General features: G+C 61.3%; 51 protein-coding genes, 1 tRNA gene and 2 pseudogenes (1 of these 54 only partly in view). 37 read left to right on the top strand and 17 right to left on the bottom strand.

Features of this window, described 5'->3' with window-relative positions:
* Positions 1-227: the end of an AraC family transcriptional regulator gene (locus JM946_RS23995; protein WP_203169919.1), read on the top strand. Its footprint begins 739 nt before the window's first position; only the last 227 of its 966 coding nucleotides appear in the window; the start codon falls outside the window, past its left edge; its stop codon occupies positions 225-227.
* A 117-nt stretch (positions 228-344) separates the two neighbouring features.
* On the opposite strand, the gene JM946_RS24000 is transcribed toward JM946_RS23995, so the two are convergent.
* The 3 genes from JM946_RS24000 to JM946_RS24010 all read right to left on the bottom strand — a co-directional run bounded on the left by JM946_RS24000 (position 345) and on the right by JM946_RS24010 (position 5,108).
* Positions 345-1,526 carry a M48 family metallopeptidase gene (locus JM946_RS24000; protein ID WP_203169920.1) on the bottom strand — a complete coding sequence of 394 codons (1,182 nt, stop codon included), beginning with the start codon at positions 1,524-1,526 and terminating at the stop codon, positions 345-347.
* 120 nt (positions 1,527-1,646) lie between these two features.
* Positions 1,647-2,066 (bottom strand): DUF4383 domain-containing protein, encoded by a 420-nt coding sequence (locus tag JM946_RS24005; protein ID WP_203169921.1) that lies wholly within the window; start codon positions 2,064-2,066, stop codon positions 1,647-1,649.
* A 165-nt stretch (positions 2,067-2,231) separates the two neighbouring features.
* Positions 2,232-5,108 (bottom strand): glycoside hydrolase family 9 protein, encoded by a 2,877-nt coding sequence (locus tag JM946_RS24010; protein WP_203169922.1) that lies wholly within the window; start codon positions 5,106-5,108, stop codon positions 2,232-2,234.
* 239 nt (positions 5,109-5,347) lie between these two features.
* Here JM946_RS24010 and map point away from each other — a divergent pair, with 239 nt between their 5' ends.
* A complete protein-coding gene (gene map / locus JM946_RS24015) occupies positions 5,348-6,088 on the top strand; it encodes a type I methionyl aminopeptidase (RefSeq protein WP_203169923.1) in 741 nt (246 codons plus the stop codon).
* Here the strand turns inward: map and JM946_RS24020 are convergent.
* Entirely contained in the window at positions 6,081-6,932 is an 852-nt protein-coding gene (locus JM946_RS24020; RefSeq protein WP_203169924.1) for a hypothetical protein, read from the bottom strand. The genes map and JM946_RS24020 overlap by 8 nt on opposite strands.
* Positions 6,933-6,941: 9 nt before the next feature.
* Positions 6,942-7,334, bottom strand: a complete 393-nt coding sequence (locus tag JM946_RS24025; RefSeq protein WP_203169925.1) for a GntR family transcriptional regulator — start codon at positions 7,332-7,334, stop codon at positions 6,942-6,944.
* 213 nt (positions 7,335-7,547) lie between these two features.
* Between JM946_RS24025 and JM946_RS24030 the strand changes: the two genes are divergently transcribed.
* The 3 genes from JM946_RS24030 (at position 7,548) to JM946_RS24040 (ending at position 10,157) form a co-directional block, all read left to right on the top strand.
* Positions 7,548-8,609, top strand: coding sequence for an aldo/keto reductase (locus tag JM946_RS24030; protein ID WP_203169926.1), 1,062 nt, complete (start codon positions 7,548-7,550; stop codon positions 8,607-8,609).
* Positions 8,610-8,641: 32 nt separating this feature from the next.
* The gene (locus JM946_RS24035; RefSeq protein WP_407700597.1) at positions 8,642-8,992 is read left to right on the top strand and encodes an Atu4866 domain-containing protein; all 351 of its coding nucleotides are present in this window, start codon (positions 8,642-8,644) and stop codon (positions 8,990-8,992) included.
* A 109-nt stretch (positions 8,993-9,101) separates the two neighbouring features.
* Positions 9,102-10,157, top strand: coding sequence for an endonuclease/exonuclease/phosphatase family protein (locus JM946_RS24040; RefSeq protein ID WP_203169928.1), 1,056 nt, complete (start codon positions 9,102-9,104; stop codon positions 10,155-10,157).
* Positions 10,158-10,174: 17 nt separating this feature from the next.
* Here the strand turns inward: JM946_RS24040 and JM946_RS24045 are convergent, their stop codons facing one another.
* Positions 10,175-11,284 (bottom strand): sugar-transfer associated ATP-grasp domain-containing protein, encoded by a 1,110-nt coding sequence (locus tag JM946_RS24045; protein ID WP_203169929.1) that lies wholly within the window; start codon positions 11,282-11,284, stop codon positions 10,175-10,177.
* 209 nt (positions 11,285-11,493) lie between these two features.
* Here JM946_RS24045 and JM946_RS24050 point away from each other — a divergent pair, with 209 nt between their 5' ends.
* From JM946_RS24050 to JM946_RS31795, 3 genes and pseudogenes are all read left to right on the top strand, one after another.
* A complete protein-coding gene (locus JM946_RS24050) occupies positions 11,494-12,105 on the top strand; it encodes a GNAT family N-acetyltransferase (protein ID WP_203169930.1) in 612 nt (203 codons plus the stop codon).
* Between the two features lie 35 nt (positions 12,106-12,140).
* The gene (locus JM946_RS24055) at positions 12,141-12,731 is read left to right on the top strand and encodes an NUDIX domain-containing protein (protein WP_203169931.1); all 591 of its coding nucleotides are present in this window, start codon (positions 12,141-12,143) and stop codon (positions 12,729-12,731) included.
* Positions 12,728-13,072 (top strand): annotated as a pseudogene (locus JM946_RS31795) (GNAT family N-acetyltransferase); the annotation flags it as partial. The gene JM946_RS24055 and the pseudogene JM946_RS31795, both read left to right, overlap by 4 nt.
* Here JM946_RS31795 and JM946_RS24065 read toward each other — a convergent pair.
* Positions 13,031-13,918 carry a DUF2243 domain-containing protein gene (locus tag JM946_RS24065; RefSeq protein WP_203169932.1) on the bottom strand — a complete coding sequence of 296 codons (888 nt, stop codon included), beginning with the start codon at positions 13,916-13,918 and terminating at the stop codon, positions 13,031-13,033. The pseudogene JM946_RS31795 and the gene JM946_RS24065 overlap by 42 nt on opposite strands.
* 239 nt (positions 13,919-14,157) lie before the next feature.
* Between JM946_RS24065 and JM946_RS24070 the strand changes: the two genes are divergently transcribed.
* From JM946_RS24070 to JM946_RS24105, 8 genes are all read left to right on the top strand, one after another.
* Positions 14,158-15,483 (top strand): MFS transporter, encoded by a 1,326-nt coding sequence (locus JM946_RS24070; RefSeq protein WP_203169933.1) that lies wholly within the window; start codon positions 14,158-14,160, stop codon positions 15,481-15,483.
* Positions 15,484-15,562: 79 nt separating this feature from the next.
* Positions 15,563-17,887 carry a penicillin acylase family protein gene (locus tag JM946_RS24075; RefSeq protein ID WP_203169934.1) on the top strand — a complete coding sequence of 775 codons (2,325 nt, stop codon included), beginning with the start codon at positions 15,563-15,565 and terminating at the stop codon, positions 17,885-17,887.
* A gap of 301 nt (positions 17,888-18,188) precedes the next feature.
* Positions 18,189-19,751, top strand: coding sequence for a M28 family metallopeptidase (locus JM946_RS24080; RefSeq protein ID WP_218043094.1), 1,563 nt, complete (start codon positions 18,189-18,191; stop codon positions 19,749-19,751).
* A 49-nt stretch (positions 19,752-19,800) separates the two neighbouring features.
* Positions 19,801-20,874, top strand: coding sequence for an SMP-30/gluconolactonase/LRE family protein (locus JM946_RS24085; protein ID WP_203169936.1), 1,074 nt, complete (start codon positions 19,801-19,803; stop codon positions 20,872-20,874).
* A 152-nt stretch (positions 20,875-21,026) separates the two neighbouring features.
* Positions 21,027-21,584 (top strand): papain-like cysteine protease family protein, encoded by a 558-nt coding sequence (locus JM946_RS24090; protein ID WP_203169937.1) that lies wholly within the window; start codon positions 21,027-21,029, stop codon positions 21,582-21,584.
* A gap of 95 nt (positions 21,585-21,679) precedes the next feature.
* Positions 21,680-22,030, top strand: coding sequence for a hypothetical protein (locus JM946_RS24095; RefSeq protein ID WP_203169938.1), 351 nt, complete (start codon positions 21,680-21,682; stop codon positions 22,028-22,030).
* A 161-nt stretch (positions 22,031-22,191) separates the two neighbouring features.
* A complete protein-coding gene (locus tag JM946_RS24100; protein WP_203169939.1) occupies positions 22,192-22,521 on the top strand; it encodes a hypothetical protein in 330 nt (109 codons plus the stop codon).
* Complete coding sequence (locus JM946_RS24105) at positions 22,518-23,012, top strand: DUF7684 family protein (protein WP_203169940.1); 495 nt, start codon at positions 22,518-22,520, stop codon at positions 23,010-23,012. Before JM946_RS24100 ends, JM946_RS24105 begins: the two co-directional genes overlap by 4 nt.
* Before the next feature lie 170 nt (positions 23,013-23,182).
* On the opposite strand, the gene JM946_RS24110 is transcribed toward JM946_RS24105, so the two are convergent.
* Positions 23,183-23,806: an HD domain-containing protein gene (locus JM946_RS24110; RefSeq protein ID WP_203169941.1), complete on the bottom strand. Its 624-nt coding sequence runs from the start codon at positions 23,804-23,806 to the stop codon at positions 23,183-23,185.
* Positions 23,807-23,980: 174 nt separating this feature from the next.
* Between JM946_RS24110 and JM946_RS24115 the strand changes: the two genes are divergently transcribed.
* Positions 23,981-25,282: a DUF5690 family protein gene (locus tag JM946_RS24115; protein WP_203169942.1), complete on the top strand. Its 1,302-nt coding sequence runs from the start codon at positions 23,981-23,983 to the stop codon at positions 25,280-25,282.
* A gap of 24 nt (positions 25,283-25,306) precedes the next feature.
* Here JM946_RS24115 and JM946_RS24120 read toward each other — a convergent pair whose 3' ends face one another.
* Entirely contained in the window at positions 25,307-26,158 is an 852-nt protein-coding gene (locus JM946_RS24120; RefSeq protein WP_203169943.1) for a phytanoyl-CoA dioxygenase family protein, read from the bottom strand.
* A gap of 20 nt (positions 26,159-26,178) precedes the next feature.
* Positions 26,179-26,910, bottom strand: a complete 732-nt coding sequence (locus JM946_RS24125; protein ID WP_203169944.1) for a UTRA domain-containing protein — start codon at positions 26,908-26,910, stop codon at positions 26,179-26,181.
* 178 nt (positions 26,911-27,088) lie between these two features.
* Between JM946_RS24125 and JM946_RS24130 the strand changes: the two genes are divergently transcribed.
* Together JM946_RS24130 and JM946_RS24135 are read left to right on the top strand one after the other, a co-directional pair.
* Positions 27,089-30,022 carry a TonB-dependent receptor gene (locus JM946_RS24130; RefSeq protein WP_203169945.1) on the top strand — a complete coding sequence of 978 codons (2,934 nt, stop codon included), beginning with the start codon at positions 27,089-27,091 and terminating at the stop codon, positions 30,020-30,022.
* 2 nt (positions 30,023-30,024) lie between these two features.
* Positions 30,025-31,857 (top strand): metallophosphoesterase, encoded by a 1,833-nt coding sequence (locus JM946_RS24135; protein ID WP_203169946.1) that lies wholly within the window; start codon positions 30,025-30,027, stop codon positions 31,855-31,857.
* 132 nt (positions 31,858-31,989) lie between these two features.
* Here the strand turns inward: JM946_RS24135 and JM946_RS24140 are convergent, their stop codons facing one another.
* The gene (locus JM946_RS24140) at positions 31,990-32,907 is read right to left on the bottom strand and encodes a complex I NDUFA9 subunit family protein (RefSeq protein ID WP_203169947.1); all 918 of its coding nucleotides are present in this window, start codon (positions 32,905-32,907) and stop codon (positions 31,990-31,992) included.
* A 19-nt stretch (positions 32,908-32,926) separates the two neighbouring features.
* Entirely contained in the window at positions 32,927-33,706 is a 780-nt protein-coding gene (locus tag JM946_RS24145) for a hypothetical protein (RefSeq protein WP_203169948.1), read from the bottom strand.
* Positions 33,707-33,860: 154 nt separating this feature from the next.
* Between JM946_RS24145 and JM946_RS31040 the strand changes: the two genes are divergently transcribed.
* Positions 33,861-34,091 (top strand): DUF3072 domain-containing protein, encoded by a 231-nt coding sequence (locus JM946_RS31040; protein ID WP_269141097.1) that lies wholly within the window; start codon positions 33,861-33,863, stop codon positions 34,089-34,091.
* Between the two features lie 368 nt (positions 34,092-34,459).
* Here JM946_RS31040 and JM946_RS24155 read toward each other — a convergent pair whose 3' ends face one another.
* Positions 34,460-35,863 carry a hybrid sensor histidine kinase/response regulator gene (locus JM946_RS24155; RefSeq protein WP_203169950.1) on the bottom strand — a complete coding sequence of 468 codons (1,404 nt, stop codon included), beginning with the start codon at positions 35,861-35,863 and terminating at the stop codon, positions 34,460-34,462.
* Positions 35,860-37,611 (bottom strand): sensor histidine kinase, encoded by a 1,752-nt coding sequence (locus JM946_RS24160; RefSeq protein ID WP_203169951.1) that lies wholly within the window; start codon positions 37,609-37,611, stop codon positions 35,860-35,862. Before JM946_RS24160 ends, JM946_RS24155 begins: the two co-directional genes overlap by 4 nt.
* A gap of 873 nt (positions 37,612-38,484) precedes the next feature.
* Here JM946_RS24160 and JM946_RS24165 point away from each other — a divergent pair.
* From JM946_RS24165 to JM946_RS31365, 3 genes are all read left to right on the top strand, one after another.
* Positions 38,485-39,627 carry a porin gene (locus tag JM946_RS24165; protein WP_203169952.1) on the top strand — a complete coding sequence of 381 codons (1,143 nt, stop codon included), beginning with the start codon at positions 38,485-38,487 and terminating at the stop codon, positions 39,625-39,627.
* A gap of 24 nt (positions 39,628-39,651) precedes the next feature.
* Positions 39,652-40,065 (top strand): type 2 periplasmic-binding domain-containing protein, encoded by a 414-nt coding sequence (locus JM946_RS24170; protein WP_203169953.1) that lies wholly within the window; start codon positions 39,652-39,654, stop codon positions 40,063-40,065.
* A 69-nt stretch (positions 40,066-40,134) separates the two neighbouring features.
* Entirely contained in the window at positions 40,135-41,739 is a 1,605-nt protein-coding gene (locus JM946_RS31365) for a methyl-accepting chemotaxis protein (protein WP_322110972.1), read from the top strand.
* A gap of 212 nt (positions 41,740-41,951) precedes the next feature.
* Here the strand turns inward: JM946_RS31365 and JM946_RS24180 are convergent, their stop codons facing one another.
* The gene (locus JM946_RS24180) at positions 41,952-43,049 is read right to left on the bottom strand and encodes a Gfo/Idh/MocA family protein (RefSeq protein WP_203169954.1); all 1,098 of its coding nucleotides are present in this window, start codon (positions 43,047-43,049) and stop codon (positions 41,952-41,954) included.
* 82 nt (positions 43,050-43,131) lie between these two features.
* Between JM946_RS24180 and JM946_RS24185 the strand changes: the two genes are divergently transcribed.
* Both JM946_RS24185 and JM946_RS31800 read left to right on the top strand, forming a co-directional pair.
* Positions 43,132-44,190, top strand: coding sequence for a helix-turn-helix domain-containing protein (locus JM946_RS24185; protein ID WP_203169955.1), 1,059 nt, complete (start codon positions 43,132-43,134; stop codon positions 44,188-44,190).
* A gap of 236 nt (positions 44,191-44,426) precedes the next feature.
* Positions 44,427-44,711 (top strand): annotated as a pseudogene (locus tag JM946_RS31800) (dihydrofolate reductase family protein); the annotation flags it as partial.
* Between the two features lie 129 nt (positions 44,712-44,840).
* Here the strand turns inward: JM946_RS31800 and JM946_RS24190 are convergent.
* On the bottom strand, positions 44,841-45,689 hold the full coding sequence (locus tag JM946_RS24190; RefSeq protein WP_203169956.1) for a L,D-transpeptidase family protein: 849 nt from the start codon (positions 45,687-45,689) through the stop codon (positions 44,841-44,843).
* 244 nt (positions 45,690-45,933) lie between these two features.
* Here JM946_RS24190 and JM946_RS30665 point away from each other — a divergent pair, with 244 nt between their 5' ends.
* The 9 genes from JM946_RS30665 (at position 45,934) to JM946_RS24235 (ending at position 53,879) form a co-directional block, all read left to right on the top strand.
* Positions 45,934-46,860 carry a LysR family transcriptional regulator gene (locus JM946_RS30665; RefSeq protein ID WP_407700598.1) on the top strand — a complete coding sequence of 309 codons (927 nt, stop codon included), beginning with the start codon at positions 45,934-45,936 and terminating at the stop codon, positions 46,858-46,860.
* Positions 46,861-46,945: 85 nt separating this feature from the next.
* A complete protein-coding gene (locus tag JM946_RS24200) occupies positions 46,946-47,434 on the top strand; it encodes an ester cyclase (protein WP_203169958.1) in 489 nt (162 codons plus the stop codon).
* Positions 47,435-47,474: 40 nt separating this feature from the next.
* The gene (locus JM946_RS24205; protein ID WP_203169959.1) at positions 47,475-48,356 is read left to right on the top strand and encodes a helix-turn-helix transcriptional regulator; all 882 of its coding nucleotides are present in this window, start codon (positions 47,475-47,477) and stop codon (positions 48,354-48,356) included.
* Between the two features lie 214 nt (positions 48,357-48,570).
* Positions 48,571-49,308 (top strand): SDR family oxidoreductase, encoded by a 738-nt coding sequence (locus tag JM946_RS24210; protein ID WP_203169960.1) that lies wholly within the window; start codon positions 48,571-48,573, stop codon positions 49,306-49,308.
* Positions 49,309-49,368: 60 nt separating this feature from the next.
* A complete protein-coding gene (locus JM946_RS24215) occupies positions 49,369-50,283 on the top strand; it encodes an SDR family oxidoreductase (protein WP_203169961.1) in 915 nt (304 codons plus the stop codon).
* The gene (locus JM946_RS24220) at positions 50,280-50,864 is read left to right on the top strand and encodes an Isoquinoline 1-oxidoreductase subunit (protein ID WP_203169962.1); all 585 of its coding nucleotides are present in this window, start codon (positions 50,280-50,282) and stop codon (positions 50,862-50,864) included. The genes JM946_RS24215 and JM946_RS24220 overlap by 4 nt, the downstream gene beginning before the upstream one ends.
* Before the next feature lie 34 nt (positions 50,865-50,898).
* Positions 50,899-51,357 carry a (2Fe-2S)-binding protein gene (locus tag JM946_RS24225; protein ID WP_203169963.1) on the top strand — a complete coding sequence of 153 codons (459 nt, stop codon included), beginning with the start codon at positions 50,899-50,901 and terminating at the stop codon, positions 51,355-51,357.
* Entirely contained in the window at positions 51,354-53,579 is a 2,226-nt protein-coding gene (locus JM946_RS24230; protein WP_203169964.1) for a xanthine dehydrogenase family protein molybdopterin-binding subunit, read from the top strand. Before JM946_RS24225 ends, JM946_RS24230 begins: the two co-directional genes overlap by 4 nt.
* 129 nt (positions 53,580-53,708) lie before the next feature.
* Positions 53,709-53,879, top strand: a complete 171-nt coding sequence (locus JM946_RS24235) for a hypothetical protein (protein WP_203169965.1) — start codon at positions 53,709-53,711, stop codon at positions 53,877-53,879.
* Between the two features lie 367 nt (positions 53,880-54,246).
* Here JM946_RS24235 and JM946_RS24240 read toward each other — a convergent pair.
* Positions 54,247-54,323: transfer RNA gene (locus JM946_RS24240), tRNA-Met, on the bottom strand.
* A gap of 259 nt (positions 54,324-54,582) precedes the next feature.
* On the opposite strand from JM946_RS24240, the gene JM946_RS24245 reads away from it, so the two are divergent.
* The 3 genes from JM946_RS24245 to JM946_RS24255 all read left to right on the top strand — a co-directional run bounded on the left by JM946_RS24245 (position 54,583) and on the right by JM946_RS24255 (position 56,718).
* Positions 54,583-55,356 carry an SDR family NAD(P)-dependent oxidoreductase gene (locus tag JM946_RS24245; RefSeq protein ID WP_203169966.1) on the top strand — a complete coding sequence of 258 codons (774 nt, stop codon included), beginning with the start codon at positions 54,583-54,585 and terminating at the stop codon, positions 55,354-55,356.
* 164 nt (positions 55,357-55,520) lie between these two features.
* Entirely contained in the window at positions 55,521-56,225 is a 705-nt protein-coding gene (locus JM946_RS24250) for an OmpA family protein (RefSeq protein ID WP_203169967.1), read from the top strand.
* Between the two features lie 124 nt (positions 56,226-56,349).
* Entirely contained in the window at positions 56,350-56,718 is a 369-nt protein-coding gene (locus JM946_RS24255) for a cupin domain-containing protein (protein WP_203169968.1), read from the top strand.
* Positions 56,719-56,867 lie beyond the last annotated feature (149 nt).

Raw genomic sequence — 56,867 nt, forward strand, 5'->3', positions numbered from 1 at the left:
TGCTGGCCGAGCGATTCGTGCAGCTCATGGGTGAGTCGCCGCTCGCTTATCTGGCTCGATGGCGGCTGCAGCTCGCCGCGCGCCAACTGCGCACCACCGACCGCAAAGTCCTGCAAGTCGCTTACGAGGTAGGTTACGAATCGGAGGCGGCGTTCAGTCGCGCCTTCAGACGCGTATTCGGAGTGCCGCCGGCGCGCTATCGACGCGAGACGCAGGCTGCGAAGTAATTTCGTGCCGCAGGCTATGCCCCTATCGCCCGGCCTCCGATGACTCTGCAACGATGGCTTCGCACGGCGCCAGCGTCACCTGCAGGCGCGCGAACGGGGCTCCATCGATCTGCGTCTTCATTTTGCGGTCTGCTCCGCAGGATGCTCGGTTTCGAGTGCTCGGATACGTTCTTGGAGCGCGGCGAAGGTCGCGTTCAGGTCGCGAAACGGGCCCTGCTGATGGGCCGCCAGCTCTCGCATGCGCTGTATGCGAGAATCAGTGGCAGGGTGCGTTGTTAGAAATTCCGGTAGTTCTGTGAGCGCGGCGCCCTTTTCGCCCATTTGCTCCCGAACTTTGGCGCGCATTCTTTCTTCTTCGGCCTGCACCTTCTCGAAGAAGGACACCATGCCGCGGCCGTCGATACGCGCACGTTGCAGAAGTTCGAACCCCTGCTCATCCGCCTCGTTCTCGAAGCTGCGGGAGTATGTCTGCAATAGCAGGAACGGCGCGGCACTCGCGATCGTGGCCAGCAAGCCGCTGGCGTCGCCCAGCACGGCCTGTACAGTCAGAAGCAATCCGGCGGAGGCAATGAGGTTGCGCACGCCGTGTTGTGAGGTCACGTGCGAGATCTCGTGAGCCAGCACCCCGAGAACCTCTTCCGCCGAGTCGGCACGCAACAGCAGTTCCGAATGGACGACCACATAGCCGCCGGGCAACGCAAATGCGTTCAGCGAGGGATCACGCGCCACGTAGAAATGAAATTCGAACCGGGACTCTGGCAATGCCTGCGTCAACGCGTCCGTGAGCTCGGTCAGCAGCCTGGCGGTCTGCGGATCCTGGATCATGTGTGCTTGGATCTGGTACTGACCCATCGCGGTCCTGCCGAGTTGTTCCTCCCACGAGGCAGGAATCTGTCGGGCCGCGATGCCCGCGAGCCATCCCATGTTGAGTACCAGCAGGACAGGGATGGCGACGATCAGCGCCACGATGGCGGCGAGCACTGACCAGTTCCGCACTCGGTTGCGGCGCATGGCGCCTAGTGCGGCGGTCAACTCGGGATGGGCCGCCAATACCGGATCGCGCAGGATGGCGAGATCGCTGGTGTAGAGCGACCACTCTGGGAAGTCGGGATGTGCGATGAAAACGATGCGACCGCTCGCTCCCCCCAGCGTGAGCCGGGCGCCGGCGAGCGGGATCGTTACGGATTGCGTGTCACTGCGGAAGCAAAAGCCGGCCGCAGTAACGCTCAGGTCGCCGGCGGCGCGACCTCGGGCGAATCCTTCGTGAAATGCATGGCCAGAATAGAGCGAGTCCGACATCCGCCGCGATCGTATTGTTTTGCCGGCGCTTCAGGGCGCCACTGCCAATCTAAGTGAAATACGATCACGGCAATTTGCTTAGGTTCACATCTTTTCGATCGCGCGCCAGGTGACGCCCTGTCACGTCCGTGCAGCCGCTGGCGATGTCTCCCGATAGGCGAAGCCAAAGTAGGCGGCGACGGCGGCGAGCAGCGCGTGCAGCCAGATGTCGTGACCATAGATGGGGACGAGCCCGAACGTGGTGTTGGTCGCCGGAATCAGCCCCATGATCATCAGCAGGGCATAGGCGATTGCGACGACTCGCGCGTAAGTTCGGGCGGCCGAGAAACTGCCGGCGGCGAACAGTCCCCACACCCCGAACAGGATGTGCACGATGTTGTGCAGGGCATTCACTGGAAACAATCCCAGCTCCATGCCGGAGGCCGCCTCTAGGACGAGGCCGGGGTGATCGTGGGGTTGGGTGATCCCCGGGATGAACCCGCCGATGCCCACGACCAGGAACACGATCCCGAAGATGCGAGCGAATGTTTGGATATTCACGGCAGCTCCCCAGCTTGTTACTCACGGCGCGCGAATTTCGGTCGCGCGCCGTATAGAAGTGCTTGCTTGCAGGGATGTTCCTTCCGGCTTGCTCGATCCTCCGCATTGAGAAGAATCAATACAGTACGTGCGTGGCCGCCGACAATCTGGCTCGGCTTGCGAGCGTCAGAAGGTTCCGGAAACCGTGAAGTTCTGTCCTCCGCTGGTGTACGTCACGGTGTAAGTGTCTCCGCTGGTCGGATGCACCGTGCCGGTCCCGCTCATCTGGGCAGCAAACGTTCGGTTGCTGGAGGGGCCCAGCGTTTGCCCGGCCGCCAACGTGAACTGATAGGTGATGGTGGTGGCCGTGCTGTTGCTGCTTTGAGCAATGACCGAGCCGACCGTGTTGTATTGGCCCGAGTAGCTGATACCCGTGGTGCGCTGAACGACGATGGTCACCGCCAGGGCGCTCAGTGTGGCCGTGTTTGCGATGCGTAGCTGCTGTTCGACGAAGTGCCCGCTGCTGCTCGTGACGGCAGGCGTCACGGTGACAGAGCCGTCGCCGCCGGGTGTCGTTACATTCAGCGATACGGTAGTAGTGCGAGTCGCTGTACCTGATGTGCCGGTGATGGTGACTGCGGCCGCGCCCGATGCCGCCGTGCTCGATGCGGTCAACGTGAGTGTCGACGTGGTGCCTGTTGCCGATGCCGGACTGAAGCTGGCTGTGACGCCGCTCGGCAAGCCACTCGCCGTCAAGGCCACCGCGCCAGTGAAACCACCTGACCGCGTGATGGCGATGGACACTGCGCCGCTCGATCCTCGCGCAACGGAGAGGGAGCCTGGAGACGCAGAGATGGAGAAATCCTGAGTGACAGCCGTGGTGGTCGCGCTGACTGCTGCACTCGCTGCGGACTGTTTGCCCGAGGCGTCCTGAGCTACGACCGTATATGAGTACGTCGTGCTTGGGCTACGCCCAGTGTCCGTGAATGCGGTTGACGTGGCAGTGCCTGCCAAGGTCGAGCCACGGAATATTTGATAACCGGTGACGCCGACATCGTCTGATGAGGCATCCCACGCGAGCGAAACGCTCGAGCTCGTCGTGCCGCTAACGCGCAGATTCGCGGGCGTGCTCGGCGGCTCGACATCAACGACTCCGCCGCCGGGTTCGCTGCCAAACACGCGCACGCCGTTGTCATAAACTGGAATGCGCTGGACGAGCACCGGTGTGGAGCCTGGCGTGGTCGAGACACCCGAGAACGACCAGTCGTTGCTGGTGTCCCACGCGCCGGAGCTCGCGATCCGGAACTGCACTTCTTTGCGATAGTGCTGCTGTCCGCCGGGGTAGATCTTGGTTCCGTTACAGCTCACAGTGACGTAGTAGATGTTGCCCGAGTGCTGCGTCGGCCCCGTGGGCGGCAGACATTGGTTGTAGTTCGCAGCCAGTGAGATCTGGCTCGGGGTGACGCCAGGTTCGAGCGTGAAGTAGTAGCGGAATGAAAGCTTGTCCGTGACACGAGCCGGCCAGCCGGACTGATTGTTGAGGAGCAGCTTGATCTCGGTGAAGTTCGACCCCGAGGCATTGAGGGCCGCTTCAGCGAAAATCTCGTTGCCGACCACCGGCTCCGGCGTCGGGAAATTCGCCAGCGGCGTGCCGCCGAACTCGCCGACCAGGCGGGCGAGGGCGCTGGTGAAGCCAGCGTTGTAGTCGGTGGCCACCTCGTTCATGGTGTAGTCGGACCGATCGTCGGTGTATTGATCGTTGGGCGCGGTTGGGCCGCCGACCAATGCGCCATAGAGAATGTGGCGGCTGATGGCCGGATTCCCGATCTGATCCGTCCACGAGCCGTGCGCGGTGCGATGATGCGGGTTACGGGGTGGATTCGTGCCGAACCCCACCACGAAGCTGCGGTTCAATGGATTCTGGCCGAGCGCGTAGTTGATCTGGCGCACGGCGAAATCGTGATAACGAGCTTTCAAGTTCGCATCGCTGAGCGCGTCGGAATAGACGAGCGCCACGAACGCGGTGTTCGCCGCGTAACGTAGCGATCCCCATTGGTCGAGCACCGCTTGCCCGCCCGGGCTGTAGTTCACGCGAGTGCCATCGGCCCCATGCGTAGTGCCGCCTACAGTCCACCAATTGAGCCAGCGCTGCGAGTCCTCGTGATAACGCGTGGCGCCCGTGAGCTTTGCAAGTAACACGTAGCTACCGTAGGACTTGTCGTCCCAGGCGTGGGTCCACTTGTACGATTTGACGCTGGTTTGCTGCTGATTCGAGAGATTTGCGTAGTAGCTTTCCGCCTTGCTGAGGAACGCCGCCTCGTTGGTCGCTCGATACAGCCAGATGGCGCCCCAGACGAGCTCGTCGTTGAAGCCGCTCCAGGAGTTGTAGAACGACGCGGCGTCGGTGATGCAATCGGAGTATTTGCCTCGGTAGTTATCCGCAAACGAATAAAGCTGGCGCGCGTGGGTCAGCAGCGTGTTGGCATAGGTAGGATCGGTGGGGCGAAATGCGATGGATGCGGCGGCGAGCGCAGCAGCCGTTTCACCCGCCAGATCCGAACCCGGGCACGACGTGGTGATTCGAAACGAGGGCCGCGCCATCTGCATGACTTCAGCTGGGCCCCACCACGCGTGATCCGGACCGCCCGCGCCGACCTGACCGTATAGCTCGTTCGGCGCAGTATGTGCTTTGATGAAATAGTCCGTGGCCCAGCGCAGTTGATCCAGCGCTTCGTCGAGCTGGCCGATCTGCACGTAGCTGGCGCGATACTCGACGATTCCCCAAGCGAGCATGGTGGCGGTTGCGGCCATGGGCAGGCCGAACTTCACATGATCGCCTGCGTCGTACCAACCGCCGGTGAGATCGCGGCCAACGTCGGAGCCGTCTTGCATCCCCGAGTCGCCGCGCCAGTTCACGCGATTGGAAGTGGGCAAGTCACCTGAACGCTGTGCTTCGTAAAAGAACAGCGACTTCTGCAAGGCCTCGGCGTAGTTGAATGTTTGCGCCAGAACCGGCGACGCGAACCAGAGGCATGCAAGGATCAAAGGCCATCGTGCATCCATGTCTCCACGCTCCATATATAAGCGATGGCTGCGCGCGCACGCGTCGCCCCGCCCGTGGCAAGACTCGATCCCCCTTAGACACGAGCACCCAACTTACTCCAAAGGACAACGCTGTCAATACCTGATTTCGAGTGCCGGACGATGGCTGCCAGTTCAGGCTGAGCGTGTCATCACCCTCCATCAGCGGGTTCTGGAGTAAAGTGAGGAGTGTCGTAAAGCTTTGGCTGCAAGGTTGAGCAATGTCGATCAATGACGAGCAGGACATCGAGGGGTTGAAGCGCGTGGGCGCTGTCGTAGCGGCCGCGCGTGACGCCATGGGCGCTCGTGTCGCACCGGGCGTGACCACCGCCGAGCTCGATGCCATCGGCAAGGAGATCCTGGATCGCCACGGCGCGCGGTCAGCTCCCCGGCTTGCTTATGGTTTCCCTGGCGTGACCTGCATCAGCGTGAATGATCAGCTCGCTCATGGCATTCCGTCGCCGGACCGTGTGCTCGCGGAAGGAGACCTGGTCAATATCGATGTATCCGCGGAGCTCGATGGCTACTGGGCGGACACGGGTGCCAGCTTCCCGGTTGGCACGGTCTCGGAGCAGGCGAGCGCTCTACTGCATGCGACGCGTCTCGCGCTCGAGGACGGCATGTCTCAAGCGCGGGCCGGCTCACCTATCAGAAACATCGGCCGCGCCGTCGAGCGGCGGGCCAGGCAGTGCGGGTTTCAAGTCATTCGCAATCTCTGCGGACATGGCGTTGGCCGGAGCATCCACGAATCGCCCAGTGTGCCGAACACGTTCGATCGCCTGGATCGAACCGTGTTGCGCGCCGGGCTGGTTATCACCATCGAGCCGTTTCTGACGACGGGCGCCACGATGGCGGTGGAGGATTCCGATGGCTGGACGCTGCGCTCGCCGGACGGCAGCGTGGGCGCACAGTTCGAGCACACACTCATCGTCACCGGCGGACGGCCGATCGTCGTTACGTGACGGCGTCCGCCTCTGATTGGCGCGGCGGCGCAGTCATGCCCATCAGGCTGAGCAGCGCCATGATCACGAAATAAACGCTGAGAACGAACGGCTCCCATCGCTGCCAATCCAGCAAGATGAGCGTGAAGTTCAGCGATACGAACACGACGCAGGCGATGCAGGTGTAGACCGCGGATTTCACGACCAGCCCGATGGTGCGCAGCCGGCCCGCATGGGTCTCGAGCGGATTGGCCTTCTTTCCGTACAACATCGCGTACACAACCAATGAGTTCAGCGCGTAGATCACGGTCATCGCGCCGAGGTTGACGAGTCCGGCGAATCCCGGAAACGGATGATTCCGGAGATAAAGCACGTACGCGGCAAACAGCACATAGCTCACGAAGGCCGCGACGACGGCGACGGGCGAGATGAAATCGAACAGCCCACGACGTTGCAGCACGGCCTTGCGTTTGCTCTCGACGACCGGTTGCTTGTGCGCCTTGTGAAAGCGGAGTCCGAGCCAGATCACGAGGCCTAGCGGCACCCCCATTTGCAACAGGAAATACCCGCTCACCAGCGCTTCCACCGGGCCGTCGTTCCATTCCGGGCGTCGCATGTAGCCGAACAGCCAGACCAGCAGCAACAAACCGAGCACCGCGATGCCGATGCTCAACGCGCGGTATCGAGACAGGATGCGCTGTTGAGCAAGATGCAAATCGACACCGGGATACAACTGTTCGAGGCGCTCGGCAGGGAGGTTCGTCGTCAGCCCCCGCCAATACCTGATGAAGAACGTTGGATAGAGCAGCGACGTTGCGAAGATCTGTACCACGAACGCCGCGAAGAACGCATAGACCTCGATCATGACGGCACCTCACTTTGCCGGCGGCCGCCGGCTGATCGCGCCGGCGAACGCATTGCGAATCTCCGAATCAGTCACACCCGCTTCGCGCAACTCGGCGATGGTTTCGCCGAGCTTGCGTAGCGTCCATTCCTGCAGGTTGAACTTGCAGTTCGCTTTGGCCTTAGGATGCACGTAAGTGCCGCGATAGCCCTTCGCTTCGATGATGGAATCCCGCTCCAGGAGCTTGTAGGCCTTGGCCACGGTTTTGCTGTTGAGCTCCAGGTCGTTGGCCAGCTGACGAATCGAAGGCAGCGCATCGCCCGGCTTCAACACGCCGGCCGTGACCGCGGCCTTGATCTGCTCGATGAGCTGCTCGAACTGGGGCACGGGATTGTCGATGTCGATGGTGATTTCCATCGCCATGGTGTGCTCCTATCTTCCGCGAATCAGGTGTACCACTTGTGCCCATGGTACAACTGGCTTAAGAACGCTGCAACCCCGTTCTGCTGCAGGCGTGGAGATTGGTTAGCCGGCCTAATCGGTGCGTCCAGCGCGGGGCGGGTTCTCGTGGCTGCCGGCTGGCCTTAACTTGTCCTCCAGGTAACCAAACAAACCTGCACATCGAGGACTGAAAAAATGACTGCACTCGACCATTACCGCTTGCTGGGCCGTTCCGGTCTGCGAGTGTCGCCGTTGGCACTCGGCACCATGACGTTTGGAAAGGATTGGGGTTGGGGCGCCGATGCCAGCGAGGCGCGCCGCATCTTTGATCTATACGTCGATCGTGGCGGCAATTTCGTGGACACCGCCGTGAATTACACGGATGGCGCATCAGAGCGCCTGCTTGGCGAATTCATGCGCGAGAAGCGCGAGCGCCTGGTGATCGCCACCAAGTTCACCATGGCGCGCGAACCGGGCAATCCCAACTCGGGCGGCAATCACCGTCTGAACCTGCAGCGTTCCGTCGAACAGAGTCTGCGGCAGCTCGGCACCGATCGGATCGATCTGCTTTATTTGCATGCATGGGACTTCACTACGCAGCCCGATGAAGCGATGCGTGCACTCGACGATCTGGTGCGGGCGGGCAAGATTGTGTACGCCGGCATTTGCAATACGCCTGCGTGGCGCATCGCGCAGCTGCAGACAATTGCGGATCTGCGGGGCTGGTCTCCATTGGTGGCTTTGCAGATCGAATACAGCCTCATCGAGCGATCGGTGGAGCACGAGCTCATCCCGATGGCGGCGGCGCTTGGATTGGGCGTGCTGCCCTGGTCGCCATTGGGCGGCGGCGTGCTCACAGGGAAGTACACGCGTGCCGACGTAATTGATTCACGCGAGGCCGCCGTGTCGGCGACGCGCAAAGGTGTCATGGCATCTAGCGGACAGCTCAGTGAGCATGCGTTGAAGATCGCGGATGAAGTCGGCGCAGTGGCGAAGGAGATCGGCGCGACAGCTTCGCAAGTCGCGCTGGCATGGGCGCTGTCGAACCCGGCGGTAACTGCGCCCGTCATGGGTGCGCGCACAATTGCGCAGGCGGAAGACAATCTCGGCGCGCTCAATGTCTCGCTCTCGAACGAGCAGCGCGCACGCCTTGACGAAGTGAGTGCGGTCGAGCCGATATTCCCGGCACGCTTCGTCGACCGGCCGTTGGTTCAGCAACTGATCTTCGGCGGCGCCAACGTCGCGCGCCGAACCTGATGGAGAATCCGATGAACCGCAAGACTTACCCGATGTTCCTCGGTATCGCTACGACGCTGTTGCCGGCGGTGGCGCCGGTACTCGCCGATAAACAGCCGACTCCATGCGCTGTGAGCGCCACTTCCGCACCAAAGGAGCAAACGATGGCAACGCATTCGTATGTCGGGATGTGGGTCACCGACGACGGGCACATCCGCCACGAGCTGTTACCCAACGGCCGCTACGACGAAGCGCGCGGCCAGCGGCAAAGCGCCTATCAGGGCCGGTATGAGATTACCGGAACGCACATCGAGTACTGGGACGATACCGGCTTCACCGCCGACGGCGACTTCGTCGATGAGAACACTCTGCACCACGCGGGGATGATATTCCGACGTCGCTGAGTCGGCACGGAAGGTGCGCCGCGCAGCGTAGCGGCGCTCCTGGTGGTGGAGGAACCATTGACGTGGACAGGGGTTGAGGAGGAAAGCACCAACAACGGGAGAGAATTCCTTGGAGACCGCGCTTGCCATCACCGGCTGGATCATGATCGCCGCCACGGTGCTGCCGTTGTCGCGATCGGCTGCCTGGTGGGTGCGCATCTTCGACTTCCCACGGCTGCAGATCACGCTGTGCTTCATCGTCGTTTTTGCGATGTATCTGCTGGTGCGGGAGGACCCGGGCGCGGTCGACAACGTTTTCCTCGGCCTGCTGGGACTGTGCCTGGCCTACCAGCTCTGGCGAATGTACCCGTACACGCCGCTGGCGCGTGTGCAGGTGGAGTGGAGTTCGAGGCATCGGCCCGAGGCGTTGTTGGGCATCTTCATCTCCAACGTGTTCATGGACAACCGTCGCGCCGAATTGCTCCGGAAGCGCATCGTCGAGAACGATCCGGACATCATCCTGGTCGTGGAAACCGACCAGTGGTGGGAGCAGGCGCTGCAGGACCTGGAAGCCAGCCATCCGCATGTCGTCAAGTGCGTGCTGAACAATACATACGGAATGATGTTGTTCAGCCGATTCGAGTTGCTCGGCGCCGAGGTTCGGTTCCTGATCGAGGACGACGTGCCGTCGATCGCCACCCAGGTGAAGCTGCCCTCAGGGGATGCGATTCAGCTCAGGTGCGTGCATCCGCGACCGCCTGCGCCGCAGGAGAACGAGCGCAGCACCGAGCGCGACGCCGAGTTGCTCGTCGTCGCCAAAGAGTTGCGCGGGCGCGACGAGCCCGCCATCGTCGTCGGCGATCTCAATGATGTTGCCTGGTCTCGGACCAACCATCTTTTTCAAAAGATCAGCGGCCTGCTGGATCCCCGGATCGGTCGAGGCTTCTTCAGCACGTTCAACGCGAACTGGCCGCTGCTGCGCTTTCCGCTCGACCACGTCTTCTGCTCGAAGCACTTTCGCGTCCGCGACTTCAAAGTGCTTAGTAAATGCGGCTCGGATCACTTCCCGGTGTTCGCCCGGTTGAGTCTGGAACCCGACGCGACTGCTGCGACCGAGGAGCCCACGCCATCGCCTGACGACGAAGCAGAAGCGCGCGAGAAGATCGAGGATGCGCGCGAAGACTGACTGACGCGGACGCCGAGCTAGCGATACAGCGCCAGGAATCTGGTGCGGAAGTCTTTCTCCAACACCATCGGGATGCCGCCCTCCCAATCGTCGTTGCCTTCGATGATGGTGGGGCCGTCCGGCGTGATCGCCACGTCCCAGCCGATCGAATGGATGTCTCGCAAGTAGCCATGCAATCGGGACACCAGCTCGATGGCCTCGAAGAAATACGGGATCTTGAAGCCTTGAAACTCGATGCCGCTATCCGGGTGGCGCCAGGCACGGCCGCCGTAGCCCGGTTTGTAAAAGCCTTCGCCGCGCAATTCACCACGTTGCGGATCGATGCTGATGATCAAGCCGCCCGCCGCCCAGTTGTCGACGCTTTTGCCGTGAGTGCCGACTCGGAGCGCGGCGGCAAACAGTTCGACGCTCGTGGCCGTCGCGAATGTGATGAGTCGAACGGTATTGACCGAGCTCGGATGGAGCGCGCGCATCGTGTCGTGTTGAATGATTCTTTGCTGTAGCAGGTAGCGATCGGTGAGGCGCTCGGCGAGCTCCGGCACCGTGATCTTGTCGTGACCGACATGGAGCGAGCCGCCCTCGATGCGCAATGGGAAGGCGCCGTCGCCCTGTATGCCGCCGAGCTTCTTGCAAAAGCCGTCGAGCGTGACATCCGGCCGCTCGACGATGGCGGCGAGCGGCACTGACTGATTCGTGTCCAGCCATGTCACCTGGCTCGCATCCAGCAGCGCCAGACTGCGCGGCGTCGCCAATCCCAGGCTGCCGACGAACTGCGAGAAAACAAACTTGTCCCGGAGCAAGCAAACATAGTTGAACGGCGCCCGCCCGGTGCGGAAGTTGCGGCGGTTGCGAATGCGACGGAAGCGTCGGTAGGGCAGCAGTTCGCGAGTGCGATCGACAGACTTACGGTCCAGGCCGTAAACATAGTAGTAGCCATTGATCTCGCCACTGCGCAGCAGCCACCACAGCAACTCAGCCAGCACCCGCGGTTTGCTCTTGGTCGGCTCGTCCGGATAGTAGGACCGGGACAGTTGGCGATCCGTCACCAGCCCCCAGATTTTTCTGACGAGCTTGGCGGGCCCGTGCTGGGCGCTGCGCATACGACGAGTCATGATCGAGGCATTCATCGCCGGCTCCCCCACAGTCCGAGCATGGTCCTTATGGCTCTAGCCGGCGCGACATTGCTGGTCGCGCCCGTACATACAATATAGCGGCGCGCCACAGAATGCTCCTTCGGATTTGACCCGACAGACGGCTGCTCGATCCGATGCTGCGGCGCGCATAACGGCGCGGGCGGAAAAGGCAAATCGTCCTTTAGCCCCTTGCGCGAGCCGTGATGGCCCGGCGACATTGCGCGGCCGAGTATTCGCCAGTGATCGCTCCAGGCATGCCTGAGTTTTTCGAACACGAGTCTCCTCGCCTGCGCTTGATGGCCTGGCAGGAGCGACACATCGCCCCGTTCATCGCCATGAACTGCGATCCGGAGGTGATGCGGTATTTCCCATCGCTCATCGATGAGCAGCAGTCGCGCGCCAGCATCGATTTTTGGATGAGCCAGTTCAGCGAGCGCGGCTGGAGCAACTGGGCGGTGGAATTGAAGCAGACCGGCGAGTTCATTGGCTTCGTGGGTCTGTGGACGCCAAGGCTGACCATGCCGTTTTCACCTTGTGTCGAAATCGGCTGGCGGCTGGCTCGTCGCTTCTGGGGACAAGGCTACGCAACCGAGGGAGCCGAGGCGTCGCTGCGGGCCGGATTCGAACAATTGGGGTTGACTGAAGTCGTCTCCTACACCGCATTGTCGAACAAACCATCGCGCGCGGTCATGGAGCGCATCGGCATGCGCAACACCGGCGAGGACTTCGACCATCCTGCCGTACCGCTGGACAGTCCGTTGCGCAGACACTGCCTGTACCAGATCACCCGGGAAGCCTGGGTCCAGGGGCGCTGAGTCGCCGTATTCCTTTTTTATCGAGTGTCAGTTTCATGAGTGTTGCTAATCGCGTTCGGGTAGAAGATGTCGTCACGTTGTCTGATGATTGGTATGTCCTGAAGAAGACGCGGTTCTCGTTTCTGCGTTCCGACGGCACCTGGCAAACGCAATCTCGAGAGACCTACGACCGAGGGGACGGGGCGACCATCCTGCTCTACGATGTGACCCGCCGCACCGTGGTGCTGGTGAGGCAGTTTCGCTACCCGGCGTTCGTGAACGGACACGACGATTTGCTGATCGAGGCGCCCGCGGGCCTGCTCGACGAGCGCGATCCTGCAAAAGCGATCCGGGATGAGGTTCAGGAGGAGACGGGCTTTCACGTGGGCGACGTTCAGCGGATATTCGACGCCTTCATGAGTCCGGGCTCGGTCACCGAACGCTTGCATTTTTTCGTGGCGCCCTATCGATCGGACGACCGTCGCTCGGATGGCGGTGGGGCGGTGGAAGAAGGCGAGGATATCGAAGTGCTGGAGCCGACCATCGAAACGGCGCTGGCCTGGATCGCCGAAGGCCGGGTTCGCGACGGCAAGACCATCATGCTGCTACAGTACGCCGCGCTCAATATTTTCGGTAACCGGAAGTGATTGCTGTTCGCCGGAATCGGCCCGCGGACCTGCCGCGGTTGTATGAAATCTGGCGGAGCGCGGTCGAGGCGACGCATGGATTCGTGACGGCCGAGGACCTGGCGATCATCGACGCGATGGTGCGTGAGCAGTATCTGCCCGACGCCGTATTGCACGTGGCGGTGGATGGCGCCGATCGGCCGCTGGGGTTCATGGGCCTTTGCGACGGCGTGATCGACGCCTTGTTCGTAGACCCGGCGTGTCATGGCCGAGGGGTCGGTCGCTCGCTGGTGGAGCTGGCGAGAGCCTCGGGTCAGACGCTATCCGTTGCTGTCAACGAACAGAACATGGGCGCAAGGAGCTTCTACGAACGGCTGGGTTTCATCGTGGTGGCCCGCTCCGAACGCGACAGCTCGGGATGCCTTGTCCGCTGCTTCACCTTCGCGACTCGAAGGGCGCCGACTGAGCAGCAGACCCAGCGTGAACGGCACCAGACCGAAGATCGCAAACCAGAGCAGATCCCAGCCGAGCGGATGGTCTGCGTCCATCCTGATCCGGTGCAGGCCCAGCAACCAATGAAATACAAAGCCCTCGCCCACATTCCAGGCGCCGAATCCGATCAAGGAATGACTCAGCAGAGTTCTGAACGCTCGCAGATCCGGACTGCGCCGGCCGCGCCACAGTGACCACAGGCCGGCGAGGCCGATGGCACCAACCAGCAGCAGAAAAATGCGGTCGGCCAGCACTTGAATCTCCATGTCTTGCAGTGCTTGCCACTGCAGGCCGAGCAGCAGGTGTTGCCACTGCAGGATGTGACGAAGCAGGATCGCTTCGAGCAGGCCTGCCAACGAAAAGCCCAGCAGGTAACCGGCCCAGGCGCCCTTTCTGGAAAGCTGGCGGCGCTGTTCGTCCCATTTTCGCTCGCCCCACAGCATCATCTTCGCCACGGGACGGCGCAGGAAAGGAACGTCCTGGGCAATCAGCAGCAGCCCGATCGGAAGGAATTCGATGCCGAGCACCGGCAGGAACCACAGGAAGCTCGCCAGGATGAACAGAATGCCCAGCGGGATGCGAACCTTGCGGGACTTCGGATCGCGCAGCCAGTGAATGAGGCGACTCAAACGGTCGGGTGTCTGCTGCTCCAGACCGTCGAAGGCTTGCTCCAGCAGCTCTTCACCGCTGCCATCGGAATGAGGGCGGGTAGTCATCGCAGCGCTGCCGGCTCGTGGCCGGCGACAGATCGAGCGCGCATTGTAGGGTTTACCCGTTGGGCAAGGTCAACGATGGCATCCACCATGTGAGCACCATGATGCCGGAGGCTACGCTGAGTCAAACCGCAGCTGGAATCTTTCATGCTCGGGCTCGCAGCCGGTGTTCGCCGGTCACCAACAGCATCCATTCGCGCAACTTCCGCCGGATGAAGGGGGTGGTCTAGGGTTCGGGCTCAATGATCGCCGTCGCAACGTCACTGGCACCGGAGGAATTGTCTTCATGGCAGCGCCTGAAGAACATGCTCGGTGGCTCGGGCGGCAATCTGGTTGAATGGTTCGATTGGTTCTCGTACGCCGCCTTCTCGGTGTACTTCGCCTCGGTGTTCTTTCCCGAAGGGGACCAGACCACCCAATTCCTGAAATCGGCGGTGGTGTTCGGCGTGGGCTTTATTGCTCGGCCGCTCGGGGCCTGGCTGATGGGCAGGTACTGCGATCGGGCAGGGCGCAAGGCCGGGCTGTTGCTGTCGATCGTCATGATGTGCTTCGGGTCGCTGATGATCGCATTGACCCCGGGCTATGCCGAGATCGGCATCTTCGCGCCGATCCTCCTGACCACTGCGCGGATCATTCAAGGACTCAGCCTGGGTGGCGAGTACGGCGCGTCCGCCACCTATATCAGCGAGATGGCGGGCGAATCACATCGCGGATTGTGGTCCGGCGTTCTTTATATAACGCTCATTGGCGGGCAGCTGCTCGCATTGGGATTGCTGTCGCTGCTCCAGCTTCTGCTGAGCCCGGAAGCACTGCAGGCATGGGGCTGGCGAATCCCGTTCGTCGCAGGCGCGCTGTTGGCCATCGTGGTGTTGTGGATGCGGCGTGATATGGATGAAACCGCATCGTACCGAGCGGCCAGGATGGGGCAGGCCGAGCGCGGCTCGGCAATGACTCTGATCAGCACCTATCCCAGGGAAACTGCCTTCATCTTTCTGGTATCGGCGGCAGGAAGTTGCGCCTTTTACGTGTACACCACATACATGCAGAAGTTTCTGATCAACAGCGCGGCTGGCCCGATGGGTGAGGGGTTCAGCAAAGATCAGGCCTCGCAGATCATGTTGTTTGTATTGGTAGCCTTCATGATCATGCAGCCGATCTCCGGCTGGCTGTCCGATGCGATCGGCCGACGTGCGATGCTGGTCGGCGCGTTCGGGCTCGGTGCGGCGGCGGCTTATCCCATCCACAAGTTGCTGTTGACGGCATCCACGCCGCTGGAAGCCGTGGCTCTGTGCACGATTCCGCTGATTATTCTCAGCGGGTACACCGCGGTGAGCGCGATCTTCAAGGCCGAGCTTTTCCCGGCGCATGTGCGCAGCCTGGGCGTGGGTTTGCCATACGCCGTGGCCTCGGCCTTCTTCAGCGGCAATGCCGAGAGCGGCGCGCTCTGGTTCAAGCACAGAGGCAACGAAAGCGGCTTCTATCTCGTGCTGTCCGCGTTGCTGGCCACAGCATTCGTGGCATCGGCGCTCATGAAAGATCCAAAACGGCACAGCCGGATTCTCAATTGAGTAGGGGCGAAGAACCATGTTGCGGACCTCGGTACTGCTCATCTTTACCGGAAGCGCGTTACTGCAAGCGATCCCAGCTATGTCAAGCTCGACAGCGGTGCGCCAGGAGAATCGCTCCGTTGCTGGGCTACAGTCGCCCGTTGAGGTGCTCATAGATTTCTGGGGCGTGCCGCACATCTATGCGAGCTCGCGACGAGACATGTTCTTCACGCAAGGATACATAGCCGCTCGCGACCGGCTGTGGCAAATCGATTTCCTGCGCAAACATCGCCTGGGAAAGTTGGCCAAGGATTTCGGCCCTGCCATGGTCGAGCGCGATCGGGCAGCGCGTCTGTTCGCCTATCACGGAGACTTGGAGCGCGAATGGGCGAGTTATGGGCCCGAGGCCCGGAGCGATGCCAAGGCATTTGTCGCGGGCATCAACGCCTACGTTGCAGAAGTACGCGCTGGCAAACAGCCGTTACCCGAAGAGTTCAAGCTGGTCGGTACGCAGCCAGACACGTGGGAGCCTGTCGACATCGTGAGAGTTCGCTCTCACGCCCTCACGCGCAATGTCGGCTCCGAATTGAAGCGTGCACAGGTTGCGTGCGCGGCCGGGCTGGCCGCAGACAAGCTGCGCGCGCCGCTGTCGGCGTCGTCGTCGACCAAGGTTCCCGCTGGACTCGATCCCTGTTCGATTCCCGCCGATGCGCTGCGCGACTACAGGACTGCGCTGAACGAGGTGACGCTGAGCCCTGATGGCAAGGTCGCGGCCTTGGACAGCGATTTCAACTTCTTTGCGGAGACCGGCGACTTCAACCGCAATGGTTCGAACAATTGGGCCATCGCTCCATCGAAGACAGCGACCGGGCGCCCGATCCTCGCGAACGATCCACACCGGCAATATACCGTCCCCGCCCTGCGGTACATCTCGCACATCAATGCGCCGGGCTACTCCGCGATAGGAGCGAACGAACCTTTCATTCCGGGCATCGCTTCCGGTCACAACGGAAAGATCGCCTTCGGTTACACCATCTTCGCCATCGATCAGGAAGACCTCTACGTTTACCAGACCCATCCCGCCCATCCCAACCAATACCGTTACAAGGATCGATGGGAGGACATGCGAATCGTTACTGAGACAGTTGAAGTGAAGGGGGAGGCGCCGCGACAGGTGCAGTTGAAGTTCACTCGCCATGGACCGGTGACGTACACGGATCCAAACAACCATCGCGCCTATGCGGTGCGCAGTGTGTGGTCGGAGCCGGGCACCTCCGCCTATCTGGCGTCCAGGATCTATAACACCGGCGCCAACTGGAAGGATTTCGGCGAGGCACTGTCACGCTGGGCAACCCCGACGTTGAACTTCGTCTACGCGGACACCGACGGCAACATCGGCTGGCAGGTCGCAGGGCTTGCTCCAGTGCGTCCGAATTGGGATGGACTGATGCCGGTTCCAGGCGATGGGCGTTACGAATGGAGTGGCTTCCAGCCGCTGGATAAACTGCCCAGCCAGCTCAACCCGGCCAACGGCTTCGTAGCGACGGCGAACGAGATGAACATGCCCGCGGATTATCCGAATGCGCAACGCAAGCTGGGTTTTGAGTTTGCCGATGGCTCGCGTGCCAACCGCATCCAGTCGGTATTGGCGGCCAAGGCCAAGCTCACTCTGCAGGATTCCATGGCTCTGCAGATGGATGATCACAACTACCTGGCCGAACGGCTGACCGGACTGCTGGCAGGCGTATCCCCGACTGACTCGAGCCTCAAGGCTGCTGTGACTTTGCTTCGAGAATGGGACAAGAACGATTCGCGCGATAGTGCCGGCGCCGCGCTCTACCAAGTCTGGACGTCGCGCCATCTGGGACGCACCGTGGTCGAGGCCGTTGCACCCAAGGCCAGCGCCATCATCGGTTCGGGTAACTTAGGAGGGATCGTCGACTATTTGGAAACATCGAGAGACAAGGCACAACGCGAGCGCCTGCTACTGTCCTCGCTAAGCGATGCACTGAAGGATGTCGAACGTTTGCTGGGGCCTGACATGCGTCAGTGGGCGTGGGGCAAGATCCATCGCGCCGCCTTTCAACATCCGTTCGCAGCCATGGGCCATGCCGCGTCCCGCGAGCAATTCAGCATCGGCTCGCTGGCCTTGGGCGGTTCGGGGCAGAGCCCGCACGCGGCGTCGTATGATTCGCGCACGTTCAACGTCACGTCCGGCGCTTCCTGGCGAATGGTGTTGGACGTGGGCGAATGGGACAATAGCCGCGCAATCAATACGCCCGGGCAATCCGGCGATCCCCATAGTCCTCACTATCGCGACCTGTTCCCACTGTGGGCGGAAGGGCAGTACATCCCACTGCTGTTCTCGCGAGCGGCGGTCGAGTCGGCGACCAATCTGCGGATGAGCCTGTCGCCGGAGTCGTGATTCGGGCCTGATTGTAGCCGCTAGAAGGTAGGCGATAATGTCAAGTAAGCGCAGGCACCCAGCACTGCCTACGTTTGTTCGTCGCGGACCGACAACTTACTCCACTTGCAAGCGCTTGCGCGCCGATTGCGCATTTACATGCAGTTGGCCGTTAGTGCGCGAGCGTGGCTTGCGCGTATGCAAAACTAGGGAGCTCTAATCCACACGAAAAGGAATCGATGACGTGCGTCACCGCGCCGGGCTTCATGCAGTTCTCGCAATCACATTCGGGTTAGGCGCGCAGACAGTACTGGCCGAAGCCATGGCGGTCTCCGGCGCGGCGATCAAAGCGCACACGGCCTTTCTTGCTGATGATCTGCTGGAAGGTAGAGAAGCGGGAACGCGAGGCTATGACATCGCGGCGGCGTATGTGGCCACGCAGTTTGCGCTACACGGGCTGAAGCCTGCGGGCGCGAACTCGGATTTCTATCAGAAGGTGCCGCTGCGTCGCCGTTCGCTGCAGCCCGACGGCGTGCGCTTCGAGATGCGAACGAAGAGTGGTTCGCAGCTTTATCAGAACGGGAAAGACATCGCGGTAGATGCCAGCGCCTATACGCTCGACGAAGTGGTCGAAGCGGACGTGGTTTTCGCGGGCTGGGGCATCAGAGCTCCGGGGCTACGGCACGACGATTTCGCGGGACTGAACGTGAAGGGCAAAGCCGTCGTGATTCTGGAGGGCGCGCCCGCCAACTTTCCCGGTGCGCTGCGCGCGCACTATAGCTGGATTCAGCAAAAGGAACGCATGGCGGCCGAAGCCGGCGCAGTCGCTCTGTTGACGCTCAAAACGCCGGAGCGTGAGCGGTTCTCGCCGTGGGAGCGAGCACGACAGGCTCGACCTTTGCCTGCGTTCGGATGGACCGATCCGGCGCAGCGTGAGAACACGTCGCTGATCAAGGCGACCATCACTCTGGGGCCAGAGGTGGCGCGCTCGTTGTTTGCTCAAGGAGGTCGCAACCTCGATGAGATCTATGAGCAGTCGATTTCGTCCTCTCCGCGCGGCTTCGATCTACCGGCATCGATACGATTAGCTCGAAGATCGGTCCACGAAGACACATCGAGCTCGAATGTCATTGGCGTGCTGCCCGGTACGGATGCCAGACTCAAAGACGAATATATAGTGGTCGTCTCGCATCTGGACACTTGGGTCGGACCCAAAACGGGGCCGGATACTATCTACAACGGCGCCGTGGACAACGCAGGCGGCATCGCGGCGATGTTGGAGGTCGCGCGAGTGTTGAAGGCCGGCGGCGGAGCGAAACGTTCGGTGCTGTTCCTCGCCACCGCGGCGGAGGAGAAAGGGCTGCTCGGCTCCGACTATTTCGTCGCCCGTCCTCTAGTTCCACTCGACAGAATCGTCGGCGTCGTCAGTGTGGATGGTCTCATGGCGTTCCACGACTTCGCAGGTATCGTCGCGTTAGGCGCCGAGCATTCCACGCTGGGTGAGGTATCTCTCGCGGCCGCTCGATCCATCGGCGCGATCCACGAGCCTGATCCAATTCCCGGTCGCGGCAATCTGGCGCTGAGCGATCAGTATCCGTTTCTACGTGTCGGTATTCCGGTGCTGTTCCCGAATCCGGCCCGGGGAAGTAGCAGGGGCGGCGGCGAAGATGTAGCGGCGTGGGACGAGTACGAGTCTCATCACTACCACCAGCCCTCTGACGATATGACGCTGCCATTACGCTGGGACGTGGCGCAGCGATGGGGGCAATATATATACGCGGTCGTCGCAGGCGCGGCGAATGGGTCGCGTCGGCCTTTGTGGTACGAGGGGGACGAACTTGCGGCCGTGTTCGCTCCGACGGCCGATCGCGCCAGGCGCCCATAGTTTTGGGTGCGCAAAGTAGGCGAGCGGGCTCATCTCGGAGGAGCGAAACATGAAGGCCTTGTCGAGCACTGCGTCCGCGTTGGTATGGATGATTTCGCTCACCGGCGCGGCGTTGCCCAGCAACGCCGCCGACGTCTCCGACTGTCCATCGGACGAGCGCGCTGCATATATTTGCAATGTACGGAACGCGGAAGATCTGGTGGCCGTCCGTGACACCGCGTGGGTGATTGCCGGCCGAGTGACTGATCCACCGACCCAGGGCGGCTTCTATCTCATCGACGCTCGCAGCGGCGCCGCCAGTCCCATGGCACCTGATTTCAGGGGAGCGACGGCGCCGATCTACTCCGAATGCCCCGGCGCGCCCGGCAAAGATGAGTTCGCGGCCCACGGCATTGCCATTCGCTACGGGACGGGATCGAAGCATGAACTGTATGCCGTGAATCACAACGGTCGGGAATCGGTCGAGATCTTCGATCTGGATGTGAGCGGGGAGCGGCCTGAGCTGATCTGGAAAGGCTGCGTCGTCGTGCCGCGCGCCGTCATGCCGAATTCCGTGGCGCCTGTGTCCGGCGGCGGATTCATGGTCACCAGCTTTGGAATCCGAACTGACCCTGAGACCTATCAAAAGGCGCTGGCCGGCGGCATCAGTGGATTCGTCGCGAAGTGGGCGCCCGGGCAAGGCTGGTCGGAAGTTCCCGGTACGCAGTTCTCCGCCAACAATGGCGTCGCCCTCTCGGAGGATGGCAAGCGATTGTTTGTAACGGGCTGGGGCGACCGCAAGCTCCACGTGGTCTCGCTCGGCGAGATGCCATACACTCACCAGGCTGTGGAGCTGGGCGCAGTCCATCCCGATAACATTCGCGCCACCGACGACGGCAGGCTGCTGATCGCGGGCCAGGCGGCAATGCCGGCAGACATCTTTGCCTGCACGAAGCTCCCGACTTGCGAAGTGGGTTTCAAAGTCATCGCAGTCGACCCCCGTTCTCTGTCGGTCGAGCCGTTGCTCGATGAGCCCGGCAGCCGCTCGTTCGGCGGCGCCTCCGCCGCAATCTTGGTCGGCAATGAGATTTGGGTGGGCACGTTCAACGGCTCACGGATCGCTCGTTACCCGCTGCGGAAGTGACGGTGGCGTGACACGATCAGCGTGGTGCAACTGTCGATGAATCAGAATGAGGACTTGATCGCTTCAATCTCGCAACATCATGGGTAACCTCCGAGCGGTAGTCGACCTTATCAAGACAAGTCGAATCGTCGAGCAGCGCTTGGAGGCAAGGAATGTCGAGATATGTCATCCCCCACATGCAACAGGACGGCAAAAACTGCTGGTGGTGGGCGATAAAAATGATCAAGCATTATCATCGGCGGCTGGGGGAGAACGATTCGATCGACATTCTGCTCAAGCGATTGAAGCTTATTTTCAAGTCGCCAGCAGGGGGCTTGTCTCCCGACGAGCTAACCAAGCTGAAAAATTACAAGTTTGCTCCCGTGCCGCTCACCATGTTCGGTCCGGAAAAATGCTCTGCTGCGGATCTCGCGACCACGTTGGAGCGATTGGGCCCTCTGTTCTGCGGAGTGTTCACCACGCAATTCTCCTGGAAGTCCAATCACGCATTGGTCATTTCTGGCGCGGAGTACGACGAAGCGAAGCAGGAAGGAATATTCTGGTTCAACGATCCGGCGAGTGAAACCGGGCCCAATCAGTGGCCGCTGGACTTTCTTCTGATGCTTACAAAGTTTATCGATCTCGACACTGGAAAGCCCATTACGCCAACGGTCACTCCACTTTGGTACTACGCGGGGGCGAGGTTGGGCATTCATCAGGGTGAAGGTTGAAAGAGCGTTCCGGGGCTGCATTGGCGTGATCTAACGTCCAGCTGGGTTCGTGCGCTGCGCGGACCCGTGCGGCTGATGGGATGGGGCTAGCCGACATGACTGACATCACGTTCCTGTTCCAGTCTCTCGATGCGTTGATCGCAAAGTATCGTCTGCTTTCCTTCGCAGATTGGAAGGAGCGGTTCGATTCCGGCGAGCAGCTGCACGACTACGCTGAATGCAATGAAGCATCAGAGCGATGGTGGCAAGCACACACTGACGTGCTTGAGATCGAAAACGATGAGGACGGAAGACAGTACGCACTTGTGGCAGTAACCATCTATCCTTCTGGCGTGCACTCGTCCCCTCCTGCGCCATCCACAAGATTGAAGGTATATGAAGATGGGACGGTCATGGGCGCATGGGCCGACGGCAGCAGGTTCTCTTGGCTGCAACATGTCGGCTGACAAGCATGACTTCCGAGCGCGTATACACCAGGTCGAAAGATTCAAGGCGTGGGAGGACCAACCTCAGCCGGCGATGGCAGATCCATCGCTAGCGGCGGGCTGCGCATGTCAAAGTTTTCTAATGGTTGGAGATAGTTGTGAAAGATGGAATGTTAGCGATCATGCTGACTATCGCAATAACGCCGCTCGGACAGGCAGCCGAAGAGGAACCAAGGCATATAGCGGCGGGCATCGGAGTGCTCGGTTGCAAGGACTGGAAGGAAGGGCGGTCCTTGAAAACCTCCGACATTGACAACGTATTCGCGTCTTGGATTCAGGGGTATATGAGCGCGATTAACATAGAGAAAGTCGCCGCAGGCGAACCCACTGTTGCCATACCGAAGGTGCCGGACTTGTTAGCGCATGTAGATGCGGTATGCAAAGTCGAATCATCGAAGACAATCTTCGTGGTCGTTAGGGACTACTATGCTGAGCTCAGAGGCATGAGGTGACCCGGCCCAACAAAACTCCGATGCGAGTGATAGCCGAATCCCAAGGAAGAATATACATATCGGTCGAGATCGAGCGGCCCGACGAGTTCGCGTCGCCATTCCCAGGGGCGCTGTTCCCCTGCCTCATTTGGTATCATGGAAGCCGGTTTGGCGCCGAAGAGCGGTCCGCTTTGGCGCGTGCTCTCCTCGAGGGTGGTTGCCGGTACGCTGTTTGTGGTGGCGTGCGTTGCAAGGACTGGCACGATGCCGTCGACAGCGAGTTCGTGAAGAACCACATGGATGACCCAGACGAGGCGCTAGACGAAGTCCACGTCATGACAACTTGGCACGAGAACGAATCAGCAGACGATGTGGGCTTCTTCTTTGTCCTGCATACAAACTTCGACTTTCATGACTTTGATCGGTACCTGGTCCTACATGTCGGCCGTGGCCGAGAGGTGGAGCATGTTGATGCCGCTGTGCGCAAGTACGCCCTCGGAGAAGAGGTCTAACCTGATGTTGAACGCCAGTGGCGGTCTGGCGGATGTTGCTCAAGCGACCGGCTTTGCAGACGCGGTGCACCTTGGTCGGGCGTTCCGCAAGATGACTGGCGCTACGCCAGCTGCTTGGAGTATCGACCGGCTGACTTGGGAAGGTTGACGGGCCGCCCGCGCACAGTCATCTATTCGATGCGCGCGCTGGGTCGGGCCGAGCGGGTCGATGCGTCTGCTGCTGCTGAAGCCTCGAGCTGTTCCCGGGCGAGGCGAAGCCAGAACGTCAGAGGAGGGCACTGCATGTCAGGAAGCTTCCCGGCGTCATCGAGTTGCCGCAATTGGATGATGTCTGCAAGGTTGGGTCGTCGTCGGTATGCAGCCGACTCAGCGGCTGTCATGGGGCCGCCTTGTTGCGCGAGTGTGACGCGACTTGCATGCGACAGCCTTTCTGCATATCCCTTGCTGACGGCGCAAAGATAGCGCTTCGCGCGTACGTGCTCCCGAATGACTTCCACGATCCTGGCGGAGAACCCGTGCTGCTCCAGAAAATCGGCGCCGAGGTCGCTGTGCCTCGAGTAGCCATAGGCATCGACCGCGTCCAGAGCCTTGTCGCGGGCGATGAAGTGCCCGATGTCGTGCAGGAACGCGGCGAGAGCGAGCTCCTCGTCGAGTCCTCGCTCAAGCGCCAGGGTCCCGCATTGCTGTGCGTGCTGAAGTTGCGTGCAGTCTTCGCCGTAGGTCTCGTGACCGTACGTCGTGAACATTGACTCGATCCGCGCGATGACGTTGGTGATGCTGGTCGTCTGGCTCATTGGTCTATACCACATGGAGCGCGGAGCATACTGCATCCGGTTCCTGATCCAAAGGCGAACCTGATTGCAGCCGGCATCGCGTCTGTCGCGTGAAGTGGTCTAGTCCAGTCATGGAACTGCCACATTGGGTGCGTAAGGTGCTGGAATACCCTCCATCCAGAGTGCCTCGCCACCATGAGCCGCCCTCAGCGACTCTCCCAGCTGCGCTTGCTCGGTTTCACTCTGTACGCGACCTCGGCCGCGTTTCTCACCTATTTCTCGATGTACGCCTTTCGCAAGACGTTCGCGGTGGCGAGTTTCGAGCACGTCGATGGCTGGTGGCACGATGTGGACTTCAAGACGGCGATCGTCATCGCGCAGGTCATCGGCTACGCTCTTTCCAAGTTCATAGGCATCAAGGTCATCTCCGAGATGGCGCACGCACGAAGAGCGGCCGCCATCGTGGCGCTGGTGATGTGCTCGCAGGTTGCGCTGGTCCTGTTTGCCGTCATGCCGGCGAGCTGGAAACCCGTTGCGCTGTTCTTGAACGGCCTGCCGCTCGGGATGATCTGGGGGCTGGTCTTCAGCTTTCTCGAAGGGCGTCGGGTTTCGGAGGTGCTCGGCGCCGGGTTGAGCGTCAGTTTCGTACTGTCATCCGGGGTGGTCAAGAGCGTCGGAAAATGGTTGGTCATCGAAAGAGGCGTGAGCGAGCTGTGGATGCCGGCCGTGACGGGCTTCCTGTTCACGCCGCTGCTGCTGCTCGGTGTGTACCTGCTTTCGAAGGTTCCAGCGCCCTCTGCAGCGGACCGGCGAGAGCGCAACGAGCGAGTGCCGATGACTGCAGACGATCGCAAGCGGTTTTTCCTGCGCTACATGCCTGGTCTCGTGGCGCTGATCCTGGTCTATATGCTGCTCACCGGGATGCGAGATTTCAGCGACAACTTCTCCGCGGAAATCTGGGCCGGTCTCGGTTTCGGCGATACGCCCAGCGTATTTTCCACGACGGCGCTGTGGACATCGATTCTCGTGTTGATTCCGCTCGCAATGGTGATGTTCGTGAGGGACAACCTGCGGGCCCTGTTGACCAATCACGCCCTCGTTCTGTTCGGGATCGTGGTTCTCGGTTTCAGCACCCTGATGTTCGAGCATGACTATCTCGGCAGCGAAACCTGGATGATCCTGCATTCGACAGGCATCTATCTGGCCTACATACCATTCAACTGCCTGCTGTTCGATCGCATGATCGCTGCCGTGAACGACAAGGCGAATGCAGGGTTCCTCATCTATCTGGCCGACTCCATGGGATATGCGGGGAGCGTCGGCATTTTGCTCTACAAGCAGTTCCTCGATGTCGAGCTCAGCTGGGTCCGTTTCATGATCCAGAGCTCATGGTTGCTCAGCATCCTTGGCGTGCTGCTGGTTGCATATTCGGCGTGGTACTTCCAGCAGCACTTGTCGTCTCGAGCCGGGCGGCGGGAACTCCCAGTCGCCTCGTGAGAATGGCTCCGAGGGCAGCGCGGCTCAGCGCGCTGCCGTGCTGTGAGAAGTCGGAGTGGCGATATGGAATCGCGGGTTGCCGAAATCGGCGCGCTTGCTCCTGTAGTACTCCTCGTAGTGATCTCCGGCCGGCGCGAGATTGAAGGTAAAAAAGAATGCCCGGCGCGTGCGTTTCGACCGGTTGGTGTCTGAGCGATGAGGAACGTATGAGTTGAACAGCAGAACATCGCCTGGCTCGGCGCACACGGTTTTCCACGTGAGCTGCTCCTCGAGTTCGGCAAGGATGCGTCCGTTGCTGGCGCCGCCCTGGTAGATGGGAAAGATGGGAAACCTGCCAAGCTCGGTATCGCGCCACTGCAGGAGCGGCGAATGCAGCTCCAGGTAGTTCGATGAGAACTGCAGGGCGCCGTTCTCCGGTGTGGCAGGATCGACGAACAAGGCTGCGGTCACGTGCAAAGTCGGGCCGAAATCCACGTAGGCGAGGATGTCCTGGTGTGCGGTGAACGCTCCGCCGCCGGGACTCTTCATGTTGCATTTGTCTTTAAGCAGCGAGAACCGCCGGTGGGTGATCGCTTCCAGACGCGCCTGACATGTGGGAATGATGCTGTCTCGAAACAGCGCAGAGCTTCCCTTGATGTACTCGTACCGGCAGGTTTGCAGCGGGTTGCCAGACTCGGCAACGGCGATGAACCTCTCGCCGCTTCGCTGGTAATACTCGGCGTAGGAGCAGGCCTGGTCGCGGATGCTGCGTAAGATATTCGTAGCGCGCTGTGCGAGAGCGTTGGTTTCCGCATCAAGTTGCGCCAGGTCGCTGCCTTGGATCGCTCCCGGAAGGTGGCAATAGCCCGCAGACAGCAATTGATCTGCTTCATTCATGGACGAGCGCTCATCGGTGCTCATTCGCCTGAGATGCTCGTTGTGAGCGCGATGTTGAGCACGTCGTGACGCCAATACTCCTGATCGAACTCGACTACCTGGCCGTGCGAATCGCGGGCGGTGCGAGTGAGCAGCAGGCCTGGCGTGCCGGAAGCCACCCAGAGCGCATCTGCTTGCGGGCCGAGGAGCGCGGTGGAGGTGAGGACGATCCGTGAGCGGTGCGTGCGCACACCGTAGCGCTGCGCGAGCACTTCGCTCAACGAGCCGTCCAGGTCGGCCTTCAACAAACCCGGGTAGCGTTGCGCGATCAAGAAGATGTCCTCGATCAGAACCGGGCGTTCGTCGATGCAGCGTCGGCGCTGCAGGCGGAACACCGCTGTACCCACGCGAACGCCGAGATGGCTGGCGAGCCAGGGGCTTGCTTGCAACTTCTCCTTGAGCAGCGTTTCGGTTTTGGGGGTGCGCCCCTGTCGGCTCACGTTGCGCATGAACCCTGCATCTTCCACGGGATCGTAGTCGAGGCGCCGGGCGGCGACGAACCAGCCGCGGCGATTCATTCGATACACGAGGCCTTCGGTTTCGAGCTGCTGGAGTGCTTCGCGAACGGTGACCCGCGTCATGCCACATTCCTCGCTCAGCTCGCGCTCCGAGGCGAGCTGGCTGCCCGGCTGCAGATCTCCTGTTTCGATCCGTCGCGCCAGAATGTCTCGCAGGGAAGGGCGCCGCGCGCGATTCGCATCCTTCTTTTGCATTCGGTTCTCCGAAAGGGTGGACGCCCATTGTAACGAGATGACCCGGTCCGTAGCACCAGGGCGGCGACAGACGCACCCGGCTTGAGAAAACTGGTCTAGTCCAGTTAATACGGGTGTCACAGAACTTGGCTTCAATGCGCGTCCTCGACCGCATTCCTTTGCATACTCGGAGCTCGCCATGCAGCCCTCGGTTCTTTGCTACGCCGTCTCGACCTCGCTTGCATTTGCCGCACTCGGCTTGGTACCCGCCCAGCGCGCGCTGGGGCAGGACACGACGCTCCCAGCCGCCGAAACGGCCGAGCAGGGTCGTTCTGCGGCGGCGAATCTCCCTTCAGGTCCGATCGACGAAATCGTCGTGTACGGTGCGGGGGTGCAGCAGGAGCGCGCCATCGATCGCAAGCGCGAGAACAAGCAGATTTCGGATGTGATTGGCAGCGACGCGCTCGGCAAGCTGCCCGAGAGCAATGTCGCTGAGTCCGCGGCGCGCCTGCCGGGCTTGAACGTGATTCGCGATCAGCAGACGGGCGAGGGCGCATATCTGTCGATTCGCGGTCTGGATGCGACGCTCAACAGTTACAGCATCAATGGAGTGCGCATGGGCCAGTCCGGGAGCAACCGCGCGATGCGCATGCAGGTGCTGCCGCCCGATGGCGTGAAATCGATCGAGGTGAGCAAGACCCTGACACCGGACATGGACGGCGATGCGCTCGGCGGCGCAGTCAACATCGAACTGCCGAACGCCTTCGACTATGACGGTGCACACATGAGCACATCGGTTGATGGCGCGTATCACGAGCGCTCGGGGCGCCACGGCAATACGGTCTCGGTCGCAGCGTCGAATCTGTTCGGCGACAACCTCGGTGTGTATGTTGGTGCGTACTACGGCTCGCGCAAATCAGTTGCGGAAGAGACCGAAAACGAAGGCGACTGGATGCCGTACCTGTGGGTGCCGGATGGCAACGAGTACATCGACTCGAAGTCCTACATGATGCAGGGCCTGGGACTCGACCTGTTCGAGAACGAGCTCGAGCGCTACGGCGCGAACGTCTCCATCGATCTCAAGTATGGCGACGACAACTCATTCCACGTTCGCGGCCAGCACAACCGCTATCGGGATGAGGAGACGCACAACTACTTCGACGTTCGCACGCATAGCTCGGCGAGGCTGGTTCAGACCGACCCCAATCGCACCGATCTCGCCAACCCCCTCAGCATGGTGATCGGGCAGGATGCCACGCTCGGTCGCATCTACGGATTCACGACGGCAGACATCGTCGATGCCGACGGCGACGGCCGCATCACCGACGCAGACCGCACGGGCAATGGCTTCTACAGCATGATCGGTCGCTCCGGCACCTGGGATCCAGAAGGTGTGCGGCTCGGGCGCGGCGTGGAGTACGGTGTCGAGGAGGAGACGCAGAGCACCTTCTCGATCGGGGGCGAGAACAGGTTCGGTGCCTGGTTGGTCGACTACGATGTCGCATACGCACGCGCCGAATCGGAAATTCCTGAAATTTACGGCCTCGACGCCGGGTTCAGGCAGTCAACCCCGTGGCTCGGCAACCGCGGCATCCCCTTCAGCTTCCCCGATCCGCGCTATCCGCAATGGCAATTCAATCAGGCGGGTTTCGCGGGCCTGTACGATCTGTCGAACTACCCGATCGGCGGCGCCTGGGCGGAGAGCGAGCAATCGGAGAACGAGCAGCAGACGGTACAGTTCAACGTGACGCGTGCCTTCGACGCAGGCGCGTTCCAATCAGTGAAGTTTGGCGGGAAGTACACAACGTCGGAACGCGACTCGCGCTCGGGCACGCTCGCCTCGTTGGATGCGATCGACGGATTGACGCTTGCGCAGAGCGGCCTCGCCGGCCGCAATTACAGCGAGTTCTTCGATGGCGAGTACAGCGGTGGGCATGGCTTCGGCAACGTGCTGTCCGCACGCGGCGTCGTCAATGCGATTCGCAGTTGTGACGCCTCGATCTTCGTGAACGATAACGGTACCTGCGGCTTCGACGCGCAGGCGATCAGCTCGGATTCGCGCGTTCAATTGGAGGAGGACGTCACGGCCGCGTATCTGATGGGCACGTGGCGCTTCGGAGATGTGGAAGTGATCGGTGGCGTGCGCGCCGAGCGCACGGAGCTACAGAGCACGACGTATCGCCAGGTCGATCTGCCACAGGATGCGCTCGCCGCGCTACCGCCCGGACAGCTTCCGAACAATGGCTACGTCTCGCAAACGCACTCGTACAACAACGTGCTGCCGAGCCTGCATCTGAGCTGGTTTGCCAACGACAACACGATTGTGCGCGGTGCGGTGTGGACCAGCTTCACGCGGCCGGAATACAGCTATATCGCGGGCGGCGAGCAGTTCGGTTACGAAGTGCTGCGCGATGCTGGCGGCAATGTGACCGGTGTGCGCCTTGCCTCGGTCAATCGCAGTAACCTGAAGCTCGATCCGCAGCGTGCGCTCAACTTCGATCTCAGCTACGAGTACTACCTGAACGACAAGGATGGCATGCTCTCGGCGGCGCTCTATCACAAGCGCATCAAAGATTTCCTGGTCGTGGATGCGAGCCTCGAGCGCGACGTAACCGATGACCAGGGTGTGCAGATCAGCGAGCCGAAGAATCTCGACAGCGCCGAGCTTACCGGCCTGGAGCTAGGCTACACGCAGCGTTTCCGCTTCCTTCCCGAACCCTTCGATGGGCTTGGCCTGGTCGCGAATATCACGCTCCAGGACAGCGAAGGCGATGCTGCGGCTGCCTGGCGCACCGATCGACCCTCGTTCGTCAACGCGCCGGATCGCATGTGGAACGTGATCGGCTTCTACGAGAAGGCCGGCTGGGAGACGCGACTGTCGATTCAACACACGGGAGAGTACATCGAAGATCCGCGCGGCAACGGCGTCGACAAATACATCCAGCCGACGACATTCGTGGATTTCTCGCTGAGCAAACTGTTCGCTCAACAGAAGGTGCGCATGTTCGTCGAGGTCACGAACCTGACTGAGGAGCATCTATATTGGGCGACGCGCGGTCGGGCCGAGGCATTCCAGAAGGATTACGTAGAAGCGGGCCGTACGTACAACGTCGGCTTCAACTGGGTGTTTTGAACGTGAGAATCGCGATTGTGACGAGCGCTCTGGTGCTGCTGTCGGCGGCGTTGCCGCCGACAGCGAACGCCAGCAAAGTCGCAGAGTGGCAGTTCCCGCCGGACTACAGCTTGCCGATTCCGCGTGAGCGGAAGAGTGAGCAAGCGCCCTCGATCTCTGCGCCCGCCTGGCGGGCGCCGCGCCTCGCAGGCGAAGAGGCGACCGAAACTCGTGAAGACCTGCTGCAAGGAGCAGCGGCGCCGAGCAATGGTTTCAGCATAGAGCTATGGCTGCTCGACCACGTCAATCGTCCGGTCGGGACGATGCTGGTCGCGCAACACGAGGGGCAAATTTCGTGGACGTTCGGCTATCGCGACGGCGCGCTGTTCTTCGGGCCGGCCGGCGAGCCGACCGCGGTGGGCGCACGGCCAACGATCGCACGTAAACGCGATGATGACCTCGAAGGCTACAAGGAAAGATGGCATCACTTGGTCGGCAGTTACGACGGAGCACGCTGGCGGCTCTACCACAACGGAATATTGCTCGAGGAGCAGCAGGCGCCGCTTCCCTCGTGGACGCGGCTGGATCTTGCCGCATACACGCACGCCGAGCCGTACATGCAACTGGGCGACCTGGTGCAAAGTGTCGTCCTGCACGACACCGCGCTGACGCCGGAACGCGTCACTGCGGCTTTTGCAGAACGGACGCGGCTGCTCAATGAAGGCCGCCGCGACGCCGAATTTCACTTTACCGCTGGGCCCTATCTGAATACGCCTGATCCGGGCGAGATGTGGCTGGTGTGGGAAACCGATACGGCGGCAGGCGCGCTACTCGAATGGGGCGAGCGCGTTCCGTACGAATACAAGCTCGAGATCACTGCGCGCAACCGACTGCATAAACAGCGCTTGAAGGGGCTGAAACCCGATACGCCGTACTTCTACCGTGTGACGGCGATCGGCGAGAACGGGAAGCGCATCGACTCCGGGCCGCTCACCTTCCGCACGCTGCCGCTTGCCGGCCAGCCGCTCGTGTTCGCAGTCGGTGGTGATACCGAGGCGCGACCGTTCATCAATGCACATATTGCCCGTGGCGTGTGGGAAGCCCGTCCGCATGTATTGCTCATGACGGGCGATCTCACCGACGGTGGCACGGCGGAGCATCGCTGGCAATGGACGCATGAGTACTTCCCTGGCATGACGCCGCTCACGAGCCGAGTGCCAATGCTCGCCGCGGCGGGCAACGGCGAGGGGGATCTCATCTGGTTCAATCATTACCACGATGTGCCGGGCACGAGCGGGTACTACAGTCGCCGTGTCGGTGACGTCGAATTCTTCGTGCTCAACAGCAACCTAGTACAGCAGGAGCGCCGTGAGCCAGGCTTCCGTGCGCGCCAGCGGGCCTGGCTCGAGGCTAGCCTGAAACAATCGCGGGCCCGCTGGAAGGTCGCGCTTCACCATCATCCAACGTACAGCTCCGACGACGACGATTACGGCAATACATATGTCGAGCCTTCCGATCTCGGCGATGAGGAAGTGAAACGCGACTTCCTCGCGCTGTACGAGCGTCACGGCGTGGATATGGTGTTCTACAGCCATCTCCACAGCTACGAGCGAACCTGGCCGCTGGCCAACGGCAAGATCGATCCGGGAGGGGTGGTGCACGTGCAGGTGGGCGGCTTCGGCGGCAATCATGAGCGCAGCGGTCCAACGCATGCATGGCTCGACCACACCGTGTTCAGCGGCTATCACTACGGCATTGTCCGCGTGTTCGGCGATACGCTAGAAATGAGCGTCTATGACGCGGAGCATAGGCTGCGTGACAACTTCAGCCTGCGACCACGAAGCGCGCGCCGGTGAGTTACGACAGGATCGTTTCGAGCTGTGCGACTTCCCACGCGCGGCGCCAGGTTTTGCGCCTACTGCACTCATCTACGCGGCAGGCGCGCGCACTCGTCCATTTAGCGCCGGACCATACCGGCCTACAATGAATCAAGCAGCACTCTCAATTACCATCGGCAGGAACGCTTCACTTGATAGCGGAGTGATGGCGAGCTGATCGAATCCGGGCACATCAGGTCCCGCGACGCTGTCCACTTCCATGAGTTCCACTTGATTGCGCGTGAGAGGAGGGCGCGGCAGGAGCTCGGCAACGCAGGCCAAGGCGTGCCACATCGAGAATGGGACCGGGACCAGTACCGTCCTGACCTGCGCCCGATCTTTAATCGTCTTCAGCAAGTCTCGATAGGTATAGAGGTTCGGCCCGGCGCATTCGAGCGTCCGGCCCGGGCTTTCCGGGATCTGGAGAAGGCTCGCAGCCGCTTGCGCCACGTCTTCGACATACGCGGGCTGCAGTCGTGTGTGGCCGCCGCCAAACATCGGATACACCGGCAGCCTGCGCAGGAGCTTGAGGATTACAGTAAGAAACGCGTCGTCCGGACCAAACATGACGGCGGGTCGGATGAAGGTGGCATGGGCAAACTCGGATTCCACTGCCTGTTCGCCTTGTCCACGACTACGAATATAGGGCGAGGACGATGCGGCGTCGACGCCGATCCCGGACACGTGCACTAGGCGCTCGAGGCCATTTCGACGAGCGATGGACGCAATTCGCCGGGCGGCTTCGACGTGAACTGACTGAAACGTGACGCCGCCCTGCTCCACATATAGGCTCACGGCATTCACGGCGCCTCGTGCGCCCGACAATGCTTCGGCGACCGAGCGCTCATCGTGAACGTCCGCCGTGGTCGGCTCAACATTCGTCGTCCCAAACAGCTGACGTGCCCGCTGCGAGTGCCGGGTAGCGACCCGTACAGTGACATTGCGGTCGAGCAGGTGGCGCACGATGCGACGACCGAGGAACCCGGTGCCGCCAAAGACCGTCACAATGCTAGCGGAAGAAGGCTGCATGGCGGACCATTCGTTTTGCTTAGCTCCGGTCGAAGAGACGGTCGAGCAGCAGGTGCATCGGCAGATAAACCACGAGAGGGAACATCACCATCAAGCACAGCACGAACAGCGGACCGGGAATCATTGTTTGCTGCTGTTCGCCGAATCCGTACACCCAGTTGACGTTGTCGCGCGGGTTACTGAACAGATATGAAAGCGGCAGCACCACGGCAGCGACGATCGTTTGCCACAGCAGGGCGCGGCGATCGTAGCCGAGCCGGTGAAGCATCCAGATCAACAGAATTGGCAGTGCGACGTGGAATAAAGATAGGCCACGGATGAACCAGGGAATGCTGGTGTCAAACATGTAGTTTGTCAGCCCGATTAACGAGACGCCGGTCGCCAGTCGAAAAAAATAATCGACGTTCCACGCCAATTCAGGCAGCAGGACAGCAAGCGCCATCATGCTGACGAGCAGCGGGCTCTCGAGCCAAAGCGCAGCCACGAGCGCGAGCAGCGCAATATCCGAAAACCAGAGAAAGTTTGCGGGCCCATACTGCCGCCAGTAGATCGGCACGAGGACACAGACAAACAAGTTGTATGCGATCTTGAGCCAGAGCGGGATCATGGCTGTTGCGGCTTCCTTCCGTGTTGGCGTTTGGGTCGAGACCGCGCTCGACCGCTGGCTGGATATCGTATTGCAAAGGCGGGCAGCGGACGAACACGCCTGAATTGCTTTCGCGAGATTCACACGCCATCGAATCTGCAACACGAGATTTGCGTACACCTCGTCGGCATACCACAGGCGAAGCTGCGACATGGGCCCGTCGTCGAACTGTTGCGTAGGAAAAGCCGGTCGAGACCGGGGGACCTGCGGTACGGTTCATCAGATGGCTCATGAGCGCCCTCCCTCAGGAACCCAATCAAGGGCAGCGCGTTATTCCCACGGGACTGGATATTGATACAGGTGATGCATGCAAGAGCCTCATACTTCGAGTGACGACCGAGAGTCAGCGCCCTTTCGTGATCCGGAGCACTGGAAGACTGGCGATGAGCCGATGACAGCTGCACAACGATCGTACTTGGAAACGCTCGCCACGGAGGCGGGAGCGAGCTTCGATGAAGGCGAGGAACTCACCAAAGCCGAGGCGGCGTTGCGCATCGAGGAGCTGAAGAAGCGAACAGGTCGATCTTCTTCGAAATGATAGGACGAGCGTCAATGAGCAATCATGCGATGCGGAGTTGAAGGCTCTACAGTTCTACGTTGAAACAACGTGCGCTCTACGGTCGGCGACAGCCGGGAGCGGTCGCGAGAGCGGCCGCCGCCAATCACTGCGCAGTAGCGAGGGAAGTCACACGGCATCATCAAATAGGCATTTGCATCGACGTGGTCGTGCCGGAGCCTCACCCCCATCTAACAGGTGCAGGACTCTAGCCTCGGTGCGACCTGTTCGAATGCTACTCGAAGCACAAAGATGGTCGTGCCTCTTGTAATCGCGGGGCCGGGGCGGCAGCGATGATTGTTAGCTGAACCCTGACTTATTGGCGGGTGCGCATGCTCCCGGCTCTGGGATCACTTGCCGATTGCTCCTGCGATGGGCAAACGGATCTTGAACGTCGTGCCCACGCCAAGCTGACTGTCGAAGCTCAACGTGCCCTGGTGCTGTTTGACCACGATCGCAAAAGCGATTGCGAGTCCTTGGCCTGTGCCGCGGCCCACTTCCTTGGTGGTGAAAAACGGATCGTAGATCTTGTTCGCTATCGATTCCGGAATGCCGATGCCGTTGTCGCCAATTGTGACCACCACGTGGTCGCCGTCGACTGCGGTGGTAACCAGGATGCGGCCGGAAGCGGCGTCCTTATCAGCCGCTTCGACTGCGTGTGCGGCATTGACGATCAAATTGAGGAACACCTGGTTGAGTTCGCCGACGTTGCACACGATTGGCGGCAATTCGCCGAAACGGGTCTCGACCTGCGCCACGCTCCTGTACTCGCTGCGAGCGACGATCAGCGTCGAGTTCAGCGCTTCGTTGATATCGGCGGAGGCCGTCTCATGCTGGCTCGTGTGCGCAAACTCCTTCATGGCGCGCACTATGGTTGCGACTCGGTTGACGCCATCAAGTGCTCTTTCACAAGCGCGCGGAATTTCCTCGCGCAGGCTCGATAGGTCTGCGGCAGAGCGAGCCTCCTCCATCGCGGCGCGCACTTCCTCAGATTGAGCACTCAGTAGCGCTTCGTAGCGTTGATAGAGCGCGTCGCTCTCGGCGAAAGCGCTGCCAAGGAAGTACACGCTGTCACCGATGTATTGAATCGGAGTGTTTATTTCGTGTGCGACCCCGGCAGCGAGTTGGCCTATGCTCTCGAGTTTCTGTCGCAGCGCCAGCTGCGCTTCCAACTTGCGTCGCTCTTCGTTGGCTGCCTGCAGTCCACGGGTGCGTTCCTCCACCGCAGCCTCCAAAGTTGTCATTCGCGCGGTCGCATCGCTGGCCAATTGCCACTTCGCAGTGAGTGAACATGCGAGCTGGTAGATCTCGATGTTGTCGAACGGCTTCTTCAGAATTAGCAGACGGTCGCGCAGATCCAAGCGCGCAGCGATGTCTTCCCAGGAGTAGTCGTTGTAAGCGCTGCAGATCGCCACCTGCAGGCGCGGATCACATTTCCAAAGCTGCTCGATTGTTCTGATGCCATCCCACCCCGGTGGCATGCGCATGTCGACAAAGGCCATTGCATATGGCCGGCCCTCGGCGAGCGCGTGCGCAGCCATTTCAAGCGCTTGCTGGCCCTGATATGCGGAATTCAGCTCGAATCCTTCACGCACGATGTTCGCCGTATCGCCGAACAGTGCAGCATGCGTGGCAGCAAGCGCGCGTTCGGAATCGCTCGGGCCGCTCAGCACCTGCAGGAAGTCGCGGTGAATGTCTTCATTGTCGTCGACGATCAGGATGCGGCGATTGTTCGCTGTGGCCGCGCTGGTCATGATGTCACCGCCGATGCCTTCATGGGAATGGTGAGTGTGAAGACGGCGCCTCGGTCGACGCCGTCGCTGTGAACGTGCAGAGTGCCGCCTAGTTCGCGTGCGGCCATGGCGCTGCTGTGTAGCCCGAAGCCGTGGCCGTTCGGCTTGGTAGTGAAGCCGTGCTGGAAGATCTGCGGCAGGCTCTCAGGGTGAATGCCGACCCCATTGTCTGCGACTGACATTACGATGGTGTCCTTGTCCCGCCGCACTCGCAGGGTGATCATTTTGTCCGCCCGAGCGGACGCGCTGCAAGCATGCTTGGCGTTGCTGATGAGATTCACCAGGATCTGCAGCACGGAGTGCTTGTTCAAAGTAAGGGGAAGGACTGTGTCGAACTCGCGGACAACCTGGACGCTGTGGCGACCGAGAGCGTCGACGTTCATCTGTAAGCTCGTTTCCATGAGTTCGACGAGATCAACGTTCTCGCGCACGGCGGATACCTTGGCCAGCGACTGCTGCATCATCACGATCTGCCGAATGTGTTCGACACTGTCGCGCATCGAGGTGAGGTGGGTCATGCAAGCGTCCTGATCCGTTTGCAGGCTCTGGGCCAACTGCACCAGGTACATCGGCAAGTGCCGCCCGCGCGGATCGCTGCTGAGAAACTCGGCTAAGTCGTTTGGGTGCTCGTGTATGAGCGCGATCGCACGCGTAAGTCCCGACAGTTTCGTTTGCTTTAGCTTCTCCGCGACGACCGTTGCAGAGACGTTGACGCTGTTCAGAGTATTCCCAACATTGTGCAGGACATTGGTGGCGATCTCCGCCATGCCAGCCTCGCGTGCGCTGATGATACGGGTGCGATGCTCGCGCTGCTGGCTTTGCGCGACCTGCCAGCCCATCCAGCCCAGTGCAGCGACAAAGATTATCAGCAGCCCACTGCCTGATGCGGCGATCAGTCTATAACGGCGCACGCTGCCGCGCGCTGTCTCTAATTGCTCTTCCTGAGCGAGCCCCACCATCACCGAAAGAGGAAACAAACCGAGCTCGCCGGCGCTCACGTAACGACTCATGCCATCCCAGTCGCTAACGACCAGCCCGCTGGCGGTGTCACTGACATGTGTTCGCTCGCTTACATGCGACCAATCAAATCGCCCTCCGGCCGAAACGTCATCACCGATCCGACGTACCCGCACGGTGTCGTCGGTTCCGATGAGAGCCAGCACTCCGTGCCGGCCGAGCTTGTCGGAATCGTAACTGCTGACGAAGTAGGCTGCCTCTGCCTCGATGAACGCTACGCCGGCAAAGCTTCCGTTCGCACCACTGAGGCGCCGGCTGAATATCAGCTTCCAGTCTTGGCCGGTACCACTTGGACGCGAGCGATCGATGTAGAGCGCTTCGCTGCGTTGGGAGGCGATGAAATAGTCCGTATCGGAAACGTTCGCTCCTAAGCGGTCGCGCGTGCTCGCGATGACGACGCCATCCGCACTTGTGATTCCAACATCGACTATCAGCTGCGGAGGCAGAACCTCGAGTGCCTTGAGTTGATCGAGTGTACGAGGATCGTCGCTGACGCTGTGCGCGAACTGCACGGTGCGCAGAGCCAGATCGATCTCACGAAGCGCGCGTACGGCATACGCTGCGTACGTCTGTAACAGCTCTTGGCTCGACGCTGCAGCCTGTTCCTCGGCCGCGCGCTGCTCTGCTCTGATCAAGGCGACGGTTCCGATCCACACCGCTGCAAGCAGCGCAACGCCGAACAGCACCGCCATGGAGCGCGGGTCCGAAGCCTTCCGGATAGCTCTTGCCCAATGTGGAGGCCGAGCTGAAATATGCTTCGGTTGCGGCGCCTTCATGCGTTGATCGAGCAATGCGGATAGTCGTGGCTATGGATGAAGTGTCAATCTGGCATCGGCACGTACCTGCCACGACTTGATCAGGCAGTCGATGAAACGATCAGCGTCGACGGTGCATGCGATGCACTGCTACGTCGGTCTCAAGCAGTGGCTCGTATCTGCGAAACGACTCCGCGGAAGAAATGAGGTGGTTTCACCGATATGTGCTCAGTGGCACTCTCGATCCGCTCGCAGAACTCGCAACGGCTACTGTGGCGCTCGGGGCGTCCAGCACTTGCTTCCAACCCTGGCCGAGCGCCGCCGGCTCCCTGCATGCGTTTCGGCCGGCACTGTCGCATCGGGAGCTACGCTCCGTGACCATCCCATTTCCTACAAGCGGACCTGCAATCTTGCGGCAACCGCGTAGTGGTAACGATGTACGAGATGCTTCGTGCGAAGTTGTGGACTGCGGCGCAATATGGGTGTGTTCCAGAGCAAGCCGGTGCGAAAACTCGTGACTTCGATCACTGGGTGGCCGGTTCAGGTCGGCTTTTTCCACGTCTTTTAGCTGGCGCCTGACTACGGCGTCGGCAGATGTCTCATGTCGCTAGTAGCAAGGCTACCCAAGCAGCCGATCTCCCTCACGAGCCGCCGCTCAATTCTGGAGCTAGTTCGCCGTTATGTGCGGCTGAAGATTAAACGTGCCGGTGAAGACGGTTGCGACGTCAACTCCGGAGAATGAGCTTGGGCCGAAGCGCATAGCCGCTCGTCGGTGCGCCGAGCTGTCTCGTTGTATATTTGAGGAAAATCATGATCCGTAAACTGACTGCACTCAGCCTGCTGGGAATGGCTGCGCACTCCGCGAGCGTTCAGGCTCTCGATTTCGACCCTTCGATCTTCACGGTTAACGGCTTCGGCACGCTCGGCGCGGTGTACTCGAGCGAGGACAACGCGACCTACTCAGGGCCCGGCTTCAACCCGCGCGGCGCTGGTGGCGATGATCGCATCAGCACCGACGTGGACTCGCGCCTCGGTATCCAGGTGTTGGGAAAATTCAGCAGCAAGCTGACCGCGACACTGCAGATCATTTCCGAGCAGGATTACCAGGGTAAGTACGCGCCGCACGTCGAGTGGGCGAACATCAAGTACGAGATCACGCCGGATTTCAGCGTGCGTCTTGGCCGCACTGCCATGCCGAGCTATCTGTTCTCCGATTCGCGCAAGGTAGGCTATGCGATCCCGTGGGTGCGCGCTCCGCACGAAGTGTATGACCTGCTGCCGATCACCAACAGCGACGGGCTGGACGTCAGCTACAAGTTCCAGACCGGTGCGGTCGGCCACACTCTGCAGGCGCTCTATGGCGAGAACGTCACAGACATCAACGACGCTTTCGTTGGCAAAGCGAAGCACGTGTGGGGTGTGTTCGATGCACTCAGCGTTGGCGACCTCGTGGTGAAGCTCACGTATCAGGAACAGAAGCTTTACTATAACACCTACCAGACACCGAACCCGTTGCAGGCCGAGCCCGCGCAAGTGGAGTTCACGGCGCTGGGCGTTCATTACGATCCGGGCCAGTATTTCGTCGGTGGCGAATGGGCTCATCTGGTGATCGAAGACCAATTGTTCAGCCGGGACGTTGAGGCCTGGTATGTCACTGGCGGCTATCGCTTCGGTGAACTGACGTCGTACGTCACCGTCGCCGATCACAATCCGAAAACGACAGCTTTCTTGGGCGGTTGGGATACGCAACAACGCTCGTACGCGCTGGGCGCACGCTGGGACTTCATGAGCAAGTTCAACCTCAAAGCCGAATATCAGTACGTCGATCTGCCGGCCGGTTCGCAGGGCCTGCTCGACGTGCCGACGGATCCGATCACGTTCCGTCCCACTCCGGACTACGTGCCGGGCGAGAACTTCAGCTTGATCAGTTTGCAGATCAACTTTGTGTTCTAACCGGCAGTCGTTCAGAGGTCCAACATGAGTATTTGCAAGATGATCAAGGCGACATTTCTGGTGGCAGCGCTGTTTGGGGCGTCAGTCGCGAATTCCGAGATTGTGATCGTGGTTCATCCATCGAATGCCGCAGCCTCGATGAGCGCCGAACAGGTAGCGGATGTGTTCCTGGGCAAGTCGACCGCGCTGGTGCCGGTTGACTTGCCGGAAAGCTCGGCAGTGCGCAAAGAGTTCTATCAAAAAGTGACTGGCAAGGACGTGGCGCAGGTCAAAGCGCTGTGGACGCGCCTGATCTTCACCGGCAAGGCGACACCGCCGAAAGAGGTGGCCTCCGGCGCCGATGTAAAGAAGGCGGTTGCCGCTGATCCTAAGGCGATAGGTTATATCGAAAAAAGCGCAATCGATGGTTCGGTGAAGGCCGTCTTTACTGCCCCCTGATGCCTGCGACGTGGCGGGAAGTGGCCGCGGCTCGATAGCCGCGGCCACATCGTTGCGGTTGGAGTCAATGTGACGTTCAAGAGCAAAATCTGGCTACTGCCGATCACCACAGCCATCATCATCTCCATAGGTATCGCCATCAACTGGAGATTGGCGGCGAATACCTCTTCGGCTCTGCAGCGGGTCGAGGCTGTGCAGTACACCACGGTCGAGGCCGTGCGCGTGATGCGCACCGAGTTTTCGACCATCCAGGAAGCGCTTCAACAAGCAGTGGCGGAAGGTGACGATAGCTCACTGGCGGTCGTCGAGCAGTATGCCTCGAAGTATCGAGAGGCGCTGAAGCAGGTCGATTCGTTGCATGCGGCGCAGTGGCAACGGTCCCGCGAGCTGCGGGACGGCTTTGAGGATTACTATGCCGTCGCGCTCACCTCCGCGCGCGTTCTGTTGGGCAAGCAAAGCGGCGATACGTCGGCTGTTCTGAGCAAGCTGCAGACGCAGACGCAAGCCTTGGAGCGATCACTGCTCTCCGCTCAAGAGCAGGAGCTGCAACAATTTCGCGATCTGTTGACGATGAGCTCTGACAAGGTGAATCAAACGATCGTCGTTTCGGTCGCGAGCGCAGTCATCATGATGCTCGCGCTTGGGATGGGCTCGTGGGTCCTCATCGGCAGTCTGTTCCGTACCCTCGGCGGCGAGCCTGAAGTGGCCGCATCGATCGTCCGAGGGTTAGCCGCTGGTGACTTCGCCAGCGAGGTCGCGCTGCGTCCGGGAGACACCAACAGCTTGCTGCACGATATTGCCATGCTGCGGTTGAGGCTCGGCACCCTGATTCGGGCCGTGCACCAGACATCGTTCCAGGTCGATAAGGCTGCGCGAGAGCTCAATAATGGCATCGAGGAGCTCAGTGATCGTACCGCTGGCCAAGCGGCGAGTCTGGAAGAGACCGCAAGCAGCATGGAGGAAATGACGGCCACTGTGCAGCAAAATGCCGGCAACGCTCAGAATGCGAACGACCTCGCCGCTGCGGCACGGGCTCGGGCCGAGGCTGGTGGACACGTCGTTACTCGCGCGGTGAAGGCGATGGCGGAGATCAACACTGCAAGCAAGCGCATGGCCGACATCATCGGCGTGATCGACGAGATCGCGTTCCAGACAAACTTGCTCGCGTTGAACGCAGCTGTCGAAGCAGCACGCGCCGGCGAGCAAGGTCGCGGTTTCGCGGTGGTGGCGAACGAGGTGCGCAATCTTGCCCAGCGTAGCGCCACGGCTGCACGGGAGATCAAACAATTGATCAATGACAGCGTCGTGAAGGTGCAGGACGGCGCCAAGCTCGTCGATGAGTCTGGAAACAACCTGAATGCGATCGTCGACGCCGTCAAGAAGGTGGCGGGGATCATCGAAGAGATCTCCGCCGCCAGCCAAGAACAGGCGCGCGGAGTCGAGCAGGTGAGCGCGGCTGTTTCGAAGATGGACGAGGTGACGCAGCAGAATTCGGGCATGGTCGCGGCCACGTCCTCCGTCGCCCGCTCGATGACGGATCAAGCGGCTCACCTGACCGGGCTCGTCTCGCAGTTCAAGACTGATGCAAGCGAGTTTTCCGACGCGCAGCCATCTGAGACGCCGATCCGAGCGGCGCACCTGGCCGGAGCAGCACGACTGCGTTCCGCAGCCTAGGTCGCCCGTCAGGCTGCAAAGTCCGGAATTCAAGGACAACAGTCGCGAGCCGATCTGGATCGAGGACGATTCAGTATTGGCTATCCACGACCGGCTGCTCGATGAGCATGGAGCGCCTCCATCGCGCATTGGATCCGCAACTGCAGGTGAGTCCAGTTTGCTAAAACGACCAGTACGAGGAGCAAGTCATACGAAGCAGGCGTCGGCTCGTTTTACATGACGCTCACCGCGCGCCGCTGTTGGGCCGAGGCGTAAATCGCCTCCATGACACGTAAGTCATCGATCGCATCTTCGGCGCTCACTTGCGGCCTGGCTCGGCCGGCGATGCAATCTGCGAAGTGTTGGTACATCCGGGGCAACTGGTCTGTGACGGGCAGACCCAGCTCTTCAATGCGATTCGGCCGTTCTAGGCCGACAGTGAGACGTTCGCCGATAACCGGCGTCGCAGGATCCAGGCACATCCAGGAATCGCGAGTGGCGACGTGCAGCCGGTTCTGCAGCCGATGCCGCCAGCTGGCAGAGCCCGTCGCGATCACGCCAGTCTCGAACTCGAATGTAAACGCCACATGATCCTCGATGGCCTGCGGCCGCGAGGCATCGTGACCGGTCACTGCCATCACCTGTTTGGGCACACCGCCGCCTAGCCACCGGCACAGTTGCACGCTATAGACGCCGATGTCGTACAGGCAGCCGCCGCCAGCCAGCTTCGGATCAAAGCGCCAGTTTCCGGCGGGCAACTCCATGCGGAAGCCCTTATGTGCATCGATGGCCACCAGCGGACCGTGCACTGCTTCGACAACGCGCCTGCGGACTTCCTGCACATGGGGCGAGAACCAGGCACGGTAGGCAGGCATGAGTACGCGACTGCGCTCGACCGCGAGTCGCGCCAATCGACGGGCCTGCGTGCTCGAGGCGGCAAGCGGCTTCTCACAGATGACGTGCTTACCGGCGTTCAGCGCTTGCTCGGCGAACTGCGCGTGCAGGCCAACGGGAAGACAAATGTGGACCGCATCGATGCGCTCGTCCTGGGCCAGCCGGTCGAAGTTGGCGTAGGTGTACACGGCATCGGCGGGGATGCCATAGTCGCGGGCGAGGGGCGTGGCACGCTCCCTGTCACCGCTCACCAGGCCGGTAACTACGATTTGGGGTAGACCTCGCGTTCGCTCCATTACCAAGCGGGCGTAACTGCCGAGCCCGACCATCGCGACACCGACCGGGCGGGCCTGCCGCTCTGCTCCGGATGTCGTTGCAGCGGCAAACACGCCCGGTACCGCCAACCCTGTAGAAACCAACAGATCTCTGCGACGCATGTACTTTCCTGGATAATGCAGCCTTAGATCGGGCCATTCTGGCGCGCAGCCGGCGGTGGACAATGTCAGAACCGGTTCTGTCATGACTTTGGAAAGCTTCAACACGTTGCTTCTGGCCCTGACCGGACCGGCGGCGGCGCTGCTGCTGGCTGCCGTGCTATTGACGCTGCGTCCGATGCGGGGCCCACAGGAGCTCTGGCTTTCGGTCTGGCTGGTGGGCCTCGCGATCCGTTTCGGCAAATCGACGTTGAATGCGCTGGTGGGACTGGAGAGTTGGGCACTGAACATCGGCCTGGCGGGCATGGCTCTGGCTCCGCCGGCGCTGCTGCTGGCCATCAAGGCCAGCGCCGGCATGCCGTTCAATACGCGCCAGCTGATTCATTTCGCGCCCGCTGCTGTTCTCGCCGTCGGCGCGGGCTGGATTCCAAACGTCAGCGGCGAGCCGATATCGGCTCTCATCTACATCGGGATCCTGTTGCTATGGGCGGGATACACCTTGATGGCGTGGCGCCTACTGCTGACCGCCGGACCGCAGTCGCCTTCGGACCGCCATCTCATGAAGGTCATTGCCTCGGTCACGACGGTTGCGGGATGTCTGTTCGTCGCGATCTTCGTCGGCCTGCCGCAGTTCTACTTGTTGAACTGCGCGGTGTTCTCTTTCGCGGTGCTTGGCTTGGCCGCGCTGCTGGCGATAGAGATATCGAATCGCCCGCGCCCACGGATACCCGCCACACGCATCGCGACGCCGGACCAGATCGCCCTCACCGATCGCGCCCGTGCCGTTCTCGCCGATCGACGGGTGCTGGCCAATCACGGCATGAGCCTCGCCTCCATGGCTCGCAAGCTCGGCGTGGCACAGAAGACGCTATCGACCGCGATAAACGCGGTGACCGGCGAAAGCTTTACCACTCTGATGAACACGGGCCGCATCGCAGTGGCGCAACGAGAGTTGCTGACGACAACGAATTCGATCGAAGTCATCGCCGAGCGCTGCGGGTTCTCTTCGGCAAGCGCCTTCCATCGCACTTTCCGCCGACACGTACAGCTGACTCCAGCGGAATGGCGTCGGAACAACGGAACTAGGCCCGCAGTTGGTCGAGCGGCCGCAGGGGTCGAAACATCTGACGCCGAAGCTCGTTGAGCTGAGCGGTGGTTCATGGCTCACAACCGCTTGCAACCGACGCGATGAACGGAACAGGCTGGGTGCGCACAGATGCCGATGAGGATTCCGTGCGCTGCCAAATATGATCTTTGCATCGAGGGCGCCCGGCTCGTCGAGTTCTTATCGAGGGCTTTAAACATCGTCGGCATGACGACCTTCGATTCTCGGCGATATGGAGGAACAGTCCAGCGGAGCGCCCAGCTCAGGAAACTCACATGGGACTTGTAGCTTTCAGTCTCAATGTCACTCTAGACGGGTGCGTCGACCACCAGGAGGGAATCGCCGCTGACGAGACGCACGCTTTCTTCAGGCGCCTCATGGACGAGAGTGTGGCGATGCTACGGGGCCGCACCAACAAGAGATGATGAAGAGCTACTGGCCGACCGCCGCCCGCGGCGATGTCGAGGCACCGCCGACGGTGCGGAAATGGGCGATGAAGCTGCGGAATCAAGCCAAAGTACGCCGTGTCGTCGACGCGAACGGACCTCCCGTGGACCAATTGCCGAGTCATGTCGTCGCTGGTGGCGGGGCTGCTGACGCAGCCCCATTTCCCGTCAGCTTGTCGCCCACGTCCTACCGAGATCGTGAGCCTGGTGGTCGAAATCTCGTTGATGGAGCAACGCGCGACTTCAGATTGCCGATGAAGGCGCGGCCTCAAGCGCGATCAGTGTCGACTTGCCTGAGGCAGTGCGTAAAGCCGTCTCGGCAAGTTCCCAATCGGTAGCGCGGGGCGTGTCGCCCATCACGCGCTCGATCATGCTTGAAAGAGCCGCGAGTGCTACTGCGAGGCTTTGTTCGTCCTCTCCATTGTTCGAATGGACCTCTATGAGCACCTCACCGTCGATCCTGCCGACTTTCACCGGTTCGTCAATGAGCGTGACTTTCGTTCCCACCGGCACCATTCGGAAGAGTGCCGCGACAGCTTCTGGGTACATTCTGATGCATCCGTGTGTTACAGGCATGCCGATCGCGACGGGATTGTTGGTGCCATGGATGAGATACGTATGGTCATCCAGTCCAAGTCGCATCGTGAATTCGCCTAACGGATTGTCAGGTCCAGGCGGCACTACCCGAGGAAGCGGCTCACCCCTTTGGGCATGCTCACGTCGTATGGACTCCGTGGGATACCAGGAAGGCCTTTCGGCCTTGGCGATAACGGTCGTCTGCCCAATTGGAGTTTCACGGCCAGTTCCGCCCACGCTGACTGGATGTGTGATCACCATTCGCGCCTGTCCTTTTCGCTTTTTCGGGTAGTAGTACAAACGATTCTCCGGCAAGTTGACGACGATGCCTTCGCGCGGCACGGAAGGCAGAATGTGTCTACCGGGGATCACGACCGAAGTGCCTTCGCCAGGAAGCCAAAGGTCAACTCCCGGGTTTGCCTTCTGGATTTCTTCGAAACCTATGCCGTGGCGACGCGCAATATCGAGAAGAGTGTCGGCGTGCTGGGCGGTGATCACGAAGTCATTGCCGACCACCGAACTATCATCGCTTTCCAGTTCAAATTCGGCAGCACATACCGCTGCTGACAGGAGACTGCAAAGCAGAGACACACCAGCCGAGGCGGTACGTGCCCAGCTGGTTACTGCCCTGGAACCTCCCAGTGGAGAATGTGGTTGGCGAAATCGAGAATGTTCTCGGCGCATCATTGGGGTCTCGTATCCTATTTGGTTCGTGGCTGATCTAAACTGTGTCGATCTGTGTGTGCAATGGACAACGACTGTGGATCTCACGACCGCGCTTCGCGCCTTCATTCGCACCGTAGAGCGCGGATCCGTCACTGCGGCTGCGCGCGACCTGGGCGTGTCGCAGCCCGCAATCACGAAGCATCTGCGCAATCTCGAGCGTGAAGTGGGCGCGCGCTTGATCGAGCGCTCCGCGCGAGCCGTGCGTCCCACATCGCTTGGTCAGACGTTTTACGAGGCGACTCGAACCGGGCTCATGACGATCGACGCCGCCCTTGAATGTGTCCGACGCGACATGCGCGAAGTCGAAGGGTTGTTGCGGGTTCATGCGCCCACCTGTATCGGTGCAAAGCACTTGCACCCGATCGTGCTGGAGTTTCAACGCAAGCATCCGTCTGTGAGTGTGGATCTCGTTCTTGAAGACCGCACCGTCGATCTCGTCTACGACAATTTCGATATCGGCGTGAAGTACGGGCGCCCCGAAGGCAAGGACATCGTCATCCGCCGGCTGGGAGCAATCCGCCGCATTCTCGTTGCTTCCCCTGATTTCCTCGCCAAGGTTGGTCCCATCGAGTCGATTGACCGACTGAACGAAGTGCGCGTGACCACGACCGCCGCTGTCGCTTCGGCGCAGAGAACGCTCACGCTGACTCACCGCGATGGCGCTGTCATCGACGCGAAGGTGAAAGAGGTCCTGCGCACGAACAATCCGCAGGTCATCACGAACACGTTGCTGGGCGGCCACGCGGCCGGACCGGTCCAGCAGTTGCTGGTTCTCGAAGAGCTCGCTGCCGGCAAGCTCGTCCGCATCCTTCCGGAGTACGAGGTCAAGTCCAACGACGTGTTCTGGGCATATCCATCCGTTCGTTTCATGCGCCCGGCGGTCAGAGCGTTCACTGATTTCGTGATTCCAATGCTACGCGCCACCGAGGGTGTTGTCGTCGACGCGTCCCATCACGAATAGTTATCGAGGTCATCACCGCAGACGCGTCGACGCGGCCAACATTCGACCGCACAGTACTGCTTTCGCGCAGTGCAGAGGATCGAACATGGCTCGCAAAGACGCTGTCGCAATCGTGGAAACCTTCTGGCGCGAAGTCTGGATGAGGCCGCAGAACCCGGACGCGATCGATCGACTTGTCGCTGAAGATTTCGTGATCACTTCCGCAGGCCAGCAGATCCATGGGCGGGCCGCGTTCAAGCAGTGGGTCATCGAGTTCCAAAGCAAGCTCCTTGAGCTGGAATTCGAGGTCATCGAGACGTTTCAGAACGAGGCGGGCGATCGCGTTGCCTCGCGGTGGCGAGTCACGGGCAGAAACAACGGCATCCTCGGTACCGAGCCGGACGGGCAACCGATCTCGATGGTGGGCACAGCCGTGCTCGCGGTTCGCGAGGATGGAGTGCTGGCGCACAACTGGGTAGAGCGCAATGCATGGGAGATTTACAGCCAGCTGCTGCTGAAGCAGAGCGAGCAGGGTGTTGCAACGCGCCAGCCGAACTCGAGTGGCGGGGAGAGGCGAGATGCGCGACGATCTTGAGTCTCTGGCACGTGTCGCATTGTGATCCATGGCGGCGCTCATGAGTGCTCTTGCTAGCTCGATCGGGGAAGTGACGCGTGTCGTCGGCGCGTCGCCGCCGCTGCTTCCGCAAACCCTTTCATGTGGCGCTCGGCTGAGTGCACGCTGGTTGAATCCGCCGTTCTCGGGATATCAGCGACCCATGGAGGAGCACGTCATCGTTGCGCATTTCGGCGGCTTCTCGCGTGGGACGGTAAAAACCGACGGCAAGCTGCACGTCGCAACCTTCGCTCCCGGTACCTTCAGTCTCTGCCCCATGGAACGCGATGCCGTACGTGCGAGCGATCGCCCCATCGAAGTCGGAACGCTCTTTCTGGGCCCAACTCGCCTGCGGTCCGTGTCCGAGCAGTTTGCGGGCGATCGGCGCATCGAGCTGGTCGATCGGGTGACCTTCCGCGACCCGAAGCTGTTCAAGCTGCTGGAGTTGCTGTTCGACGAAGGCGATCCCGGCGATCCGGGCAAGCGACTGTTCATGGAGCAGTTGGTCGACCTGATCACCTTGCAGCTTCTCAGGGAGCATTCCGCGTTCGCGGGTCCGCTCGCATCGTCGCCACGGCGGGGCCTCGCGCAGTGGCAGGTCAAGCGCGTGACGGCTTACATGCAGGAACATCTCGGTGAGGAAATCGGGCTCGGCGAGCTCGCCGACACGCTGAACCTGAGCCGATATTATTTCTGCACGGCGTTCAGAGTGGCGACCGGTTATACGCCGCATGAGTGGCTGACTCGATTGCGAATGGACTTGTCGCGCAAGCTGCTCGCGGATCCGGCGATGCGCATCACCGATGTTGCGCTGGTGGCCGGCTACCAGACGCCTTCAGCCTTCGCCGCGGCATTTCGCAAACACGTGGGCGCGAGCCCCACCGAGTATCGCCGGCGACTGTAGCTCGTCGTCGCCCCTGCGAATCGTCTTGCTCATAGCTCCCCTTGGTGCGGATGCCGAGCCGCGTCACTGAGCTGTCGCTCCGCCCAGACTTCGAAGCAGACCGGCCGCATCTTCAGCTCAGCAATAGCGAGACAGTGTGCGCAATCCCGGAACGGCGGGCCATCCGGAACGCAGATAGCTTGTCACTTCTCGCTCGAATCAATGGAGATGCGCGATGCAGTGGTCACAACGAACCGCCATTGTCACAGGCGCCAGCCGCGGAATCGGAGCAGCAATCGCGCAGCGCCTCGCCGCGGACGGATTCAATGTGGTCGTCAACTACGCCGGCAGTGCTGCCGACCCCGAGGCGCTGATTGAGCGCATCCGTGCGGGCGGCGGGTCCGCGCGCGCCGCGCGTGCCGACGTGAGCAACCCAACCGCCGTGCGCGCGATGTTCGACGAGGCAGAGCAGGTATTCGGCGGGATCGATGTGCTCGTCAACAACGCCGGCATCATGCAGCTCGAGCTTATTGCAGATGCCGACGATGCGCTCTTCGATCGTCATGTCGCGGTGAATCTGAAAGGTGTGTTCAACGGCATGCGAGAGGCGGCGCGGCGATTGCGCAGTGGCGGGCGGATCATCAGCTGCTCCTCAAGCGTCGTCGGGCTGTATCAGGCGACTTACGGCGTCTATGCCGCGACGAAGGGCGCTGTCGAAGCGCTCACACACGTGCTCGCGAACGAAATGCGCGGCCGAAACATCACCGTGAACGCCATTGCACCTGGGCCGACGGCGACCGATCTGTTTCTGGAAGGCAAGCCGCCTGAACTCATCGAACGCTTCAAGAAGATTGCCCCGCTGGAGCGTCTGGGAACACCCGCCGATATCGCTGCCGTCGTTGCCTTTCTCGCCGGACCAGACGGTGCGTGGATCAACGGTCAGGTGCTGCGTGCGAACGGAGGCAGCGTCTGATCGGCCGACAAGGTCCTTCCGTCGCAAGCAGATTCCGCAACATCCAATGGAGCAAGAATTATGACGATCAAGATCATCCTGGTGACCGGCGCCTCGAGCGGTTTCGGTCGCCTCACAGCCAATGCCCTCGCGGTATCGGGCCACACCGTGTACGCCTCGATGCGCGAGACGACAGGGCACAACGCGCCGCAAGTTCGCGACGTACAGGCGTACGCCCAGGAGCAGGGCGTCGATCTGCGAGCGCTCGAGCTCGACGTCGGCAAACAGGCATCGGTCGATGCAGCGATTGCGAACATCATGCAGGAGCATGGTCGCATCGACGTCGTCGTGCATAACGCCGGACACATGGTCTTTGGACCGGCGGAGGCCTTTACGCCCGAGCAGTTCGCGGAGCTCTACGACATCAACGTACTGTCCACTCAGCGCGTGAATCGGGCAGTGTTGCCGTACATGCGCAGGCAGCGACAAGGACTGTTGGTTTGGGTGTCCTCTTCCAGCTGTGCTGGCGGCACGCCGCCTTATCTCGCGCCGTATTTCGCGGCGAAGGCGGGCATGGATGCATTGGCGGTTCAGTACGCGCGTGAGTTGTCGCGGTGGGGCATCGAGACCTCGATCATCGTTCCGGGCGCTTTCAATCGTGGCACGAATCACTTCGCGCATTCGGGACGCCCCGCCGATGAGGCGCGTGCTGCGGAGTACGACGCAGGCCCTTACAAGGGCTTGGCGCAGCAGATCCAGCAGGTGTTCGACAAGATCATTCCTGAAGACGCCGACCCCGGACGAGTGGCGGGCGCGATCGCGTGCGTTGTCGATGCGCCGTTCGGCGAGCGCCCGTTCCGCGTGCACATCGATCCCAGCGAAGATGGCGCGTCGATCGCCTTCGCCGTCATCGATCGCGTCCGCGACGAGATGCTACACAGGATGGGCTTCGCAGATCTTCTCAAGCCGAACGTCGTCGCGAGCGTGGCGTCATGAGCGCCCAACATTCCACATCCGCCGGACTCTGTGCGCTCGCGCTTGCGGCGTGTGCTCAGCCCTCAACAAGACACCATGCAAGCGACAGCGCCGCGATCGAGGCGTTCCAGACCGTGCATGCCGTCTTCATGCATCCGCGTTGCCAGAACTGTCACATTGCCGGCGACTCACCGCTGCAATTCGATGCGGGCGTGCCGCACGCGATGAGCGTCGTGCGCGGGCCGGATGGTCACGGCGGTGAGGGCTTCGCGTGCTCCTCGTGTCATGGCGAAGCGAACTCGCCCGCTCACATGGGCCCACACGCACCGCCCGGTGCGCCGCATTGGGGATTGCCGCCGCCGCATCAAAAAATGGCGTGGATCGGGATGTCGCCGCGTGAGTTGTGCGAGTCGATCAAGGATCCGCGCTTCAACGGCAATCGCCATCTCGCAGCGCTCGACAAGCATGTTACGACGGACAAGCTCGTGCTATGGGGTTGGAACCCCGGCGGCAATCGCCCGCCAGTGCCGATCGCACACGAGGAATTCGTCGCGCAATTCCGGATCTGGGCCGCTGCCGGCGGTCCGTGCCCGACGAACTAGTCACCGCGCACATTCGGCTCACGCTGGAGAAATCATGCTGACACTCAACGTCAATGGCTCGACGCGCCACGTCGACGCCGATGGAGATACCGCACTGCTGTGGGTCTTGCGAGAGCATCTCGGGCTCACTGGCACGAAGTATGGCTGCGGCATCGCGATGTGCGGCGCGTGCACGGTGCACGTCGACGGTGTGCCGAAACGCGCGTGCATCACACCGGCGTCGTCCGTCGTCGGCAAGCAGATCACGACGATCGAAGGGCTCGCGCCAGCCGGCGATCATCCGCTGCAGAAGGCATGGATTGCGGAGCAGGTCCCGCAATGCGGCTACTGTCAGTCGGGTCAGATCATGCAAGCAGCCGCACTGTTGCAGCATGTGAAGCAACCGACGCGCGAGCAAATCGTGCGGCACATGGATGGCAATCTGTGTCGCTGCGGCACGTATCAAGGCATCGTGCGCGCAATCGAACGCGCCGCGAAGGAGGTGGCAACATGAGCACCTTCGCAGTGCCGCCTGGGCGATGGAGTCGGCGCGCATTCCTCGCCGCGAGCGGTGGCTTGAGTGTCGCGCTACTCGCCGATGGCGCAATCGAAGTGGCGAGCGCATCGGAAGCGCCGCCGGCCACGCACGCGTTGAACGCCTGGATCACGATCGACCGCGACGACATCGTCACGGTGAAGTCCGGCTCGGCAGAGATGGGCCAGGGCGTGCTCACCTCGCTGCCGCTCATCGTCGCGGAGGAGATGGATGCGGATTGGTCGCGCGTGCGCGTCGAGATGGTCACGCACGATGCCAAGACTTATGGCAATCCGAAGATCTTCGGCATGCTGTATACCGCGGGCAGCACCTCGATCGAAGCGTACTTTGATACCTTGCGCCGAGCCGGCGCAGCCGCACGGCGCGTATTGATCTACTCCGCCGCGCGTCACTGGGGCGTTGCTCCCTCGCAGCTCGAGTCGTCGAGCGGATCGATCGTGCATCATCCGAGCGGACGCAAGCTGCGATTCGGCGAGATCGCTGTTCTGCGCGCGGTCAGCAGCGTGCCTGCGATCACGGATGCCGATTTGAAACCGCGCTCCGCTTATCGACTGATCGGCACGAACGTCGAACGCGCCGACGTGCCGCCAAAGACGCGCGGCGAGCAGCAATACACGATCGACATGCGTCTTCCAGGAATGCTGCATGCGGCCGTGCTGCGCGCGCCGGTGGAAGGCGAGGCGCCGACCGCGATCGACGCTGTGGCCGCGAAGGCTATCCCAGGCGTCGTAGACATCGTTCGGTTGCCTGAAGGTGTCGCGATCGTCGCAGAGCGCTGCGAAGCCGCACTCGCTGGAAAGGCGGCTCTGAAGGTCGAGTGGAGTCAGGCTTCGGAGCTTCGCTCCGCCGATAGCGAGCAGGATCTGCAAGCGGATGTTGCGACAGCCAAAGATCTGAATCGCCGCGGCGCCGCTTGGCGCGAACGGGGCGCGGCGCTCGCCGAGATCTCACGAGCCGAGCGCGTCGTGACGCGCGAATATGCAACCAACTACGTCTATCACGCGCAGCTCGAACCGCTGGCCGCCGTCGCGTCGGTGGGGGCGGACGGAAAGAGCGCGGAGATCTGGATCGGTACGCAAGCCCCGAGTGTCGCGCTCGGTGTCGCGACCCAGGTGCTACAAACGACGCCCGAGAAGATCCGTGTGCATCTGCTGCAAATGGGCGGCGGTTTCGGACGTCGCACGATGTTCACGCGCGAGCTGTTGCGCGACGCGCTCATCGTGTCGCGCCAGGTGCGACGCCCGGTGAAACTGCTGTGGACGCGCGAAGAGGATGTGCGCAATGGTTGGTTTCGCCCGGCGACCGCGCAACTACTGCGCGCGTCGTTGAGCACCGATGGGAACGTCGAAGCGTGGCATCACCGCATCGCGTGTCCGTCGGTCGCGGGCTACTACTCGGCAGAGAATCTCGCGCGTGCGAACAATCGCGACCTGTTCGTCATGGAGGGTGCGGAGTTGAGTGAATACGGCGTGCCTCACTTGCTCGCGGAACACGTCATCACGACGCGGCGGGCGCGCATCGCGGCATGGCGCGGTATTGGCGCCGGTCACAACGCGTTTGCGGTCGAGGCGTTCATGGACGAGCTCGCGGCGGAAGCGAAGGCGGATCCGGTCGAGTTTCGCCGCCGGCATCTCGCCGGAAATGTCCGTGCGCTCGCGGTGCTCGATCGCGTCGTTGCGATGTCGCAGTTCGGCGAGGCGCCGGAAGGGCGCGCGCATGGTCTCTCGCTCGCGCCGTACAAAGCGTCGATGGCGGCGGGCGTCGCGGAGATTTCCGTGGACCGCACGTCCGGCGTCGTGCGTGTTCATCGCTTCTGGGCGGCAGTCGACCCGGGCTTGGCGGTGCACCCGCGCAACATCATCGCGCAAGTCGAAGGCGCGATCGTGTGGGGACTGTCCGGGGCGCTGAAGGAGCGCATCACGATCAAACAGGGCGAAGTCCAGCAGAGCAACCTTCACGAGTACACGTTCATGCGGCTGCGCGACGTGCCGGAGATTCGCGTCGAGATCGTGCCGTCGAGCGCGCCGCCGAGCGGCGTCGGCGAGTTGGGCGTCCCGATGACCGGTGCTGCCGTTGCGAATGCCTTCTTTGCATTGACGGGCAAACGACTGCGGCACATGCCATTCGATGCCGAACGTGTACGAAACGCGCTCGACGCACCCGGAAATCATCAATCCTGATTTGCTCGCGTTTATTCGCGACTGAAGTCGCATTCGCAATGGGCTGCGAGGAACGCCTCGCAGCTGCGCGAACGCGCGTTTCATCATTGACCAGAGGCGATTCGTCCGTGGCGGATCGAAGTGAATGCAATGAACATCGCTGGACCGGACGCATATTCGACAGACCGTGCAGCAGCGGACGATCAGTGGCTCGATGAGGCGCTCGCGGACTCGTTTCCCGCGAGCGATCCACTGTCTCTGTTTCACGGCCAATCGAACCCGCCCGAAGGCGAGGACGACGGCGACTCTGCGGCGCGTTGAAGGCTTCAGATTCCGACCATAGGCCCGGGCATGTCCCCGGTCCATCCGCTGCCGCCTTGTCATGCATCTGTTCTTTCGCGAGCTGGAACCTGATGCTGGGCAAGAATCTGCTCTGGGTCGCCAAGCAGCACGGGCACAGCATGCAGACCATGCCGGAGGTTTATGCCGCTTGGATCGAGGCTCGCAGGACGCCGATCTTGAGGCCTTTCGTCGGGCCATGGAGGCATGCCCCACGCAGCCAGGTCGCCCACTCCCGCTGTGCCCAGTATCAGCCCCAGCCGTCCTCAGGTGTCCCTAGCATTTGGCACTAGTATGGCAGTAGGACCCCGCCATGAGGGGCTAAGTCGCGGATGAGAAGGGAAATGTATGGTGGAAAGGGAGGGACTCGAACCCTCGACCCCGGCATTATGAGTGCCGTGCTCTAACCGGCTGAGCTACCTTTCCAAGCCGTTGCCAACTGTCGGGGCGCCGAGCAAGGGCGGTCCCGGGAGGCGGGGGCGGCGATTCTCCTGGGGGCGGTCCGGGGTGTCAAGATCGCGGCGCCGGATTCCAGGTAAAAAGCTGCAAAGCGCTGGCTTCGGGCCAAAAACAGCGCCGAACCAGCCGAATGCGAGCCGGCCAGAACGAGAGCAACTACGCCGTTCCGACGGCTTTTCCGCAAGGCGCGGTTTGCTACAGTCGCCCCGGTTCACAGGGGGAAGGCATGACCAGCAGCCAGCGATTTTCCGTAAAGGGTAAGGCAGTTTTGATCACCGGCGCTTCGAGCGGCTTTGGCGAGCATTTTGCGCGCGTGTTGGCGGCGGAAGGGGCGAAGGTGGGGTTGGCGGCGAGGCGGGTGGAGGCGCTGAAGGCGATTGCGACGGAGATTCGCGAGGCAGGCGGTGTGGCCACGACGGTGAAGCTCGATGTCACCGATGCCGAATCGATCCGGCAGGCTGTGCAAACCGTCGCCGATGAGTTCGGCCGCATCGACGTCCTGGTCAACAACTCGGGTGTGTCGATCGGCAAGCCGCTGCTGGAGCAGACCGCGGATGATTTCGATGCCGTCATCGATGTAAATCTGCGAGGCGCGTTTCTAGTCGCGACCGAGGTGGCGCGACGTATGCGCATGGACGGCAAGGGCGGCAGCATCATCAACATCGAGTCGATCTTGAGCTTCAGGCAAGCGGGGCAGATTGCGCCGTACGCGGCTTCGAAGGCAGGGCTGACGCAGCTCACGAGGTCGATGGCGCTGGAGTTGGCGCGTTACAAGATTCGAGTGAATGGCATCGCGCCGGGTTATTTCGCCACGGACATCAACAAAGAGTTCTTCGATACCGAAGGTGGAGCGCAGATGATCAAGCGCATGCCGTCGCGAAGGCTTGGCGAGCTGCACGAATTGGAAGGGCCGCTGTTGTTGTTGGCGTCGGATGCGTCGAGTTACATGAGTGGCGCGACGATCGTTGTGGATGGCGGGCATCTGAATAGCACTCTCTAAGCTCGCAGCGCCCAGCCCGCACAATTCGCCACATTCTTTCCCCACCTCGCCATAGCGCGCATCGGATTGCGTCCGCATCCGGGTCTTGAATAGCTCCCACGGGCAAACGTCACCCGCCTCCCGCAAGGGGAGCAACGACGGCCGGTTCGATGAGGAGCGCGACTATGTTCAAGAAAGCTTTGATTGCAGCGGTGGCCATTGCGGTGAGCGGCGGTGCGGCTCATGCGGGCGAAAAGAACAAGTTCACCAAGGAAGAAGGCGTCGGCATGTTCAGCGGCGCGGCGGCGGGCGCCATCGTCGGCGGCCCGGTCGGTGCGGCGGTGGGATTCATGTTCGGCGGCATTCTTGGTGACAGCATCGGCACGGCGTCGCGAGCGCAGCTGCACGCCAAACAGGTGGAAGATCATTCCAAGAAGCTCGAGCAGGAGCTGATCGATACGCGCATCGCGCTGGCCAAGGCGAGTGAGCGTACCGGTGGCGACGAAATGCTCGACGCGCTCGCGCAGCGCCTGCATGCGGATGTGATGTTCCGTACCAACGAAGCGACGATGGATTCGGACGTGGTCACCAAGCTGGAAGATCTCGGCAAGCTCCTGGCGCTGCATGGTGAGTTGGAAGTGCAATTGCACGGCTTCGCCGATCCGCGTGGCTCGTCGGAAAAGAATCTCGAGCTCTCGTTGGAGCGCGCGAATGCGGTTCGTGAGGCGCTGATTCGCGGCGGCGCCGCGCCGGAGCAGATCCAGTTGGCGGCTCACGGCTCGGATCTGACCACGGCGCCGAAGGGAGATCTGGAGGCCTATGCCTGGGAGCGCCGGGTGAGTCTCTCGATCCGGCCGATGGCCACCTCCGCGGTGGCGCGCAACGAGTGAGCTTCGTTGCCATGCGGCCGGCGGTGGTTCCGCCGGCCGCTGTTTCGTGGCGGCATTTCTTCTGGCCAGCGCCGCGGTCAGCCTCTACAGTCGAGATCCTCGAATGTGTTTAGCGAGCATCGTGATGTCCGATATAACCAGTTCCTTGATCGTGGACTTCACGTCGGCGGTCCCCGAGACCAATCGTTCCAAGCCGCCGGTGGAGCGGCTGCTTGCGGGCAATCCCGAACAGGTGGCGCGCAACTATTTCAGCGATAGCACTGGCCGCTTTTTCGCTGGGATCTGGGAGAGCACGCCCGGCAAGTGGCGCGTGAAATATTCAGAAAACGAGTTCTGCTACATCACGCGCGGCCGCGTGCGAATCGAACATGAATCGGGTCGTGGCTGGACCTTCTCCGCCGGCGCATCTTTCGTCATTCCCGCGGGATTCAGCGGCGTTTGGGAGGTTTTGGAGCCCACCGCCAAGTTGTATGTGATCTACGAGCCGGCTTAGTGCATGCCGCGGGTGGCGCGCCCCAGGTTGGGGCATGTGGGCCCGGGTTGCACCATCCAGAGCCGCCCCAGCGCTGGCTGAACGTGTTGGCATGCTTGCTGCATTGTGTGTTCTCGGGTGCGATTGTAGCTTTTCTGCCGCAGAATCGC

Origin of the sequence: Steroidobacter gossypii (genome assembly GCF_016801985.1) — a bacterium.
GTDB classification, from domain to species: Bacteria; Pseudomonadota; Gammaproteobacteria; order Steroidobacterales; family Steroidobacteraceae; genus Steroidobacter; species Steroidobacter gossypii.

What these genes read in the sequence shown, in the direction of transcription:
- JM946_RS24130 (WP_203169945.1), top strand. Translation starts at nt 27,089, where the DNA reads ATGCAGCCCTCGGTTCTTTGCTACGCCGTCTCGACCTCGCTTGCATTT.
- JM946_RS24215 (WP_203169961.1), top strand. Translation starts at nt 49,369, where the DNA reads ATGACGATCAAGATCATCCTGGTGACCGGCGCCTCGAGCGGTTTCGGT.
- JM946_RS24235 (WP_203169965.1), top strand. Translation starts at nt 53,709, where the DNA reads ATGAACATCGCTGGACCGGACGCATATTCGACAGACCGTGCAGCAGCG.
- JM946_RS24055 (WP_203169931.1), top strand. Translation starts at nt 12,141, where the DNA reads ATGAGTGTTGCTAATCGCGTTCGGGTAGAAGATGTCGTCACGTTGTCT.
- JM946_RS24085 (WP_203169936.1), top strand. Translation starts at nt 19,801, where the DNA reads ATGAAGGCCTTGTCGAGCACTGCGTCCGCGTTGGTATGGATGATTTCG.
- JM946_RS31040 (WP_269141097.1), top strand. Translation starts at nt 33,861, where the DNA reads ATGCAAGAGCCTCATACTTCGAGTGACGACCGAGAGTCAGCGCCCTTT.
- JM946_RS24035 (WP_407700597.1), top strand. Translation starts at nt 8,642, where the DNA reads ATGTTCCTCGGTATCGCTACGACGCTGTTGCCGGCGGTGGCGCCGGTA.
- JM946_RS24080 (WP_218043094.1), top strand. Translation starts at nt 18,189, where the DNA reads ATGGCGGTCTCCGGCGCGGCGATCAAAGCGCACACGGCCTTTCTTGCT.
- JM946_RS24075 (WP_203169934.1), top strand. Translation starts at nt 15,563, where the DNA reads ATGTCAAGCTCGACAGCGGTGCGCCAGGAGAATCGCTCCGTTGCTGGG.
- JM946_RS24140 (WP_203169947.1), bottom strand. Translation starts at nt 32,907, where the DNA reads ATGCAGCCTTCTTCCGCTAGCATTGTGACGGTCTTTGGCGGCACCGGG.
- JM946_RS24230 (WP_203169964.1), top strand. Translation starts at nt 51,354, where the DNA reads ATGAGCACCTTCGCAGTGCCGCCTGGGCGATGGAGTCGGCGCGCATTC.
- JM946_RS24030 (WP_203169926.1), top strand. Translation starts at nt 7,548, where the DNA reads ATGACTGCACTCGACCATTACCGCTTGCTGGGCCGTTCCGGTCTGCGA.
- JM946_RS24180 (WP_203169954.1), bottom strand. Translation starts at nt 43,049, where the DNA reads ATGCGTCGCAGAGATCTGTTGGTTTCTACAGGGTTGGCGGTACCGGGC.
- JM946_RS24250 (WP_203169967.1), top strand. Translation starts at nt 55,521, where the DNA reads ATGTTCAAGAAAGCTTTGATTGCAGCGGTGGCCATTGCGGTGAGCGGC.
- JM946_RS24070 (WP_203169933.1), top strand. Translation starts at nt 14,158, where the DNA reads ATGATCGCCGTCGCAACGTCACTGGCACCGGAGGAATTGTCTTCATGG.
- JM946_RS24170 (WP_203169953.1), top strand. Translation starts at nt 39,652, where the DNA reads ATGAGTATTTGCAAGATGATCAAGGCGACATTTCTGGTGGCAGCGCTG.
- JM946_RS24255 (WP_203169968.1), top strand. Translation starts at nt 56,350, where the DNA reads ATGTCCGATATAACCAGTTCCTTGATCGTGGACTTCACGTCGGCGGTC.
- JM946_RS24120 (WP_203169943.1), bottom strand. Translation starts at nt 26,158, where the DNA reads ATGAATGAAGCAGATCAATTGCTGTCTGCGGGCTATTGCCACCTTCCG.
- JM946_RS24185 (WP_203169955.1), top strand. Translation starts at nt 43,132, where the DNA reads ATGACTTTGGAAAGCTTCAACACGTTGCTTCTGGCCCTGACCGGACCG.
- JM946_RS24220 (WP_203169962.1), top strand. Translation starts at nt 50,280, where the DNA reads ATGAGCGCCCAACATTCCACATCCGCCGGACTCTGTGCGCTCGCGCTT.
- JM946_RS24010 (WP_203169922.1), bottom strand. Translation starts at nt 5,108, where the DNA reads ATGGATGCACGATGGCCTTTGATCCTTGCATGCCTCTGGTTCGCGTCG.
- JM946_RS24145 (WP_203169948.1), bottom strand. Translation starts at nt 33,706, where the DNA reads ATGTCGCAGCTTCGCCTGTGGTATGCCGACGAGGTGTACGCAAATCTC.
- JM946_RS24025 (WP_203169925.1), bottom strand. Translation starts at nt 7,334, where the DNA reads ATGGCGATGGAAATCACCATCGACATCGACAATCCCGTGCCCCAGTTC.
- JM946_RS24050 (WP_203169930.1), top strand. Translation starts at nt 11,494, where the DNA reads ATGGCCCGGCGACATTGCGCGGCCGAGTATTCGCCAGTGATCGCTCCA.
- map (WP_203169923.1), top strand. Translation starts at nt 5,348, where the DNA reads ATGTCGATCAATGACGAGCAGGACATCGAGGGGTTGAAGCGCGTGGGC.
- JM946_RS24115 (WP_203169942.1), top strand. Translation starts at nt 23,981, where the DNA reads ATGAGCCGCCCTCAGCGACTCTCCCAGCTGCGCTTGCTCGGTTTCACT.
- JM946_RS24125 (WP_203169944.1), bottom strand. Translation starts at nt 26,910, where the DNA reads ATGCAAAAGAAGGATGCGAATCGCGCGCGGCGCCCTTCCCTGCGAGAC.
- JM946_RS24090 (WP_203169937.1), top strand. Translation starts at nt 21,027, where the DNA reads ATGTCGAGATATGTCATCCCCCACATGCAACAGGACGGCAAAAACTGC.
- JM946_RS24045 (WP_203169929.1), bottom strand. Translation starts at nt 11,284, where the DNA reads ATGAATGCCTCGATCATGACTCGTCGTATGCGCAGCGCCCAGCACGGG.
- JM946_RS24020 (WP_203169924.1), bottom strand. Translation starts at nt 6,932, where the DNA reads ATGATCGAGGTCTATGCGTTCTTCGCGGCGTTCGTGGTACAGATCTTC.
- JM946_RS24210 (WP_203169960.1), top strand. Translation starts at nt 48,571, where the DNA reads ATGCAGTGGTCACAACGAACCGCCATTGTCACAGGCGCCAGCCGCGGA.
- JM946_RS24200 (WP_203169958.1), top strand. Translation starts at nt 46,946, where the DNA reads ATGGCTCGCAAAGACGCTGTCGCAATCGTGGAAACCTTCTGGCGCGAA.
- JM946_RS24155 (WP_203169950.1), bottom strand. Translation starts at nt 35,863, where the DNA reads ATGACCAGCGCGGCCACAGCGAACAATCGCCGCATCCTGATCGTCGAC.
- JM946_RS24110 (WP_203169941.1), bottom strand. Translation starts at nt 23,806, where the DNA reads ATGAGCCAGACGACCAGCATCACCAACGTCATCGCGCGGATCGAGTCA.
- JM946_RS24205 (WP_203169959.1), top strand. Translation starts at nt 47,475, where the DNA reads ATGAGTGCTCTTGCTAGCTCGATCGGGGAAGTGACGCGTGTCGTCGGC.
- JM946_RS24225 (WP_203169963.1), top strand. Translation starts at nt 50,899, where the DNA reads ATGCTGACACTCAACGTCAATGGCTCGACGCGCCACGTCGACGCCGAT.
- JM946_RS24160 (WP_203169951.1), bottom strand. Translation starts at nt 37,611, where the DNA reads ATGGCGGTGCTGTTCGGCGTTGCGCTGCTTGCAGCGGTGTGGATCGGA.
- JM946_RS24245 (WP_203169966.1), top strand. Translation starts at nt 54,583, where the DNA reads ATGACCAGCAGCCAGCGATTTTCCGTAAAGGGTAAGGCAGTTTTGATC.
- JM946_RS24000 (WP_203169920.1), bottom strand. Translation starts at nt 1,526, where the DNA reads ATGTCGGACTCGCTCTATTCTGGCCATGCATTTCACGAAGGATTCGCC.
- JM946_RS24100 (WP_203169939.1), top strand. Translation starts at nt 22,192, where the DNA reads ATGCTGACTATCGCAATAACGCCGCTCGGACAGGCAGCCGAAGAGGAA.
- JM946_RS24065 (WP_203169932.1), bottom strand. Translation starts at nt 13,918, where the DNA reads ATGACTACCCGCCCTCATTCCGATGGCAGCGGTGAAGAGCTGCTGGAG.
- JM946_RS24165 (WP_203169952.1), top strand. Translation starts at nt 38,485, where the DNA reads ATGATCCGTAAACTGACTGCACTCAGCCTGCTGGGAATGGCTGCGCAC.
- JM946_RS24095 (WP_203169938.1), top strand. Translation starts at nt 21,680, where the DNA reads ATGACTGACATCACGTTCCTGTTCCAGTCTCTCGATGCGTTGATCGCA.